We start from the raw sequence: 57,671 nt of genomic DNA, 5'->3' as shown, positions 1-57,671 counted from the left end.
AAAACCCTTGAAACTATGATTGAATCAGCGTATAAATACTTCAAAAATAAAGCGTAAAGGAATGATATCATGCAGGCCATAAACGAACTGATTACCTATGCCATTAGACATAAACTAATAGAAGAAATTGATACGAGTTATGTTTACAACCGCTTAACCCATTTACTTCATATTAAGCCAACAGGGTACACAAAAACCGAGGCTACCAATAAACCCATAGATGAAATCCTGTCACCACTTTTAGATTTAGCTTATAAAAACAAACTGATTCAAAGTAATTCTATAATCGAACGCGATCTTATTGAAAGTTTGATTATGGATATTTTCACATCAAAACCAAGCGATTATCAAGTGCATTTTATGGCACTCCTTAAAGATAATCCCATTCTAGCAACCAAAGATTTTTACCGTAAAAGCATCGCTAGCAATTATATTAAAACTGCCCGTATTGCTAAAAATAAAGCCTTTACGGTTTCTTCTGTTTATGGAGGCATTGACATCACCATTAACTTATCAAAACCTGAAAAAGACCCTAAAGCAATCGCCCTAGCATTAAAAGAAGAAAAAACCAACTATCCAGATTGTTTACTTTGTAAGGAAAATGTTGGCTATTATGGTTCTTTAAACCATCCCGCAAGAAGCAATCATCGCGTGATTAAATTAGCCATTAACGAAGAACCTTTCTACTTACAATATTCACCGTATGTTTATTATAATGAACATGCCATTTTATTGCATGAAGACCATATACCAATGGAAATCAGTATAAAAACCTTTAAACGTCTTCTAGATTTTATTGATTTAATGCCACATTATTTTATGGGATCAAATGCTGGCTTACCGATAGTAGGCGGTTCTATTTTAAATCACGAACACTATCAAGGTGGGAATGCCGATTTTCCTATTTATCATGCAGCCATATTAAATACCTATCAAGAAGAAAACGTTAAATACGAACTTTTAAAATGGCCACTAAGTGTAATTAGATTAACTAGCCCAGACAAAGCAATGCTTATAAAACATGCAGAACATTTAAGAGCGACTTGGTTAGCTTATGAAAACAGCGCACAAGGCATTCAAGCTTATACAAATGAAACACCCCATAACGCAATTACCCCTATAGCTAGAAAACAACAAGGCCACTATATCATTGATATTGCCTTAAGAAATAACCGCACAAGTGATGATTTCCCTGATGGCATTTTTCATCCCCATCAAAGTCACCATCATATTAAAAAGGAAAACATTGGCTTAATTGAAGTTATGGGCCTTGCTATCTTACCAGGACGTTTAGATGAAGACTTACAAGAAATCAAAGCGATACTGTTAAAAGAAAAGACTACATTTGATAATATTACCCCTTATAAAGATTGGATAGAAACATTAAAGAAATTAACCTTTAACCCATCACACATCGACAGATTTATTGAAGAAAATGTCGCAAAAGAGTTTATTGAAGGTCTAGAAGACTGTGGCGTATTTAAACAAACAGAAACTGGACTCAAACACTTCAATCAATTTGTAAAGGATTTGTTAGCATGTTTACCAAAATAAATAAACTATCCAAAGAAACGCCATATGCCTATTACACCTACAAAAATGCTTATCAAGAAATCACCTTTTCAAGTCATGGGGCCTCCATAATTAAATGGTTAACGCCAAATAAAAACGGTGTTTTTGAAAACATTGTCATGAGTTACCAAAATGAAGCTGATTACCTTGATAATCCCAAACATTTAGGCGCACATGTAGGCCCATATGCAGGGCGTATTTATCCTGCACAACTAAAAATAAATGAAAAAACATTTATTTTAGATAAAAACTTTTTAGACCACGCCAATTTACATAGCGGTAAAAGTAATCTTCAAAACATCATGTATGATGTGTTAATTCAAAATGATAATACCATTATCTTCACCTCAAAAAAGCAGCAAAAAGATAGTTTGTTTCCAGGAGATCTAGATATTAAGATTATCTTTGAAATTAAAGGGAACACGCTTTACCAAACGTATGAAACATACTCAAATCATGATACAGTAACGAACTTCACAAACCATACTTATTTTAATTTAAGTGGAAATTTGAAAGAAGATGTACTAAATCACACCTTAAAAATCACAGCCCATCTATACGGCGATTTAGATGAAAAATTCATCACTAAATCATTAAAAGGCGTTTCCCATACACCGTTTGATTTTAGAAAACCTAAGCGGTTAAAAGACGCTATAATTCCACTCAAAAAAACCCCTCAATTAGGTTTGGATCATCCTTTTTTACTAGATAACAAAACCATCACTTTACATGATTCAAAAAGTAAACGTAGTTTAGTGATTCAAACCAACCAAGATACTTTAGTTGTTTATACGAATAACTTTTTAACTGATCGCCCACTAGAAAATGGGATTAAAGATTATCCCCATCTTGCAGTGTGTTTAGAAACACAACATTATCCAAATGATATTAATTTTATGAAATTTCCAAGGAGCATTCATAAAGCAAAAACCAAACATATTCAAAAAACTAGTTATAAAGTTTTTTAGGAGGGCACTATGATATATTTTGATGAATCCAAACAGTTGTTTCATCTTAGGATGGATAAGGCATCTTATGTAATTGGAATCGGACCTAGTAAGCATTTATTACAGTTGCACTTTGGAGCAAAACTAGATGAATCCATCAATCTAGCTGATTTTGATCAATCACCTTTTTTAGAACTAGGTAGTTCAACAACCTATGCAAAACTTGATAAACCAATTAATTTAAATATCACGCCACTTGAACTTGCGACCTATGGAAAAGGAGATTATAAAGAACCGACCATTCATATTGAAACTAATGATGGGTACAGAAGTTTAGACTTTATTTATAGTACTTATGAAATTATTGAGGATTTATCGTTTAAAGATTTACCGCAAGCAAGAAAAAAAGAGACCTTACAAATAACCTTAAAAGAAGTGACTTACAATATCGAATTGAAACTCAATTATACGGTTTATCCAAAGTTCAATGTAGTGGTTAGAAATATTGAACTTTTTAACCATGAAAAAACCCCACTAACTTTAGATAAAATGTTAAGTGCTAATTTTGATTTTAAGTCGAAAGAATATTCACTAATTACATTAGATGGGGCTTGGATTAAAGAACGCCACCAACATGAGCGTAAGCTTGATTATGGCATCGTTAAGATTGATAGTAAAAAAGGTGTATCTTCAAGTGATCATAACCCATTTTTCATGTTAAAGCACCTTGATGCCACAAAGTTTGCTGGCGATGTGTACGGCTTTAATCTTATATATTCAGGCAATTTTGAAGCGAATATTGAGGTATCACCCCATGACTTGTTACGCGTAAACATGGGCATTAACAGTTTTGACTTTAAATGGGCACTAGCCTTAGGTGAACATTTTATTACCCCAGAAGCGGTCGCAATTTATTCACCTGATGGGATTAGCGGTGTTCAAAAAAATATGCACCAATTTATTGAAGCCTGTATTTCTAACAATAAACAAGACCGTCCAATACTTATTAATAACTGGGAAGCAACCTATTTTGACTTTAATGAAAAAAAGCTCTTAGCCCTCGCCAAGCAAGCAAAAAAACTCGGGATTGAAGGATTCGTCTTAGATGACGGATGGTTTGGAAAACGTGATGATGACACATCATCCCTTGGCGATTGGGTAGAACACCCGAGAAAATTTAAAAAAGGGTTAGCACATTTTTCAAATGCCATAAAAAAACAAGGCTTACTATTTGGCCTATGGGTTGAACCAGAAATGGTCAATCCGGATAGTTTGTTATATAGAAGTCACGAAGATTGGGCCATAAAACACCCCTTAATCAAACCTGCATTAGGACGTAATCAACTCATACTTGATTTAAGCAATCCTGAAGTTGTTGATTACTTATTTCATACCTTAGATACGTTATTTTCAAAGACGAATGTTGATTATGTAAAATGGGATATGAACCGTAATTTTAGTGATCTTTATAGTAATTACTTAACAAAGAATCATCAGGGAAAACTCGTTCATTTATATACGTTAGGCCTTTATCAGTTGCTTACAAGATTAAAAGAAAAACATCCATCTATTTTATTCGAATCTTGTGCAAGCGGTGGCAATCGTTTTGATTTAGGCATGCATTACTATATGCCTCAAGCGTGGACAAGCGATAATACCGATGCCTATGAGCGATTAAAAATTCAATCGGGAACTTATTTAGGTTATCCATTATCAACGGTGTCTAATCATGTTAATGCGGATATTGCGCATCAAACCATTAGGCATATGCCACTTGAAACAAGATTTAATGTCGCTGCATTTGGCTTACTAGGATATGAACTAGATCCTAAAACCTTAACACCGTTTAGTAAAAAAATTATTAAAAAGCAAATTGCTTTTTATAAAACACATAGACATGTATTGCAATATGGGACATTTTACGATTTAAGTAAAAATGAAAATGACATAAGATTCTTAGTTGTTGATGAAACAAAAAGTAAAGCGATATTTGGTGTTTTTCAAGGTCTCACAACCCCTAATCCACCTTTTCAATCATTTAAGTTAACAGGGCTTGACGACACCAAAAACTACCATGTTACCATGCGTAAGCAATACGAAAATCTAAAACGATTTGGTGATTTAATTAAACATGCAATGCCGATAAAACTAGATGCTAATAAAAGTATTTTCAATTTTCTTGCAAATAGATATTTACTAGAAGTAGAACCATTTGAAACTTATGAATCAGGAAGGAATCTAATGCATAAAGGGCTTGTTTTACCTCACCGTTTAACCGGGACTGGGTATCACGAAAAAGCACGATTAATGCTTGATTTTAGTTCAAGACTATATTTAATAGAAGAGGTGCCGTATGGAAACGGTGAGTAAACGTTCTAAATTTATTTTTGCATTTGGTGGACTAGGTAAAGATGCCATGTTTGCCATGAGTACAGTCATGATGTTTTATTTTACAGCTTTAATCGGAATCAGTCCTTTGTTTGTAGGAACCATGATGATGTTAGTCCGTGTTTGGGATGCGGTTAATGATCCTATCATGGGCGGAATTGTTTCAAATACCCATACTAAAATGGGAAAATTTAGACCATGGATATTAATTGGTTCATTCTTAAATGCGATTATTTTAGTATTCGTATTTTTAAATCCTAACTTAGGGGTAGATACATTAAGAATGTATATATACATTACAGTCATGTATACATTATGGGGCATGACCTATACCTTAATGGATATTCCCTTTTGGTCAATGATCCCAGCGCTTACCCAATCACAAAAAGACCGCGAAACCATAACCGTTTTAACCAGGTTCTTTACAAGTATAGGGTATTTTATTATTGCAGCAGGCTACTTAAATCTAGCATCATTTTTAGGTGGAGGGTCAACGCCTACTGCTCAAATTAATGGATTATTTTATTTAAGTATCATCGTCTCACTTGTATTTTTCTTTAGTGAGTTATTGCTTGTATTTACAGTAAAAGAAACCGTCGTTCCAAAAAACGAACAAAAAACCACACTAAAACGCATGTTTGAACTTTTAAAAGAAAATGATCAGTTACTCGTTGTAATGATAGTTATTTTAATTGCTAATTTTGTGTTATTTACAACCAGCGGAATGGCTGTATATTTTATTATTTATGATATTGGAAATCAAGATTTATACTTTGTTTTCATTGCTATAGGCGGTGTTTTACAAGTCATTGGGTCATTATGTTTTCCTTTGTTTAAAATGAAGTTTAAACGTAAACAAATTTTTAATGTTTCAATCATCTTACAAATGATTGGATTTATCATGTTGCTAGCTAATGCATTTATTTTAAATAATATTATTATACTAGTCTTTGCAATTGGGGCTTTAATCTTTTTTGGACAAGGCCTACAAATGGTCCTTCAAACAGTTTTACTATCCGATACTGTTGAATACGGTGAACATAAACTAGGTGAACGCAGTGAAGCCATTGCTTTTAGTGTTCAAACCTTTATAGTAAAACTTGCGATGGGACTTAGTTTAGGCGTCATTGGTTTAGGGTTAGAAATATTTGCCTTTATTCCATCGATTGATGATATCCATCAACCACAACGATTAATTACGATTTATGGCATGCGCATTTTAATGTTTGTACTCCCAGTTATTGGGCTATTAATATCACTGTATATTTTTAATAAAAAACATATTTTAAACGAAGCAACCTACGAAAAAATCGTAGAAGAATTAAGGGAGCGTGGCAACTATGATGAAGATGCCCTTGAACTTTGATTGGACATTTAAATATCCTGCAGATCAAAAAGATTACTTAGGCTTTGAAGGAGAAATCATTCATATCCCTCACACGCACAAGGTGTTACCTACAAACTACTTTGATGAAACAAGCTATCAGTTTAAGAGCAGCTATCAAAAAGCGTTTAAACTAGAGAAAATTCCTCAAAGAAGGTACTTTATCGTCTTTGAAGGCGTGATGCACACCGCAAAGGTCTATTTAAACAAAGAATTAATCCTATCCCATAAAGGTGGGTACAACACATTTACAGTAGAAATCACTAATGATTCAGTTGACGGGGAAAATAGCTTATATGTAGAAGTAGATGCAAAAGAAAATCCGACCCTTCCGCCATTTGGCCATGTGGTTGATTATTTAACTTTTGGGGGTATTTACCGAGAAGTTACTCTTTTAGAAACCCCAACAGATACCATTAACACCGTTCATGTTCATGGTGATAAAAGTGCCTTACATATAAAACTTTATCCAAATGCGCTAACAGAAGATAACCACACCATAGGCTTTGAAATATTGGACGAAGGTAAAGTCATTAAAACTTTTGAAATTAATGAACAGTTAAAGTATCCAGTCAAAATAACAGAAAATCATGACCTTACACTATGGCATGTTGATAATCCAAAACTCTATACATTAAAAACATATGTAGATAACCATTGTGTGCATGAAACACGATTTGGATTAAGAACGCTTCGTGTTACTAAAGATGCTTTTTACTTAAACGATAAACCAATCTTTTTAAGAGGATTGAACCGTCATCAAGATTACCCTCATGTGGGTTATGCTATGCCAAAACGTGCCCAATATGATGATGTTGAGATATTAAAATATACACTAGGGGTTAATATTGTTCGTAGTTCACACTACCCGCCAAGTAAACATTTTTTAGACCGTTGTGATGAACTTGGTATCATGGTTTTTACAGAACTACCAGGGTGGCAACATATCGGCGATGAAGCTTGGAAAAAACAAGCACTTAAAGATTTAGAAAGTCTAGTAATGACAGATTATAATCATCCAAGTATCGTCATGATAGGCACACGTATTAATGAATCGACCGACGATCACACTTTCTATGCTAAAACACGTGACTTAGTTAAAAACATTGATCCGTCTAGAATAACTGGCGGTGTAAGATATTTTGGGCATAGTGAGTTGCTTGAAGATATCTATACTGTTAATGATTTTTACCACCGTGGCGACAATGAAGGATTAAGTAAGAAGAAGAAAATGACAAAAAAAGAAAATCCTTATTTAATTACAGAATATAACGGACACATGTATCCTACCAAATCATTTGATGATGAAACTAAACGCATCAATCATGCAAAGCGTCATTTTAAAGTACTTAATGATGCTTATAAAATGAAAGGATTGATGGGTGCCATTGGTTGGTGTATGCATGATTATAATACCCATAAAGATTTTGGAAGTAATGATCATATTTGTTATCATGGCGTGCTAGATTTTAATCGTAATGAAAAATATGCGGCGAGTGTATATGCTTCACAGGGTGAGGCTAATTACATGAAAGTATTATCTATGGTGCATATTGGAGAATTACCTAATAGTGAGTTAAAAGAAGTGATTGTTGCAACAAATCTAGAGGCCGTCAAAGTTTATAAAAACGATGTCTATTTAGGCACTTTCACAAAGGAAGATTCACCTTATAAAAATCTCCCACATCCACCGATTGTAATAAAAGATTTTATCGGTAATCAAATTCATGATAATGAAGCTTTTAATACCCGTGATGCAACACGAATTAAAAACATCTTATTAAAAACACTTGAAAACGGGTTGAAAATGAGTCTTTACCATAAACTTCAGATGGCGTATATACTGTTTAAATATAAACTTAAGTTTGAAGATGCTGTCCGTTTATATACACGCTATATTGGCGGTTGGGGTGAGGCAGCTAAAGTTTACCGTTTTGAAGGGATTAAGGATGACCAAATTGTTTGCACAGAATTAAAAGGCTATAACGATGAATATAGCATCGTCAGTAGTGTAAATACGAACACCTTAAAAATTGAAAAAACCTATGATGTAGCCAAAATTACAGTAGAACTAAAAAACGCATTAGGTGAACGTGCTTTTTATGCTAATGAAGTCATTGAACTTAAAGTTAGTGAACAGCTTGAAATCATCGGCCCAAAAACGATTGCCCTACAAGGTGGTATTCAAACATTTTGGGTAAAAACGAAAAAAAATGGTAAGGCAACGATTCAAATTGATAGCCAACATTATAATAATGTAAAACTTAATATAGAAGTGCTTTAGTCTAAAAAGTAGAGAATGAATCAATATTTTTCCTAAAAAAAAGCCTCGGTTAATTTAACCGAGGTTTTTGTTTACACTAATTTAATTACAGGTAAAATCATTGGGCTACGTTCAGTTTTAGTAAAAATATAATCATTTAAAAGTTTAGTTATATCACGTTTTAGTTGTGATACGTTCACACCTTTTTGACTTTGAATCTTACTTACTACTAAATCATGGACCATATTACTAATTTCATTTGTTAATGCCGAGTGATCTCTCATATAGACAAAACCACGTGACATAATAACAGGTTTACCCATTGGTGTTTTACGGTGTTCATCAATAGTTACAATCGCACTAAGTAGACCATCTTCACTTAAGACTTTACGATCTCTTAATACAACATTTCCTACATCGCCAATCCCTTTACCATCTATATAAATATTGGCTGCTTGGACTTTACCAGCAATACGTGCAGTATCACTTGTTATCGCTAAGACATCGCCATTATCCATCACAAACTCATTCCCACGCTCAACCCCACAAGCAATACCAGTTTCAGCATGGATTTTTAACATGCGATATTCCCCATGAATTGGCATGAAAAACTTAGGTTTAATGAGTTTTAGCATAAGCTTTAACTCTTCATTTCCGGCGTGACCAGAAGTATGCGTATCAGTTAGTGGTGAATGGGTGATGACGTTTGCTTCGCGTTTAAAGAGTTGATTAATAGTTTTAGATACACTGGTTTGGTTTCCTGGAATCGGACTAGATGAGAAGATAACCGTATCACCTGGTTGGATTTTAATATCACGATGAGACCCGTTTGCAATGCGTGATAACGCTGCAAATGGTTCACCTTGAGAACCCGTACATAAAATGGTAATTTCATTAGCCGCAAAATGTCTTAATGCGCGAGCCCCTACAAATGTTCCATGAGGTGCACGGATATAATCCATCGACTGACCAACTTCAACCGTTCTTTCCATACTGCGTCCAAATATTGCAATTTTACGATTTGTCGCAATACTAGCTTCAACAATTTGTTGGACACGGTGAATGTTTGATGCAAATGTTGCTACAACCACGCGGCCTTCAATTTTAGTGAATATATCTTTTATATTTTCACTTACGGTTTGTTCACTTTTTGTAAACGTATCAAGTTCAGCATTTGTTGAATCACTTAACAATAATAACGTACCTTTTTGACCTAATTTAGCCATTTTATGATAATCAGCATCAGGACCAGTTGGTGTAAAATCAAATTTAAAATCACCAGTATGGACAATGTTGCCCTCTGGTGTTCTAACTACTACGCCAAATGAGTCTGGAATCGAGTGGTTCGTTCTAAAAAATCCCACACTTAATTGATCATAGCGAATGATATCATTTTCAAAAAACTCTAATAAATTGTATTGAATTCCTTTATGTTCTTGCATTTTGTTGTTAATAAGGCCAACGGCTAAACCGTTCGCATAAATCTTGGGTATTTTTACATGACGTAAAAGCCACGGAATCCCACCAATATGGTCTTCATGACCATGGGTGATGATTAAGGCTTTAATTCTATCTTGATTTTCTAGTAAATAGGTATAATCTGGAATGACATAATCAATACCGAGTAAATACTCATCCGGGAACATAATTCCCGCGTCAATAATTAAAAGCTCGTTTTGATATTCCACACAATACATATTTTTACCAACTTCACCAAGACCGCCTAATGCAAAAACACCAACTTCATTTTTTTTCAAAATTGATTGTTGCATTATGGTGTCCTCCTAAAAAACATCGTTTTTATCATGTTTATTATATCTTATTTAGCGTTATAAACCAACGCATATGTGTTATAATTTTTTTGAAGGTGATACAGATGAAACCAAATAAAATAGTATTTTTTGATATCGATCATACCATCTATGACCCAATTAAAAAAAATATACCAACATCAACACTTGAAGCAATTAAAAAACTCCATGCACGTGGGGATGTTTATATTGGTATTGCCACAGGGCGCGCTTTATACATGCTTGATGTGATTGAATCTGTAAAACCTTTCATTGATATCTATATTACCATAAATGGACAAATAATCGTACATGATAACGTTATTATTCATAAAGACCCACTAGACTTAGAGTCTATTTTAAAAGTAAAAGCCATTTTCAAAGCACAAGAACTTGTCTATGGTTATATTGGAATGCATCAACAAGGCATCAATCAATTAACACAAGAAGCCATTCATATGTTTAATGATGCTAGTATGCCACTGCCTATAGAAGATGAATTTTTTTACAAAAAGCACGATGTTTATCAAATGTGGGCATTTGCGAATGACCAACAGTTTATCGAATTAAAAGAGGCTTTAAAAGACTTACAATTAGTTCCATGGCTTAGCGATGGATTTGATGTGGTCTTAACTGACCGTAGTAAAAAAGACGGGGTTGAAATGGTACTCAACCATTTGAATATACCATTAGAAAATGCTATTTGTTTTGGCGATGGCGATAATGATAAAGAAATGCTATCATATATTCCAAATAGTTTTGCGATGGGGAATAGTAAAGATTACATAAAAACTTGCGCAGCAAGTGTAACCGACCGTTACGATTGTGACGGTATTTATAATGCACTTATAAAGTTAAACCTTATTACAAAGGAGTGAAGTCATGATTGCTGTTGTATATGTAGATGTTGCCCATCAAGCAGTTGATCAGGGCTTTGACTATTTAGTTCCAAAAGAACTTATCAATCTTATTGAAGTTGGGCAAAGGGTTGAAATTCCATTTGGACCAAGAACGATTAGTGGGATTGTCATTGAACTAAAAGAAACATCTATACTAAAGACCTTAAAACCGATTAAACGGTTATTAGATATTAAACCAGTATTTAATCATGAAATGTTGCACTTAGCTGAAACATTAAGTTATAAATATACCACACCACGTATTGAATACTTACATGCCATGTTACCAAATGCCATGCGTATGACTTATCAAAAACAGTTAATTTTGAAAGATAAACAAAAACTCGATAAAACCCTCGAAGTTTTTTTTGATAAACCGATTATTAATTACGATATTATACCGCCTAAATGTTACAAAATTTTAAAAACCATGATTGATGAAGGTGTCATAGAACAGCGCACAAAAGTCAAACAAAAAACAGGGATAAAATCAGAAGAATACGTTTATTTAAATGAACACAATGAAACCTTTAAAGGCGCAAAGCAAAAGGCAATACTCGATTATTTATCACACCATAAAATGCCGTTAAAGCAAACATTACTTGAAGATACAAGTAGTACACTATCAACATTAAATACGTTAATCGACAAAAAAGTTGTCACGATTTTATCTAAAGAAAAATATCGTGAACAAGAAACTTTATATGAGTTAAAAGATAAAATAGTTACTTTAAATGAAGCACAACTTGAAGCAGTAAATCGTATCACAACGACTTTTAATCAACCCATTACATATCTCTTACACGGCATTACCTCAAGCGGAAAAACCGAAGTGTATTTAGAACTTACTTCTCGTATGGTTAAAACCGGAAAAAGTGTCTTAATCATGGTACCTGAAATTAGTTTAACACCTGCACTGACTGCAAGATTTAAAGCGCGATTTGGTGAGCAAGTTGTGGTTTATCATAGTAGACTTACACAAGGTGAACAATACGATGAATGGCGCAAAGTCATTAAAAACGAAGCGCATATTGTAATTGGTGCAAGAAGTGCCGTATTTTCTCCAATAAAAAATATCGGCCTTATTATTATGGATGAAGAACATAGTGATAGTTATGTACAAACAGATACTCCTAGATATCACGCAAAAGAGATTGCCCATTTAAGAAGTAAAACGCATAAAGCCCCGTTAATATTAGGGTCTGCAACCCCATCAGTGGAAAGTTATTATTATGCATTAAATGGTCACTATGAATTATTAGAACTAAAACATCGGGCTTTAAAAAGTGTTTTACCAAACATTACTATTGTGGATATGAAAGAAGAATTTATTAATGGGAATAAATCAATATTCTCAAACACACTGATAGATGCTATGGAAAAACGCCTCTTACTAAACGAACAAACCCTACTGCTTATTAACCGTAGAGGTCACGCGAACTTTGTGTTATGCAGAAGTTGTGGTAAAGCCATTGAATGCGATCAATGTGATGTGAGTTTGACTTATCACCAATACACAAATAACTTAAAATGTCATTACTGCAGTAGTGAAAAACCCATGCCAAATACTTGTCCTTCTTGTGGAAGTACACACATTAGATATATGGGTATCGGAAGTGAAAAGGTTGAAGAAACACTAAAAAAACATTTTAAAGAGGCAATAATATATCGTATGGATAAAGACACAACGACTCAAAAACAAGCGCATGAAAAAATACTACATCAATTTGAAGAAGACGGAGACTTTTTAGTTGGGACTCAAATGATATCTAAAGGCTTAGATTTTGAACGTGTTAGTTTAGTTGCTATTTTAAGTGCGGATATGTCCTTATTTATTCCTGATTATTATGCGAAAGAAGATACCTTCAATCTATTAACACAAATGGCTGGAAGAAGTGGAAGAAGAGAAAAACAAGGCGAGGTCATCATTCAAGCTTATGACAGTACGCATCCTGTACTAAAAGACGTTCAAAACCACGATTACACTAATTTTTATCAACATGAAATTAATCTACGTGAACATGCAGGAATGCCACCGTTTAAAAAACTGTTAAGCATTACCATTATTCATGATAAATATAATGCTGCATTTAATAAAGCAACCGAATACTTAAAAGTTCTTAAAAGAGAATGTAGCGTGTCAACTAAAATCATCGGACCAATTAAACCGAAAATAAGTAAAATTAGCGGAAAATACCGTGTACACATATTACTCAAATATCTTGATGAACCAAACTTAATGCCTTTAATAAATCAAATGGCAAGAAACATTGATTTATCTAAATACGGGTTTTTAGTTGATCATCATCCAAGTTTACTTTAGGAGGATACGTATGAAAATAGTATTTATGGGAACCCCGGCATTTAGCGTGCCAATTTTAGAAGCACTGTGTAAAACCTATGAAGTTGTGCTTGTAGTAACGCAACCTGATATGCCTGTAGGAAGAAAACGCGTACTTTCTCCTCCTCCAGTTAAGACATATGCATTAAGTCAGGGTCTGAGTGTCTTTCAACCCCCTTCAATTAAAAAGGATTACCAGGTTATATTAGATTCAAATCCAGATATTATTATTACTGCTGCATATGGTCAAATTATTCCGGAAACACTCCTTAACTTTCCACCTTTTAAAGCCGTTAATGTGCATGCAAGTTTACTACCAAAATACCGTGGTGGTGCGCCGATTCAAAGAGCAATTATGGCTTTAGAAAAAGAAACAGGCATAACCATTATGATGATGAGTAAAAAAATGGATGCAGGGGCAATTCTAGCACAAGAAGCAATCCCCATCACACCAGAAGATACGGCTGAGAGCTTATTTAATAAATTGGCATTAATAGGAAGAGATTTATTACTTAAGACATTACCTAAAATATTTGATAAAACCATTGAGCCTATTAAACAAGATGAATCATTAGTCACTTATGCATTTAATTTAAAACCTGAAGAAGAAGCTTTAAATTTTAACGAAAGCGTCTTTAGCCTTGAGGCTAAAATCCGTGCATTTTATAAAGAACCAAACACATTTACGTTCATTCAAGGTCAAAAACTCAAAGTCATTAAAGCACAAGTTCATCAATGTTCTAACTTTATAAAACATCATAAAGATGATGAAAATGGCACAGTTATTAAGGTATTCGATAATGGTATTGGCGTAAAATGTACCGATGGTGTGCTAATTTTAACCGAAGTTCAACTCGCTGGCAAAAAAGCCATGTCAGCAAAAGATTTTATGAATGGTTCAGGGCGTCAACTTATAAACGTAGGGTCAAAATTAGGCGAATAAGCTAGGAAATTAGCGATATTTAGCATTTATATTTAAAGTGAAAAGTGATATAATTATATATTAATCAATAAAAAAGGAGAGTATTTGATGAAAAAGCGTTCACTATTTAATCGTGATGAAATGTTAGCAATGAATATACAAACCTTAAAAGACCGCGGTGTAACCGTTAAAGATATCGCAGAGATTGCACATATGCAACAATCTAAATGGAGCAATGATATTTCTATGAAAGAGTGTATTGACTCAGTAGAGAAAATTCTTTCACTAAGAGATACCTTTCACATTTTACAACTCGGCGCAGAAATTGATCGTTTAACCGAAGAAAACTTAATCAAAGAACCCATTAGAGAAATCTTACATTCAGACTTAGGAATGTTCGGAATCGATGAACTATTTGGTTTAGAAATCGCTGGATTATATGGAACCATCGGAAAAACAAACTTTGGAGATATTGACGTTAACAAACCTCTAATCGTTGCAAAATTAAATGAGGATGGAAAAGGGGCTAACCCAAAATGTCATACCTTCTTAGATGATATTGTCGGTGCCGTTGCTGCAGCAGCTTCAACACGCGTCGCACAAGTAATTAACGAAACAGAAGCTAGAAAAGATCCAACTTATAAGGAAATTAAACTCGACTTTGATTTATAGGATGTGAGTACATGGCGAAACACGAAAAGAACCTAGACGATTTTTTTAAGAAAGCTGACAAAGATCCAAAAGAACTTAAAGAGTATGTTGAAAAAGTCAGTAAAGGTGTAGATCCAAATAAAACGACACGTTTTGATAAACTTGCCATGTTTTTAAAAAGTACTGCAGATAGAGTTAAATCCTATTCAACCCCAAAAGAAAAAAAACCAAAAGATGTTTCAAATTTAAGAAGACGTTTTAGAGTATTTTATAAACGCCTTTTTAAAAAAGCAGCTGATCGTTTTAACTTTGAATCAGGGGTAGATATCTTAGATGAAACCAGTGTGTTATATCGTAGAAACCGTGTAATCAAAAACATTTTAATTATTACGAATATCGTGTTTTTACTATTTACCCTCATTGGAAATCAAAACCCAAACTATATTGTAATCTTTGGATTTGGTATCGTCATGTTCACGATCAATAGGACACTCAAAAGTATTATTAAAGAACAACCAAGGACACTTTTAAAACAACAAATGGCGATGTATATCGCAAGTGTGTATATCATACTTGCATCTTTTGCTGTGTACATTAAACTACGTGTAGGCATAGGCGATTCACTTAATACAACCGACTTTTCTATTACACAAGCAGGTTATGTTTTGATTTATTTCGCGTTAGTGGTAATTGCACTTTACCAAGATGCCAACTTACTAAGGATTTTGTTTAAATGGGTATTAGTTTTAATGACCGTTATTCATGTTGTTATCATGCACCCTTTATATTTACAAGCAAGCTCAATTGAAGCATTATACAATTACTTATTTATAGATAATCCTAACGTTGCCATTGATATTATATTAAGAACCTTAGTCTTAATTATCTTTAATATCGCTTTGTATTCATCTGTTGCAATTGGTGAGATGATGAATGATAAGCGTAAAGAAGAACTTGTAAAACGTCGTGACATGGAAACAGACTTTAAAGCTGTCGTTGGCGATGTGTTTGATGTAATAAGCGTATTCAATACGCATTCACTTGTTGAAGATGCATCTAGTGCACACCGCGTTGCAGAGATTGCCTCACGACTAGGTAATGTTTTAGGACTGAGTCCTAACGTATGTACAGAGATATTTGAATATTCAAAAATCCACGTTGATCGCGTTAAAGATTTATCCATTTTAGAATACGAAAGCAAAGAAGTCCTAAATGAGCGTGATTATCAAGTGATTAGAGAAAAAACAATTCTTGGTAGCATTATCATTAAACGTCTTCAGTTAAACCAAAAAAGTGAAGACATCATTCGTGCACACTTTGAAAAAACATTTGACAGATCATTTACCGAACGTATGAAACGCATTCAAAGAAGTCAAGAAGGACAAATTATATTGCTTGCTGAAATGTATGAAATATTAAGACAATCTAGAAATTACAAAACCGAATTAACACATAAAAGAGCAGTTGAGTTATTAGAACTTGAGTTTAAAGATTATTTCGAGCCATATATCCTCGATAGATTCATTAAATATAGTGGAGAATTTGAAGATTATTATCAACGTTTCAAACTGAAAATGGCTTAAGAATAAATTTGCTAAATAACCGATAAAAACATCAATTAAACTGAAGAATTTTATGGGGATACTCACCCCACCAAAAGAGCGTGTTTGTACACGCTTTTTTTATGACCAATTCGCATGCAAACATTAAATATTGTAAGCGTTTTTATGTTTTTGATAAAAACGCTTGATTATTTGATAAATAGGAGTATAATAAAAAATGTGTTAAGCGTTTACAAAAATATAAACAAAACCATTGAGGTAAAGACGATGATTCGTATACATACAAAAATCGCAAGTGCGTCTTTAACGATTGCCGTTTCAAATGGGAACGACACATGTTTTTGTTCACGAAAAAAACTATTAAAAGGATAATTTTTTAACCATAAAAAAGTTGTCCTTTTTGTCATTATTAGACATCTGAAAGGATTGAATTTATGAAAACTGTAGTTATTGGTGTTATCGGCGCTGACGTTCACGCAGTTGGCAACAAAATCATTGAACATGTATTAACAGAAAACGGGTACAATGTTGTAAATATTGGCGTATTAAGTTCTCAAGAAGATTTTATTAATGCGGCTATTGAAACAAATGCAAAAGCAATTTTAGTGTCTTCATTATACGGACACGGGGAAATTGATTGTAAATATATGCGAGAAAACTGTGAAGAAGCGGGATTAGAAAATGTTAAGCTTTACGTTGGGGGAAACATCGTTGTAGGGAAGCAAGATTTTAAAGAAGTCGAACAACGATTCAAAAAAATGGGCTTCGACCGTGTATACCCACCAGGAACTAACATTGAAGATGCGGTCAGGCACTTAAGAGAGGATCTGGGTGAATAATGGGAGCACACCTACTTGTTGACTTTGGATCTACCTACACTAAGTTAACTGTTGTTGATTTAGAAAAAGAAACACTTATAGGCACATCTAAAGCAATGACCACCGTTAAAACAAATGTACTTGATGGGTTTGATTTAGCACTCGAGAAACTGCATGCCGCATATTCAGACATGCCAGAAATCACGGGTGTTTCAGCATGTTCAAGTGCTGCTGGTGGTTTGAAAATGGCTGCTATAGGACTAGTAGAAGAGTTAACAGTTGAGGCTGCTAAACGCGCTTGTTTAGGTGCAGGAGCACTTGTAAACGTAGTTTTCAGTCATCACTTAAGTCGTAAAGAAATTAAACAGCTTAAATCTGCTGATATAGATATTATCCTCTTAGCTGGAGGAACAGATGGCGGAAATAAAGAATGCATTATCCATAATGCGAAAAAATTAAAAGACGCTAAGCTTGATGTTCCAATCATAGTAGCTGGAAATAAAGATGCAGCCGATGAAATCGAAGAAATATTTGAGGATTCAGATCAAGAATACTATATTTGTGACAACGTTATGCCAAAACTTAAACAACTTGATGTAAAAGATGCTAAGAAAATTATTAGACAAATATTTATTACTAAAATTATAGAAGCTAAAGGAATTAAAAAAGCTGAAGAAAAAACAGGTGAAATCATAATGCCTACGCCAGAAGCGGTTTTGCTTGCAGCAGAACTTTTAGCCAAAGGCTTTGAAGATGTTGAGGGGTATGGAGAACTAATGGTAATCGATGTTGGTGGCGCAACTACTGATGTGCACACCATTGGAGAAGGCTTTCCAAAACGATCTGAAGTTATCTTTAAAGGACTCCAAGAACCTTTCGCAAAACGTACGGTTGAAGGCGATTTAGGTATGCGCTATAGTGCGAATGCTTTATTAAGTTTAGTATCACCTTACGAGTTTAAACAATATTATCAATACGATTGTGATATTGAAATTGCCGCTAAAAAGCGTCATGATAATGTAGATTATCTCCCTGATACTGATGAAGAACGCGAATTCGATAAAGCCTTAGCTAGAATTTGTTGTGACTTTTCAATGAGCAGACATGTCGGTCATGTTGAAGTTGTTTACACACCACTTGGAAATATGTACTATCAAACAGGTAAAGATTTAACAGATACTAAGTATGTTATTGGTACTGGTGGTGTTTTAATAAATAACGATGACGCAAAAGAAATATTAAAAGAAGTTAACCATAAAGCAGATAAAAAACTTGAGTTAAGACCAGCTGATCCTATCTTCCTTATAGATAGAAAGTATATCTTATCAGCAATGGGACTACTTAGTCAAAAATATCCTAGATTAGCACTTAAACTAATGAAAGAACATCTTGAGTAGGAGGCCAAGCATGATTACGAACAAAAAAATTCCGTGGGAAGAATTTTTAAAAAAACGCGAACAAATACTTAGACACTGGGAAACAGGTGCTTCACCACTTTTGGATTTAGATAAAGCCGTTGAAACTTTAAAAAGTATCCCAGATCATAAAAACTTTGCAAAAAAACTTCGCCTTGCTAAAGAGCAAGGCATCACTATGATACAGCCACGTGCTGGGGTTGCTTTACTTGATGAACATATTAAACTACTTCAATACTTAGAAACCAAAGGTGAAGCGGATTTTCTCCCTTCTACCATTGATTCATATACCCGTCAAAACAGATATCAAAATGCGCAAGACGGGATTAAAGAATCTGAAAAAGTTGGTCGTAGCCTTTTAAATGGCTTTCCAGCCGTAAACTACGGTGTTGAAGGATGTAAAAAAGTTCTAGATAGTGTCAACAGTCCTCTACAAGCTAGACATGGTACACCGGATGCAAGATTACTAACAGAAATTATTCATGCTGCAGGTTGGACATCTAATGAAGGTGGAGGGATATCCTATAATATTCCTTACGCAAAAAACATTGGTTTAGAAGACACCATTCGCTACTGGCAATATTGTGATCGTTTAGTGGGGTATTATGCAGAACAAGGAATTGAAATTAACCGTGAGCCCTACGGACCACTTACAGGGACACTTGTACCCCCTTCAATTTCTCATACAGTCGCTATAATAGAGTCTATTTTAGCAGCGGAGCAAGGTGTTAAAAATATTACAGTAGGATATGGACAGGGCGGGAATATAACACAAGATGTTGCTGCACTTCAAACCCTTGAAGAACTTACTAATTATTACCTTAAAATATTTGGGCATCATGACATATTTGTCACAACTGTATTCCATCAATGGATGGGGGGGTTCCCACAAGATGAAGCTAAGTCTATGGGACTGATTTCTTATGCTTCTACAGTTGCTACATTAGGTGGCGCTACGAAGATGATCACTAAATCACCGCATGAATCTCAAGGTGTTCCAACCATGGAAGCTAACGCAGAAGGACTGCGTGCATCAAAAATCATAACAAGACTATTAAAAGAACAAAGATATCCTTCATCAAAAGAATTAAAAATCGAAAAAGAAATGATTCAAAAAGAAGTTAAATCGATGATTACTGCTATTTTAAACGTAGGTAAAGGGGATTTAGCTCAAGGGGCTGTTAAAGGATTTGCAATGGGCCTTATTGACATTCCGTTTGCCCCAAGTGAAATGAATGCGGGAAAAATATTACCTGCTCGTGATGCGGATGGAAATATCCGAATTCTTGAGTTTGGAAATTTAGCTTTTGATGATGAGGTAAAACAGTTCCATAAAGATAAGTTAAAAGAACGTGCCATTTTAGAAAACCGTGAAGTTTCATTCCAAATGACGATTGATGATGTTTATGCAGTTAGTCAAGGAATTCTTGTTGGTAAGCCACAAAAAAGAAAGGAAGCCTAATATGAAAATTATTGATGCAATTTGCTCACCTGGACTAACTGGGTTTTATTTTGACGATCAAAAAGCTATAAAACAAGGTGCTTTAATGGATGGTTTTATGTATAAAGGTGAGTCTGTCACTGATAAGTTTACAGCGATTAGGCAACCTGGAGAATCATTATCTATTATGTTAATCCTTGAAGATGGTTCAATTGCTCATGGTGATGCTGCAGCGGTTCAATATTCTGGTACTGGTGGTAGAGATCCACTCTTTTTAGCAAGTGAAGGAAAAATTTATTTTGAACAACACATTAAACCTAGACTTCTTAATCTAGATGTAACGGCATTTAAAAAGAACGCAGAATACTTTGATACACTTGTTATAGAAAACAAACGTCTTCATACTGCCATGCGTTATGGAATAACACAAGCATTACTTGATGCAACCGCAAAAGCAAATCGTGTTACAATGCCTGAAATTATCAGAAAAGAATATCATATTAAAAAAATGACTTATGAAGCAGTACCGCTATTTGCACAATCAGGTGATGAGCGTTATTCAAATGTCGATAAAATGATTATTAAAGAAGTCGATGTCATGCCACATGCTTTAATCAATAATATAGACACAAAGCTTGGTCATGATGGCGAAATATTAAAAGAGTATGTTAAATGGTTAAGAAATAGAATCGTACAAAAACGTATGCGTGAAGACTATGAACCCATTTTACATATTGATGTATATGGAACAATCGGAATCATATTTGATTACAATTATAAAAAAATGTTTAACTATCTTAAAGAACTATCATTATTAGCTGCACCTTTTCTACTACGTATTGAAGGTCCAGTTGATGAAGGTAATCGTGAAGGCACTATGTTAGCACTTAAAAAACTACGAGAAATGATTGATGAAGACGATCAAGTTCATGTCGAAATTGTTGCTGATGAATGGTGTAATACCCTTGAAGATGTTATCTATTTTACAGATAATCTAGCAGGTCATATGGTTCAAGTTAAAACCCCTGATTTAGGTGGCGTTAACAATATTATAGAAGCATTACTTTATTGTCGTAAACATAATATGGGCGCATACAGTGGTGGTACTTGTAATGAAACGAATATTAGTGCAGAAGTAACCACATCAATCGCAATTGCTTGCGAGGCTAAACAATGTCTTGCAAAACCAGGAATGGGTGCTGATGAAGGCATAATGATTGTTAAAAATCATATGGCAAGAACGTTAGCACTAATTGAAAGAAACCAAAAAAATAATGCCTAACATTATAGTTGGTTCTTTAGAATCAAGCGATTGCATGATTACCCTAAAAGCCCATAAAGATTTAAAAATTGATATTGAAAGTATTGTATTTGATGCTTTCGGTAAACAAATTGAAAAAGTCATAAAACGCCAATTAAAAAAACATAATATCAGTAATATTTATGTGTTATGTCAAGATAAAGGTGCGCTTGATTACACCATTGAAGCTCGTTTAGAAACTGCCATCTTGCGCTTTAAGGAGGCTACTAATGAGTCGTAGTTATCTTTTTATACCCGGGGATGTTCCTCGCATGCTACAAACCCTTGATGTGTTCGAAGCAGATGCCATTATCATAGACTTTGAAGATGCAGTAAGTTTGCATCAAAAAGATGAAGCTCGTGTGCTAACGCATACGTTTTTGTCGTATTATAACTTTATCAAACCTGAAATCTATATTCGTATCAATAGTCATTTAGATTACGATTTATTTAAAAAAGATTTAGAAACAATTAAAGGCCTTAATATTAAAGGAATTGTTCTACCAAAAACATCCACAGAGGCACTTTATCAAATAGAACATCTTTATGATGAACTTTCTATTAACTTTCCGATTATAGGATTAATTGAAACCCCTCACGCCTTTTTTGAACTTGAAAATATCGCACGTCATTCACTTATTGAAGGCTTATTACTTGGTGCTGAGGACTTAACCCGTGCATTATCCATAAATAGAACTTTACAAGGCGATGAAATTTTGTTCGCAAGAACTCAAGTGATTTTAGCTGCAAAAAGTTTTAATAAATTTGCGATAGATACCCCTTTTACTGATGTTCATGATAGTAAAGGTTTAGCAATAGATACACAAAAATCTGCTCAACTAGGTTTTGATGGGAAAGCAAGCATCCATCCTAACCACGTAAGCATTATTAACGATATATTAAGCCCCACACAAGCACTTATTGATGAATCAAAACGCATTGTCCATCAAAGCGAGACACTTAACAGTATCCGTTTTAGTTTAGATGGTAAAATGATTGATAAACCAGTCATTGAACGTGCTAAAAATATATTAGATAAAGCAAAACGATACAACAAATTGTAGGTGGATTTATGAAAGTGATATGTCAAACAATCGATGAATTATTTGAGCACTTAACCATTAAAGATGGCTTAGCCATCTCTTTTCACCATCACTTAAGAAATGGTGATGGTATCATCAACAAAGTGCTTACAAAATTTGAATCATTAAATACACAAGATATATCATTATACCCATCATCGATTTTCCCAAGTTATACGAAAATTCTTGATCTTCTTAAAAATGGCCAAATTACCCATATAACCACCAACTATCTAAATGGACCAGTTGCTAGTTATCTAGCAGAACATAGTCTAGAGGGAATACTGAAAATGCAAACTCATGGTGGTAGAGCGCGTGCATTTATTGAAGGAGAAAATCAAGTTGATATCGCTTTTATTGCAGCCCCTGCGTGTGATAAACAAGGGAATGCAACAGGCATTGAAGGTAAAAATGCTTGCGGAAGTTTAGGCTATGCTATTGAAGATTCAAAATACGCTAAAACAAAAGTTCTCATAACCGATACATTATTAGATGAACTAAAATTCAAGCAAATCGATGGTGCTGATATAGATTTTATCCTCGTTTTAGATTCGATTGGAGATGCAAAAGGGATTGTAAGTGGAACAACCGCAATCACAAACGATCCAGTTGGTGTTAAAATTGCTAAAAACGCTAGTGAACTCATAAAAGCACTGGATTTAGTTCAAGAAGGATTCTCATTTCAAAGTGGTGCAGGTGGGGTTAGCTTGCGCGTGACTCAAACCATTAAAAAACTCCTAAAAGAGAAAAAAATTCAAGCATCTTTCTTTTCAGGAGGTATAACTAAGTATCACGTAGAAATGTTAGAAGAAGGGCTTGTCAAAACGTTATATGATGTTCAATGTTTTGATCTAGAAGCCATTAACTCACTCAAAAAAAATAAAAACCATTATGCAATAAGTGCGAATACGTATGCGAATCCATCAAACCCTAACCGAATTATTAAAGATTTAGACGTCGTTATATTAGGGGCAACAGAAATAGATCTTGAGTTTAATGTGAATGTAACAACAGACTCTTATAACCTAATCATAGGTGGATCTGGTGGGCACAGTGACACCGCAACTGATGCAAAGGTTACCATTATTGTTACACCGCTTTTAAAAGCCCGTACACCGATTATTAAACAACAAGTGAACACCATTACAACCTTAGGCAAAAATATTGATTGCATTGTGACAGAACGTGGCATTGCAATTAACCCAAATCGTAAAGATTTACTAGATAAATTAAAAGGCTCAAAGCTTGATATTGTTTCTATCAATGCGCTGATGGACCGTGCACATCAATATACAGGGATCCCACAAGAAACAATTTATAAAGGCATTCCACTTGGTGTAGTTGAAGACCGAGATGGCGTAATTATTGACACACTTTATACAAAGAGGTGAAATAATGAATTTTTATGACATTATCATGCCAGAAGAAAAAGAAGCAGTGAAAACATTTTTAAAAACATTTAAATTACAATATGAAGATGATATAGATCAGACGATTGTTATAAAAGAAAATCAAAAACTTATCGCAACAGCAAGTAGTGCAAACAATATCATCAAATGTGTAGCGATATTACCCGAGTATCAAGGTCAAAACTTACTCTCAAGCTTAATGAGTGAAATGATAAAAAGACTAAACCAAAAAGGGATTCATCACTATTTTGTCTATACCTTAGATGAACAAGCTCACTTATTTAAAACTTTAGGATTAAAACCCATCGTTCAAACCATGACACTTTCCCTTTTAGAAGGTGGCGCAACGATTCAAGAAGCCCTAAAAACACTAAAGGAAACGTATAATATTTCAAATAAACCTAAAGCAAGCGTCGTTGTAAATGCGAACCCTATGACTAAAGGACATTATCATTTAATAGAAACAGTCTCAAAAGAAAATGATGAAGTTATCGTATTTGTTGTCAGTGAAGAAAAAAGTATTTTCCCATTTAATGTTCGTTTTAATATCGTTAAAAAAGCTTGTGAACTACTTAAAAATGTTACCGTAGTACCATCCCTTGAATATTTAGTTTCATATGCAACATTTCCGAAATATTTCTTAAAACAAGAAACCGTTATTCGTGAAGAACATGCACTCATTGATGTCCTCATATTTAAAGAATACTACATGAAAATTTTACACATCAATAAACGTTATGTCGGTGAAGAACCATTAAGTCCAATGACTAACATGTACAACGAAACCATGAGTAAATACTTAAATAAAAATTTTATTATCATACCAAGAAAAACATTAAATCAACAACCTATAAGTGCATCAACCGTTCGTAAATTACTAAAACACAATGGCGTAGAAAGTGTTAAACCCTATGTCATTGAAGCAACCTATGCATTTTTATTAACAAACGAAGGGCATGATATCATTGAGAGAATTAAAACACACGAAAACCGCCATTAGACGATTAATATTAGAGGCCAAAGAGGCGCGATTACAAGAAATTAAAAATGTCAGTAATTCGCCTTATACCGCTTTAACGCTAAAAACAAATTATCCTGGGTTTCCTAAGAATAATGTTGTAACGCGTTTTTTGCTAAACTTATTTCATCATCAAGTACAAACCATTTTAGACCCAATTGAGAGTTATTATTTCGAATCGAATGATGGGAACTATTATATATTTTTAATTGATTCAGATCAAACAACACTTAAAAATCAAACAACTTATATAGAGAACACCCATCAACTAGGTCGATTTATTGATTTAGATGTATATGATCATACTCAACCACTATCAAGAGCTGTTTCCGAACAAAGAAGTTGCTACTTGTGTGATCAAAGTGGTCATTTTTGTGCTAGAAATCAAACACATCCATTAGATGAACTCAATCGTTTTATCGAATATAAAACGTTTGACTATATAAAAAACGCTTTAACGGAACTCGCCTTAGAAGCGTTAAGAAAAGAAGTCTACGTTTATCCTAAATTTGGGTTAGTATCTCACATCGATTCTGGTGCACACAAGGATATGGATATTAGTCATTTCCTAAAATCAATTGAAGCCCTTAAACCTTATTTTCTAGAGTTCTTAGAAGCAGGAATAACCTTAGATAAAAATCTACACAGACTACGTGATATAGGAAAAGAAGCAGAAAAAGCGATGTTTAAAGCAACGGGTAATATTAATACCCATAAAGGTGCTATCTTCATATTCGGCGCATTTTTACCATTTGTAATGGATGGAATAATCCATCAAACATCCCTTAAAGAAGTCGTTTTTAATATGCAGACTTTTGTTCAAGACATCACCAAAGATGATTTTGAAGACTTGTCACAAAAAGAAACCTTAACCCCGGGAGAAATTATTTATCAAACCTATGGGTTAAAAGGCATACGCGGTGAAGTAAGTAAAGGGTTCCCAAGTGTATTTTCATGGTATCCAAACAAAGCCTACAACCATTACCAAAAATTAGGTGCTATTATGGCCCATCTTGAAGATACTACCATTATTAAAAGACACAATTACTCTGTATTAAAAGAAGTAAAAAATGATATGCGTGATTTATTAAAAGAAGAACCATTTAACTTTGAATACTATGAAGCCTTATCAAAACAATATAAAGAAAAAGGCATCTCCCCTGGGGGAAGTGCCGACTTACTTGCATTAACATTTTTCATTGAAAGTATTGAAACCTATATTAAATAGGCGCTAGCCTATTTTTTTATTTGTAAAAAATTCCTTGATACGTATTTTTCTTCCGCATAAGTTTATCAATTTCATTCATGACCACGAACTTTCTAAGTGTCCAAACAGGGGCAATTAACATCTCTTTAGGACTGTCACCTGTCACACGTTGAACGATAATTTTAGGATCTAAATGTTCTAGCTGTGTAACGACAATATCAACATATTCTTCTAAAGTTAAAAGTTTAAAAGGATGTTGTTTATACATTGTCCCAAGTAAAGTTTTCTCCATAACATGTAGCATATGGATTTTAATGCCTTGAACCTGCAAAGTATTTAAATGCTTAACGGTTTCAAGCATCATGGCTTTATCTTCATTTGGAAACCCATTAATAATATGAACAACAACATCAATGTTCTTGTCTCTTAACATTTTTACAGCTTGATTAAAACAGGCTAAATCATGGCCTCGGTTCATCCAAATACTGGTATCTTCATGAATGGATTGTAAGCCAAGTTCAACTTGTAAAACCGTCTTTTTACTTAGTTCATAAAGCATGGCTACTTTTTCTTGGTCAAGAGCATCTGGTCTTGTGGCAATACTTAAACCGACAATATGATCATCAAGGGTTAAACTGTATTCAAACATTTCTCTTAATGTATCAACGTCTTTATAAGTATTCGTATTTGCTTGAAAATAAGCAATGTAATAAGCATCTGGCCACTTTTCATGCATACGCGTTTTCACTGTGTGAAATTGGGTGTATAAATCATCATTTAAATCACCAGCAAAATCCCCACTGCCTGAGGGGGAACAATAAATACAACCACCCTTGCCTTTAAGGCCATCTTTATTAGGACAAGTAAAATGACCATTCAAGGCAACTTTAAAAACCTTCTTCCCGAAGGTTCTTTTTAAATAATCACTATACGTATGATATTTCTTTTCCTCATTTATAAAATTCATCTTCTTCACCTATAAATATTCTATCATAGGATACGTTAAATTACTTTTATGATATAATGATTACGGTGATATTATGTTAAATAGAGTCCGTGCAAGTTTAGTCGATCCAGCCCAACTTATCAATTATCGAAAAGATAGCCTACTAAAAGTATGGGGATATCTTCTTTTTTTCGCTGTATTAATGAGTACATCAACCTTGATTAATGTCATCAATTTTCAAGGCATCAACCAACAATTACAAACAGCACTAAGAGAAAATACAATCGCACTAGAATCCTCTTGTGAAATCAGTAACGCAACGTTAGTGTGTGATGAAACCATTGACCACACGTTAATAGAACTTGAAAATTTTAATGTTGTTATAAACTCATCAGAAACATTATCTTTAAGTGATTACCGAGGATTTAATTATTACTTTGTGGTTCATGATGAGACACTATATTTAGTTTTTATGGGAAATATTGTAAGGACTAAACCTCTGGTTGAACTGCATGAAGACAGTCATAATTTTGCGTTGAATTTTACCCCTGAAACGCGCAATGATTTTTACACGACATTATTTGATACCATTGATAAAGAAATGCTTGAGTTAAGAGTTTACTGGGGACCCTTATTAATGATAACCAGTATTTTAAGTGCTTTGTTTTTATTTTCAGTATTTGTCATTATCAATACATTGATTAGTCGTACAAGAGTCAAGCAGGTTTCATTTAGACATATGTATGTCATGATGACTTATGCAGCGACATCACTATACATTGTTTTAATCTTTGAATCGATGTTAAGATTTAGTATATTCTTGTTTATTTTATTATTATTTATTGCCTTCAGACAAATGTCAAAATTAACCCTTGAAATTTACATGAGAGTTAATAAGAACTAATGCTTGAATAGCGCGTATTTTCGTGCTATGATTATGTAAAAGTGACGAACTAGAAGTAGTAATAAGCGTTTTATTTCAAAGAGACTTAGTGGTTGGTGTAAACTAAGAGTAAAACTTATGAATTAGTCTAGGGAGCTTTATAAGTGCAACTCGTGAGCTTATAACGTACTTCTCGCGTTAAGAGAATTTAAGTGCTAGGAAACTAGAACTAAGGTGGTACCGCGGAAATTATTCGTCCTTATATTTTTAAGGGCGTTTTTTAATTCATAAAAGGAGTGATTATATGGACTATAATCCAAAAACAATTGAACAAAAATGGCAAAAGTATTGGTACGATCACGGGCTATTTAAAGCCGAAGATTTTAGTGATAAAACCAAATATTATGCATTAGTCGAATTCCCATATCCTTCAGGTGCAGGGATGCATGTAGGGCATATAAGAGCGTATACTAGTTTAGAAGTTGTTGCTAGAAAACGAAGAATGGAAGGGTATAATGTCTTATTCCCTATTGGATTTGATGCCTTTGGGTTACCGACTGAAAATTATGCCATTAAAGAAAAAATCCATCCAAGAATTGTAACCGATAAAAACATTAAAACATTCACTTCACAACTAAAGGAAGTTGGATTTTCATTTGATTTTGATCGTATAGTTGATACTACTGATCCAACTTACTATAAATGGACACAATGGATTTTTATGAAGTTGTTTGAACATAACTTAGCTTACCGCAATAAAACATTTGTAAATTTCTGTCCTTCATGTAAGGTCGTACTTTCAAATGAAGAAAGTCAAGGCGGTGTGTGTGACCGCTGTGATACTAAGGTTGAACAAAAAGAAAAAGATGTTTGGTTCTTAAAAATTACTCAGTATGCGCAACGTTTACTTGATGGACTTGATAAGCTAGAAACGTTACCGCGTATAAAAATAGAACAAGAAAATTGGATTGGTAAAAGCGAAGGCGCAATCATTAATTTTAACATTAAAGATACTAGCGAATCATTAGATGTATTTACTACAAGACCAGATACCTTGTTTGGTGCAACCTTTATGGTCATTGCACCAGAACATCCATTACTAATTAAACTTCATGATCAAATTACTAATATATCTAAGGTGCATGATTACCAACATCAAGCCAAACTTAAAACAGAATTTGAACGCACACAACTTATTAAAGACAAAACAGGTGTATTGCTTGAAGGGATAAACGCCATTAACCCAGCCAACAAGAAAGCAATGCCAATATTTGTTGCAGATTACGTCATGATGGGATATGGAACTGGCGCTATTATGGCTGTACCCGGACATGACCAAAGAGATTATGAATTCGCAAAAGCGCATAACTGTGACATCGTAGAAGTTATAGAAGGTGGCGATATTAGTAAAGAAGCCTACACAGATACTAATAGTGGAAAACTTATTAATAGTGATTTCATCAATGGATTAGATGTTAAAGAGGCCATTAGTAAAATGATTACATTTATAGAAGAAAATGATTTAGGTAAAAAGTCAGTTAATTTTAAAATGAAAGATTGGGCATTTAACCGACAGCGATATTGGGGAGAACCAATTCCAATTGTGCACTGTGATGATTGTGGCATGGTTGCAGTTAAAGAAGAGGATTTACCAGTTGTCTTACCTGAGGTTGATCATTTTGAACCAACAGACACAGGAGAAAGCCCATTAGCAAACATTCCATCATTTGTTAATACTACATGTCCTAAATGTAACAAACCGGCTAAAAGAGAAACAGACACGATGCCACAGTGGGCAGGAAGTAGCTGGTATTTCTTACGCTATGCTGATCCTAAAAATCCTAATAAACTCGCTGATATAGAAAAACTTAAGTATTGGATGGATGTTGATTGGTATAATGGTGGCATGGAACACGTGACACGCCATGTTATCTATTCTAGATTTTGGCATTTATTCTTACATGATATTGGCGCTGTTCCAACAGAAGAACCTTATAAAAGAAGAAGTGCACAAGGTTTAATATTAGGACCTGATGGCGATAAAATGAGTAAATCAAAAGGGAATGTTGTTAATCCAATTGAAATTATTGAAAATTATGGATCTGATACCCTACGTTTATATATCTTATTTATTGGTGATTATGAACAATCAACCCCATGGAGTGATTCAGGTGTTAAAGGGGCGCGTCGATTCTTAGATAAAGTATGGCGCTTATTTGATTCAGTTTCAAATGTTGAAGATAACAAAGACGTTTTAAGAGTTTTGCATAAAACAATTTCGGAAGTTGATAGCGATATCGAACAAACTAAATTTAACACAGCCATTGCTAAACTTATGGCATTGACCAATGAACTGGCCAAACAACATTCTATCTCAAAAAATACTTATTTAACCTTATTAAAACTACTTTATCCATTTGCTCCACATATTTGTGAAGAAATTTATAACCGTTTAGGTTATGAAGGTTCTATGATGTTTACGGATTATCCAAAAGCAGATTTAAGTAAAATGGAAGAAGAAATTGTGACGATGGTTATTAGTATTAACGGAAAAGTTAGGGATAAAATTGAAGTCGAAAAAGACTTGCCAAAAGAGACCGTTGAAAAAATCGCAATGGCTTCTTCAAAAATTCAAACATTCATCAATGAAAAACCCATTAAAAAAGTAATTGTTGTCCCAAACAAACTTATTAATATTGTATTATAGATAACATAAACCCCTTGAAATAGGGGTTTATTTATTGTAAAATTTGTCATACAGCTATTTGTAATGTTTTATAAAAAATTAAGCGAATAAACATTGAAACACTGTTAATAAAATGGTATAATCATTTACGTAAAAACGCTTTCATCGAATAGCGTTTAAATTTTGAGAGATTACTTTTCTTAAGGAGGATTTTTTAATGAAAAAATTTGAGTACATGGAAAAACATGGTTATGAGCAATTAGTGTTTTTTCACGACAAAGCTACTGGTTTAAAAGGGATTACTTGTATTCATAATACACAACTTGGCCCTGCACTTGGAGGAACCCGTTTATGGGATTATGAAAACGAAGATGATGCCGTTTTAGACGTACTACGATTAGCACGTGGAATGACTTACAAAGCTGCTGCGGCAGGGTTAAATCTTGGTGGTGGAAAAACAGTTCTAATTGGTGATGCTGAAAAAGTAAAAAGTGAAGCGTATTTTAGAGGTTTAGGACGTTATGTGCAAACTTTAAATGGGCGTTATATCACTGCTGAAGACGTAAATACTTCTACAAAAGATATGGATTTTGTAAATATGGAAACTAACTTTGTGGTTGGATTAAAACACAAGTCAGGGAACCCTTCACCAATGACAGCACTAGGGGCATTCCATGGTATCCGTGCTTCATTACTTGAAGTATTTGGATCAGATGAAATTGAAGGTAAAACATTTGCAGTACAAGGCGCAGGTCAAACAGGTTATTACTTAATTGGTTATTTACTTGAGGCTAAAGCGAAAAAGGTTTATTTCACAGAAATTAATCCGAAGCATATTGAAAAAGTTAAAAAGGAATTCCCACAAGTTGAGTTTGTTAAACCAGATGATATTTATGGATTAGAAGTTGATGTATTTGCACCTTGTGCATTAGGGGCTGTCATTAATGATAAAACAATTCCACAATTAAAATGTAAAATTGTTGCTGGAACTTCAAACAACGTTTTAGATGACGAAGAAAAGCATGGAAAAATGCTTGTAGATAAAAACATTCTTTACGCACCTGACTTTGTTATTAATGCGGGTGGATTAATCAATGTTTACCATGAATTACAAGGTTATAGTAAGCAAAATGCAGTCAATGACATTGAAAAGATTTATGACCGTATGTTAGATATTTATAGCTTAGCAAAAGAAAACAATACCCATACACAAAACGCTGCTAAAATATTTGCTAAATCACGCATTGAAACCATCAGTACCGTTCGCTCAAATTTCGTTAAACGTTAATGAAACGCATAACGATTTTAACGGGTCATTACGGATCTGGTAAATCGGAAATTGCCGTCAATTTGGCCATCCAAAATCGATTGAATTATTTGGTTGACTTAGATATTATTAATCCATATTTTCGCTCAAGAAGTGTTAGAGGATTATTAGAAAAAAACGATGTAACGTTAATCGAATCAACCATTGAAAATGCATCTGGTAGCGATCTCCCTTTCATAAGTGCGAAAGGGAGTCGTCCTTTTGTTAATAAGCATCTATCCGCTGTATTCGATTTAGGTGGTACACAACATGGAGCGAAAGTAATGATGCAGTTTCGAGATTTTATTAAAAATCAAGATGAAATTGATTACTTAGTCGTAATTAATGTTTTTAGACCAGAAACAATGAATGAAACGCAAATTATTGAAATGATTGAAACTTTAGAAGCAACGAGTCAGTTAAAAGTCACAGGATTTATTAACAATTCTAACTTAATGGACGACACCGACGAAGCGATGATTAAAAAAGGTGAGCGCGTTCTTAAGAAAGTATCTAAAGCACTCAATCTTCCAATTGTTTATACATTTGTAGAAGAACATGTCAAATCAGAAGCCAAATTTGCTGGAGAAAATCGTACATTAATCCGTTACTTGGCACAACATTGGCTATAGGAGGAAAATATGGCAAAAGGTAGAATTATTATCGATTACGATAAGTGTAAAGGATGTGCATTATGTGTGTATCAATGCCCAGTGCATATACTAGAATTAGATACTTCAACCACAAACGCAAAGGGGTATACACCTCTAATGGTAAATGATCCGGAAAAATGTATCGCTTGTACTTTTTGTGCAATGATATGTCCTGATTCAGTTATTACGGTTGAACGATTCTTAAAGGAGTGAAACAATGGCTAAAGTATTAATGAAAGGGAACGAAGCCATGGCGTTAGCTGCAATCAAAGGTGGTTGTGACGCGTTTTTTGGTTATCCGATAACCCCACAAAATGAAATACCAGAATATTTATCTTACCATATGAAAACTTATGGACGTGTTTTTGTTCAAGCAGAAAGTGAAGTCGCAGCCATCAATATGGTTTACGGCGCTGCAGGAGCAGGAGCACGTGTTTTAACGTCATCATCTAGTCCAGGGATTGCTTTAAAACAAGAAGGGATTAGCTATATTGTAGGTAGTGAATTACCATGTGTTATTATCAATGTTATGCGCGGTGGACCAGGACTTGGAGGGATTCAACCTTCACAAGCAGACTACAACCAAATAACCAGAGGTGGCGGAAACGGCGATTATCATATGCTGGCATATGCACCTGAATCATTACAAGAAACCGTTGATGTGGTTAAACAAGCATTTGATTTAGCTGATTATTACCGTAATCCAGTTATGATTGCCGTTGATGGTTTAATTGGGCAAATGATGGAACCTGTTGATATCGACAAGAAAATTCCAAAGAAAAAATTAGCCCCAAAAACTTGGGCAGCTGATGGAAAAAGTGGAGAACGTGGTGAAAGAAATAAAATCGTTTCTTTACACTTAGACCCATACAACTTAGAAAAACACAACTTAAAACTTCAAAAGAAATACGATGAAATGATAAAAAAAGAACAACGTTATGAGTTGATAAACTTAGATCAAGCAGAAGTTGTTATTGTAGCTTATGGTTCAATGGCGCGTATTGCACGTAGTGCTATTAACACCCTTAAAAAACAAGGCATTAATGTGGGAATTATCCGTCCAATTGCAATTTGGCCATTCCCAGAAAAAGCTTTTAATGAACTCCCTGAAACTGTCCATACATTATTAACAGTAGAAATGAGTTTAGGACAAATGATACAAGACGTTAAAATTGTTAATAACGGGCGTTATAACATCGAGTTCTTCGGTCGTACTGGTGGCGTTGTACCAGAAGCAGACGAAATCATTAAAGCTGTTAAAAAAATTGTTAGGGGGCGTAAATAATGAAAACTCAAACAATTTATCAACCAACTGAAGGCTTAGTAAAACGTGATCTTACGTACTGTCCAGGTTGTACACATGGGATTATTCATAAACTTGTTGGAGAAGTACTCGTTGAAAAAGGATTGCTTGATACAACTGTTGGTATTGCAAGTGTTGGATGTAGCGTTATGAGTTATGAATTTTTTAACTGTGACATGCAACAAGCTGCACATGGACGTGCTCCAGCTGTTGCGACCGGTGTAAAACGTGTTAAACCTGATGCAACGGTATTTACGTATCAAGGTGATGGAGACTTAGCAAGTATTGGAATGGCAGAAATTGTACACGCCGCTCATCGCGGTGAAAACATCACAGTTATATTTGTTAATAATGCTATTTACGGTATGACGGGTGGTCAAATGGCCCCAACCACTTTAATTGGCCAAAAAACTTCAACCTCACCAAGAGGTCGCGAACAAGCTGAAACAGGCTTGCCACTTAAAATGTCAGAACTACTTGCAACCGTTCCAGGTTCAACTTATTTAGAGCGTGTAAGTGTTCATGATCCTAAACATATTCGCCAAGCTAAAAAAGCATTACTAAAAGCTTTTGATGTTCAAACAAAAAAACAAGGATTCTCAATGATCGAATTTATCTCAACGTGTCCTGTAAACTGGGGAATGACACCGAATGATTCATTAAAATGGGCGGTGGATCACTTAATTCCTTATTATCCATTAGGGGTATATAAAGACGCAACTAAGGGTGAAGATGATGAAAAATAACGAAGAACAAGTTATCATAGCAGGCTTTGGTGGTCAAGGCGTAATGTTAATTGGCCAAATGCTTTCATATGCTGCAACTAATGAAGACTTAAATACTGTTTGGATTCCTTCTTATGGACCAGAAACACGCGGTGGAACGGCTAACTGTTCGGTAACGATATCTAAACCAGCTATAAACTCGCCCATCGTCACAAAACCAGATAGTGTTTTAGCCCTAAATCTACCTTCTCTAAATAAGTTTCAAAGCAAAATTAAAAAAGGTGGATTACTTATAGTAAATAGCTCACTCGTAAAAAACCAACCTTATAGAGAAGACATAAAAGTCATCGAAGTTGATGCAAATACACTAGCCTTACAACTTGGTAACTTAAAAGTAGCCAACATGATTATGTTAGGGGCTTATATCGGTCAAACTAATGTATTCAAAAAAGAAGCGATTTTTAAAGTATTAGATAAAATTTTTGCTGGTGCAAAAGAATCACTTATTGAAATTAACCAACAAGCACTTGAGCTTGGGATGCGCATTGCATCCTCATAACCAATACAAGAAAGGGTGAAACCATGAAGATCTTAACGATCAATCCTGGATCAACCAGTACTAAAGTTGCGGTATTTGAAGGGTTAAAGCGCATTGCAAAAGCAACCATAAAACATGATGATGGAGAAATGTTAACCTTTGAACATCTCATCGACCAACTCCCAATGAGACAAACACTAATCCTAGACTTTTTAAATGAATACGACATTAGACTTAGTGCAATTGATGGATTCATTGGAAGAGGCGGATTACTACGTCCATTAGATAGTGGCCTTTATGAAGTCAATGACCAAATGATTGATGATTTAAAAACCAACAAACACGGTTCGCATGCATCAAATCTTGGAGGGTTAATCGCCCATAGTCTTGCATCACAAGTAGGCAAAAAAGCCTATATTGCAGATCCAGTTGTTGTAGATGAAATGAGTAACGTTGCCAAAATGAGTGGACTAAACGGGATTACAAGACGAAGTTTATTTCATGCACTTAACCAAAAAGCTGTCGCAAGAAAGTATTCAGAAAAAATCAATATACCTTATGAAGATCTTCACTTAATTGTTGCCCATTTGGGTGGTGGCATAAGCGTAGGTTACCATAAAAAAGGACGCGTAGTTGATGTAAATAATGCCCTTGATGGTGATGGACCTTTTTCACCAGAAAGAACAGGTAGTTTACCAGTGTGCAGTATTATTGATTTAGCCTATAGTGGGCAATATACTAAAGAAGAACTACGTAAACTTATCCACGGATACGGGGGTATGTTTAGTTATTTAAACACCAAAGACGCAGAAGAAGTTTCTGATATGCTTTCATCTGGACGCGTTGAAGCTAGTAAAGTCGTCAAAGCAATGGTGTATCAAATTGCTAAGGAAATTGGTAGTTTATACGCCATTACAAAAGGGAATTTAGATGCAATCATTATTACAGGTGGTTTAGCTTACAATCAAGATATCATTCAACCACTTATTGAAATGATTGAACATTTAGGAGAACTCGTGATTTATCCAGGTGAAAACGAACTAGAAGCATTAGCCTTTAATATGCATGCTTACTTAACTGGTGTTATTGAACCAAAACAATATTAAATAAAATCAGTCGAAAGACTGATTTTTTATTATAAAAAATTCATAATTCCTTCAAAATGTTACAATAGAATTAGAAACGTGGTGATTTTATGCATATTCTAATTATTGAAGACAACTTAAAAATTAATCATCTTATCACATTATATTGTAATCAAGAAGGCTATCAAACAACTTCTGTTTTTTCTGCTGAAGAAGGACTAAAGGTTTTAAACGAAAAACAAATCGATTTAGTCATCACAGACTTAATGTTAAAAAACATGACTGGCGAAGCTTTTATAAAAAAAATACGAGAAAGCAGTACTGTATATATCATAGTCGTCTCTGCTAAAACAGATATTTTAGAACGTCTTGATGTTTTACAGCTTGGAGCAGATGATTATTTAACCAAGCCATTTTCACTCGAAGAGTTAATGATAAGAATTAAAAACGTATCCCAAAGAATAATCAAATCAAATAAAAACATAACCACATTTAATAACCAGCATTTAATCATTAATGCACTAAATCAAGAAATACAAGTATTAGGAGAAAAAGTTGATCTTACCTATGCTGAGTATCAAATTATATTAACCTTAGTTAAGCATCAAAACCAAGTCCTTACTAGAGAACAAATCATCGAGCTTACTAATTTAAATAGTGAAGCCTTTGATCGCGTGATTGATGCGCACATCAAAAATATTAGGAAAAAAATTAAAGATGATTCTAAAAACCCACGATTAATTAAAACCATTTATGGTGGGGGTTATAAGTTTGTAGGTGATAAGGATGCATAATATTAAAACATTCTTACAAAAACGCATAGTACTTGGCTTTACGATTTTTTATACCATTGTGTTCTTAATCGTTAACATTGCCTTTATTACCATTAATATACGCTTTATTAATCAAACAATTGATTACCAAAATGAAGCACTTGTTGAGATGATGGAGCATTTAATAGAAGAATCAGGTGAAGAAACAGCACTTATATTTTTAGAACACTATGGGCATACTCATCAAGTTTATTTAGAATATATTGGGCTATTAACCCAAACGACTCAAACAACACACATTCCACCATCTAACGCTAAAGAGTATACAATTTACTATAATGAAGCACCGTTTGCAACCTTAAGTATCGATCATATGGCATCATCTATAACAAGCATTAATACAACCTACTTCATTACATTTAATACGATATTTATCGTTATATTTATTTTAGGATTATTGCTTTTACACGTTTATGTAAAAAATCAAACCAAAGTCATCATAGCAGATTTTGATAACATTAAAAAACGCATTCACACCTTAACATTTTATAATCAATACAACTTTCAAGAACTATTAGAAATTGATGAAACTTTTACACAAACCTTAGATACGATTGATAAAATTAAAGATCAACACCACCAAAAAATTCAAACACTAACCCACGATATTAAAACGCCATTAACCATTATAAAATCAATAGTTGAAGGCATTGAATCAAAACGCATAGAACTAGATCAGGGCATACTTCATAGCATTAAAGAAGAAATCAATCATATTGACAGTTTAATTCCTAAAATTATTGAACAGTATCCTGAAGAAGTCACCAAAGAACAATCAATATCTCAAGTTATCCAATCCCAACTAGCCAGTATCAAACCACTATTTGATCAAAAACACATAAAAATCAATGCATCTATTGCGCCTAACGTTTATTTTAACTGTCAAAAACAAGACATAAAACGGTTGATTGATCACTTACTAAGTAACGTCTACCATTATGCAAAAAATGCAACACAAGTTGATATTAATTTAAGCGAAAATCCTCTACAAATCCAAGTTAAAGAAAATGGGGAAGGATTTAGTGAAGAAGCACTTAATCACATTAATCGAAATATCCCACATTCTTCGAAAAAAGGGACAGGCTTAGGGTTATTAATGGTTAAAAATATCGTTGAGAAGTATCACGGACAAATCACAATTAAATCTTCATCAAAAGGAAGTAATATTACAATAACATTTCCTTCATAATTTGTTCATAATTCCTATATATACTATCAGTGGAGTTGATCATATGAAACCACTAATATATATAGGAATTTTTATTTTTATCACATTTACTTTAGGCATGTATTTATTTTATGGTGTTTATTTTCCAAACCATCATTTTTTAAGAGGCATGTTTCATTTTCCTTACATGATGCTATTTTGGATTGTGATATTAATTGTGATTTTCATAAACTTATCTCCTAAGAATTCTACAAAAAAACCAATAGAAATTTTGAAAAAGCGACTTGCAAATGGTGAAATTACAATTTCAGAATTTCAAACACTAAAAAAACAAATTGAAGAGGAGACAAATAATGAAAAGTATTAATATTACCATTATTGCATTTATCGTCTTAATCGGTGCATTTGCTGGATTAAGAAGTTTTTATATGAGTGAAAATCAAGTACTAAAGCGCCATAATCTAGACGGACTTACCCCAATGGAAATGGTCGATGAACTAGAAAGAAGAACCATAGACCCTAATCAACTTATCGCATCAATAAGCGCAGATACTTTAACTTTAAGATTTGGCGATACCGTTTTTCAATATGACATCCCTGAAGAATACTTTTATTTATCAGTTGCCCCATATATTAACCATACCCATCCATGCGGGACGCATAATTTAACTACCTGCCGTGCAGAACTAGCCAACGAAACATTATATATTGTCATTATTGATGAAAACGATAATGTATTATTTGATGGAGAAGCAACGGCCTTAGATAACGGATTCATCGGTATTTGGTTACCAAGAGGGGTTCAAGCAAATATTACCGTAACGTATAATGGATTAAGCGCAACACATGATTTCTCAACCTATCAAACAGATTATACTTGCCTTACAACCATGCAATTAAAATAAATCGCAATTTTGCGATTTTTTTTGTATCCGATTTTAACCGGTGATATAATATATATAGAGGTGAGGTTATGAAAAACAATCCTAAAACACTTATTTCAGTTACCTTAACACTAATCTTTATTGTGTTTTTACTCACACTACTTAAAGTAGGCGAACTCACATTACTTATTCCCTTAAATTTACTGGCATTTAGTTTACTGTTTTTTGCATTATCTTTTCGCGCTGTAAAAGAACAAATTATGCCGCAAGCTAAAAGACTTTTAATTATTGGCATAACATTTTTTGCGCTAGCACTCATCGTTTTTATATTTGGACAAATCCTATAAAGAAATAAAACGCCTTTTTGTGTATCAATAAATAAAAAGGAGTTTTTTTTATGCCTACGTGTGATACCTGTCAAACTTTTTACATAAGACCCCAAACATTTGAAAGTATCTTTTCATATAAAAAACAATGCATCCCCTGTGAAACACTTTCAAAATATCCAATTAAATACGAGATATTTCCCATAAACTATAATACAGTGGAATGTTTTAGTTATCATAAAAAAGAACATCCAATGTTAACCAAAAAAGCATTTGAATGGTTATGTAATGAAAGTGGTCAATCCATTATTTTCTATGAAGAAAACTGGTTAAAAACCCCGATTGTCTTTTTTTACTTTGCAAGATTACTTAATCCCTTAAAACTTTTTTACTACGAATACTTTACGGATTATATGCAGATTATTTTTGAAAATCATATTTCGAACGGATAATTTCATGTAAAATAGTTACTAAAAAAATACAGTGTGCTATAATAAAGTATAAACGAATAAGGAGATGATTGTGATGCTCGTTGAAGTCAGAGGAAAGAATGGTTTCAAAGTCACAGAAGCCATCGAGAATTACGCAAAAGACAAATTAGAGAAAGTTGAACGTTATTTCCGAGAAGAACTAGATGCTTTCGTGGTCTGTAAAACATACAAAGACCACCACAGAGTTGAAGTAACCATTCCAACAAAATATTACACCATGCGTGCTGAAGTAAGTAATGATGATATGTACGCAGCAATCGATTTAGCTATTGATAAATTAGAAAGTCAGATTCGTAAAAACAAAACTAAAATTACCCGAAGTTTACAGAAAAAAGAAGGTGTAGGCGAACTCTTCTCAGAAGAAGTTGATCTAGAAGCACTTGAAAGAGAACTTGTTAGAACTCCAGTGAAACGTAAAAACATTATGTTAGAAAGAATGTCTACAGATGAAGCAATTACAGCAATGGAAATGCTCGATCATGACTTCTTCATCTTCAAAGATGACATATCAGAAAAAGTAAGTATCATTTACTTAAGAAATGACGGGAAATACGCCGTTATAGAAACAGAATAATTTAAATGCGCCTCTGGCGCATTTTTTTTGCGAAAAAATATTATAAATGCAACGGTTTACGTAGTAAAACCCTTTGGAAAATGACTGTCTTTGTGATATGATATTTATGACAAAATGAGGTGGAAATATGTTTAAAAAATTATTTGATCCTACTCGCAAAACTATTAAACAGCTAGAAGTTTTTGCTGATCAAGTATTAGCGATAGAAGATGATTATAAAAAATTAACCGATGATCAAATTAAAGAAATGACTGAAGCATTTAAAAAACGTGTTTTAGAAGGCGAAACACTTGAGAGTTTAGAAGTAGAAGCATATGCCTTAGTAAGAGAAGCATCAACCAGAGTTACAAACATGACACCATTTAAAGTCCAAGTCATGGGTGCCCATGTTATACACGAAGGAAACATTGCTGAAATGAAAACAGGTGAAGGTAAAACCTTAACGGCTGTCATGCCTGCTTATTTAAATGCATTAACAGGTGATGGCGTTCATATCGTTACCGTCAATGAGTACTTAGCTGCACGTGAGGCTGAGGGAGAAATTGGCGATATTTTTCGTTTCTTAGGTTTAACAGTTGGCTTAAATAAACGCGAGCTAACAAAAGAAGAAAAACGTGAGGCATATCAAAGTGATATACTTTACTCAACTAATAATGAACTAGGATTCGATTACCTAAGAGATCACATGGTGATTTATAAAGAAGACATGGTACAAAAACCTTTAAACTTTGCAATCATCGATGAGGTCGACTCGATTTTAATTGATGAGGCTAGAACCCCTTTAATTATTTCTGGTGGTGCAAAACAAACAGCAAACTTATACTTACAAGCTCAAGCATTTGCACGTACTTTAGAAGATGAGGATTATGAAATTGACGTTAAGTCAAAAAGCGTTAATCTTACAAAAGATGGGATTACTAAGGCAGAACGCTATTTTAGCGTAGAAAACTTATATGATGTAACCCATGTTGGGCTATTACATCATCTAAACAATGCAATTAAGGCAAATTACACCATGGAAAATGATGTTGATTATGTTGTTCAAGATAACGAAGTTATTATTGTCGACCAGTTCACTGGTCGCTTAATGCATGGGCGTCAGTTTAGTGAAGGATTGCACCAAGCTTTAGAAGCAAAAGAAGGCGTTGAAATTAAAAAAGAAACCACAACGCTTGCAACCATCACCTTCCAAAATTTCTTTAGAATGTACAAAAAACTTTCAGGGATGACGGGTACAGCAAAAACTGAAGAAGAAGAATTCAGAAATATCTACAACATGTTGGTTGTAGAAATTCCTACGAATAAACCGGTCGTTCGTGAAGATGCTAATGACTTAATTTTTTCAACCATGCAAGCAAAATTCAACGCACTTGCAGAAGACATTAAAGCGCGTTATTTAAAAGGACAACCGATGTTAGTTGGGACCATATCAATTGAAAGTAGTGAATTACTAAGTAAATTACTAAAACGTCGCGGCGTTCCACATAGCGTATTAAACGCAAAACAACATGAACGTGAAGCAGAAATTGTTGAAAATGCAGGTAAAAAAGGTTCTGTAACAATCGCAACCAATATGGCTGGTCGTGGAACAGATATTAAACTTGGCCCTGGTGTCAAAGAACTAGGTGGGTTAGCAGTGTTAGGAACAGAACGTCACGAATCACGTCGTATTGACAATCAGTTGCGTGGACGTAGTGGTCGTCAAGGAGACCCTGGGTATTCAAGATTTTTTATCTCTGCAGAAGATGAATTAGTAAGAAGATTTGGTGGAGATTCGTTCAAAAAACGATTAGACATGCTAACACGAGATAAAAATTCAGACCAAGAAAGACCACTTGAATACGGTGTTTTCTCACGTTTCATTAAACGTGCTCAAACGCAAATCGAGGGGTCAAACTTTGATCGTCGTAAAACCGTTCTTCAATATGATGAAGTATTAAGACAGCAACGTGAAATCATTTATCAGCAAAGAAGTGATATTTTACTACTAGATTCCATTAAAGATAGTGCTGAAGAAATTGTTAAAAGATACATGGAAAATATTGTATATCAATATACAAATGTAGAAAAGAAAGCATCTATAGTAGATGTTAATAAATTATTTGATGCATTAAACGGTAAAATGTTTAATCCAGGTGTCGTTGAAAAAGCACAACTCAGTGAAAATCAAGAAGAAACAACAGTGTACCTACAATCACTTGTTACTGAAGATTTAGAGAAAAAACTTAAAACCTTTGGTGAAGAAAAATACAACGAGTTCTTAAAAGCAGTTATGCTGCGTGTTGTCGATACTTACTGGGTTCAACACATCGATCAAATGAGTGAGTTGCGTCAATCGATTGGATTACGTTCTTACGCACAAGAAAACCCTTTACGTGAATACAAAGAAATTGGATTTTCTATGTTTGAAGAAATGATCACTTCAATTGAAACAGATATTACACGTTATGTGTTAAGAGCTGTAGTTAGAGACAACTTACAACGTGTTCAAGTCGCAAAACCAACCGCAACTTATTCAGGTAAAGAAGAACAAGAAAAACGTCAACCAAAAACTTCCACAAAAGTTGGACGCAATGATCCATGTCCATGCGGTAGTGGTAAGAAATATAAACACTGCCACGGCAGATAAAATTAATGACTCAAGTCTATCTTGAGTCTTTGCATTAGGTGAGGATTATGGAGATATTTGAACTAAAAGATAAAATTATAACCGTTGAAGAAACCCTTAAGAATTTAGAAGGGCTTTTAGATATTGAACACTTAAAAGAAACCATCAAAAAAATAGAAGCTAAAACGTATGAAGCAAATTTTTGGGATAATCACGAATCAGCTAACCAAACGATTGAACACTTAAAACTACACAAAAACAAATTAACTCAATATGAAAACTTGATGGAAATGATGGAAAACCTAAAAATTAGTTTAGAACTTCTAGAAATGGATGTAGAAGTTGAAACTTTAGAAGCGGATGTTAAAAAGTTTGATAAAACCCTTGAACAATTTGAAACGAACTTGTACTTATCAGAACCCTATGATCTTTTTAATGCCATCATAGAAATTCATCCAGGCGCTGGGGGAACTGAATCCCAAGATTGGGCAATGATGCTTTACCGTATGTTAAAACGTTATACAGAAGAAAAAAATTATCATTTTGAACTTAATGATTATCAAGATGGTCAAGAAGCAGGACTAAAAAGTACTACATTTACCATCTCAGGCATGAATGCCTATGGATACTTAAAAGCAGAACAAGGCGTTCATCGCCTTGTAAGACTATCTCCTTTTGATTCATCAGGTAGACGTCATACGAGTTTTGCTAGTATTAACGTTATTCCTGAATTAGACGATTCGATTGATGTAGAAATCAATGAAACGGATTTAAAAATCGACACGTATCGTTCAAGTGGCGCTGGGGGTCAAAGTGTAAATACGACAGATTCTGCAGTCCGTATTACCCATTTACCAACCAAGCTAACCGTTACATGTCAGAATGAACGCTCACAAATCAAAAATAGAGAAAAAGCACTAAAAATGTTAAAAGGGAAACTCTATCAATTAAAATTAGAAGAACAAGAGCTTGCTGCTTCTAGCTTTAAATCAACACTAAGCAACGCATTTGGTTCACAAATCCGTTCATATGTCATGCATCCATATTCAATGGTTAAAGATCACCGTACAGGTGAAGAAACCGGGAATGTTCAAAAAGTATTAGATGGTGACATAGATCGATTTATTTATGCATACTTAAAATTATTAGCTAAAGGAGAATAAACCATGTCTATACCCGCGTTAAAGACAATATCATTCAAAAAACGTTATACAATGATTACATGGGGAATTTTCCTAATGGTCGCTGGCTTTTATTATTTCATTGCACCATTCAATCTTGTTATTGGTGGTGTAAGTGGGGTTGGATTATTATTTCATGATTTACTAAATATTCCAATATCACTCGTTGTTTTTGTGTTAAACTTAGTTTTACTTTTTCTAGGTTGGATTTTTTTAGGATGGAAGTCATTTTACCGTAGCATTTATGGTTCTATCGCTTTTCCTTTAATTTTATTTATTTTAGAAACCTTTGGTCCATTAATTGAGTTACCAAATGATTATATTCTAGCCATTACATTTGGCGGGGCATTAATGGGTGTAGGGTTTGGATATGTCATTAAATACGGTGGGACTAGTGGAGGAACAGATATACCTATAAAAATATTAAATAAAAAACTTAAACTTCCACTGAGTGTTTCTATTTACGCTATTGATGGTGTCATCATCTTAAGTGGTGTCATTGCTTTTTATGCAACAAACGGACTATCAGGTGGACTTTACGCCATCTTAACCATGCTTATCGCTGGAAAAGTTGCAGATTATATCGTTATAGGCGCAAACCGATTAACCTCAGTGCAAATTATTACCGATTATCCAGACACCATTAAAAATCTTATTTTTGAACAATTACAAAGAGGGGTAACGATTGTCCCAATTAAAGGTGGCTTCTCAAATAATTTAAAAACAATGTTGATTACAGTTATTACGAAAGATGAATACTATCAAATTCGTAATATATTAGCACAAATAGATCCGACAGCCTTTGTATTTACAAACCCAGCCAGCGAAATCCAAGGAGATTTCGAGCATAGAATCGAGGAGGATTAAGATGGAAAAACCAAACCTTAGTGGAATCAAAAAAATTGCTTACGCAAGTGCATTTTTAATGCTTTTAACGGCCGTCTTTTTTACAGGATTATTTATGACACCACCCGCACAAAGATATAATGATGATGCTTTTAATGAAACGTTTAATAACATTTTAAGAAATCATTTTTCAGCACCTACTGAAGAACAACTTTGGGAAGGCGCTATATACGGATTAATTAACAGTTTAGATGATCCATTTTCACGTTATTTTGATGCTGAAACATTCAATCGTTTTAGAGAAGGATTCGGAGAAAGTTATGTAGGAATTGGTGTGACAGTTGAAAATTTCAATGAACAAGTACTTATTCGATATGTATGGCCAGATTCACCTGCACAACGTGCAGGGTTAACTGCTGGTGATATCATTGTATATGTAGACGGAGAAGACTTCTCAAACAAATCGTTCGCAGAAACAACGGCAGCCTTATTAGGTGAAGAAAATACTGAAGTTACCATTGGATTTAAACGCGTAGACATCAATGAGATTATTTATGTGACCATCACCCGCGAAAAAATCGCTAATCCTAGTGTAGAAGCTGAAATTTTCGAGGTTGATGACTATAAAATTGGGTATTTAGTCATAAATACTTTTGGTGATGAAACCGCGAATAATGTAGCTTTATATATGGATACATTTAGTGAAAGTGGTATTGACGGTCTCATTATTGATTTACGTGATAATGGTGGTGGTGGATTAAACGCACTACTTGACATATTAGATTTATTCCTATCAAAAGATGCTCAAGATTTTCCGCTATTTAGTATTGAACTAAGAAATGCCCAAAACAATATTGAAAATTATTACCCCAACACAAATGTATCATTTGATTTTGATATAACAGTGTTAATTAATGGACAAAGTGCAAGTGCTAGTGAAGTATTTTCTGCAGCCATGCAAGAATACGGAGAATACCAAGTAATTGGTGAGGCATCTTATGGAAAAGGAACGTTACAATCTTCAATAGCCTTATCAAGTATAAGAGGTAATTATGTTCACTTAACGATTGGTGTATGGAAAACATCACTTGGAAACTGGGTAGATCGTAACGGTGGTACAAACGGTGTACAACCTAATATCGAAGTCTCACAAAATCCAGCCCTATTTTTACCGCCTATTTATTTAAATGATGACGAGTTTTACCAGTATGATCAAGTATCAAACCGAATAAAAATTGCACAAGACATCTTAAATACTTTAGGATATACAGTTAGAAATGATGGTTATTTTGATTTAAATACGCAAGATAAAATTACAGAGTTTCAGATTGAACAAGGACTTGATGAATCAGGTAGACTTAATTCCCAAACTGCAAGTGCTTTATCAGAAGCATTATTTAACTATAAACAAAACCCACTAAATGATACGCAATTACAAGAAGCAATTTTATATTTAATCGGTGGATTGAATGATTAAAATCATTAATAAAACACCTAAAGCAAAAGGGTTTTATGAGCTTGCGCTTTCTAATCAAAAAGAACCTGTTGAACTTCATCAAGATACATTAATTAAGTTTAATTTATTTACAGCAAACGAATTTACTGAAAGCATTTATCAAGAGATGTTAGCGTATGATCAAGTTGCACGTGCAATGAACATCGCGATTAGTAAACTGAGTTATCGTAACTATACACCAAAACGTATGCGTGATCAGTTAAAAATGTTAAACTATAATCAAGACACGATTGATGAAGCAATTAAACAACTAAAAGCATTAAACTATATTAACGAAGAACAAACCTTAAGCTTAATGGTTGAAGACTTCATTATGTTTGATCTTAAAGGTAAACAAGCTTTAAGTATTAAATTAAAACAAGAAGGCTTTCCAAATGAATTGATTGATCAAACCATGGCGCTTTATACCGATGAGTTAGAAATCGAAAAATGTCAATTATTAACAGAACAATTATATAAAAACCTCAAAAAAACTTCTAACAATCAAAATAAACTAAAACTTACGCAAAAACTCTACCAAAAAGGGTTTACTGAAGAGACCATAAACTTCGTCATTACCACATTTTTTAATAACCTAGAAGATTATGATGAACTTGCTGCATTAGAAGAAGCCATTGATCGTTCTATTAAACGCTATGATGTAACCAAACCCAAAGAAGTTCAAAAGTTAATTCAAAAACTCATGCGTGATGGCTTTAACTATAGTGATATAAAGAAATATATTAAGTGAGGTGTAAGTATGGAAAAAATGAATCAAGATACGCTTTATTATTTTAATCAGGGATTACTTACAGATGCATACCAACATTTTGGGGCGCATTTAATGAAAAACGCGCAAGGCGAGGTTGTGAAAACACGCTTTACTGTCTATGCCCCTCATGCAAAAGAAGTCTCAGTCGTTGGTGAGTTTAATCAATTTCAAAATTGGGTGCATCAATTAACTAAAGTAGATAAACTTGGAATATGGCGTATAGAAATTCCTGAAAATCTAGAGTGGAAAACCTATAAGTACGAGATTAAAACCTATGATGGCAGAACGCTTTATAAATCAGATCCATATGGATACTTTTCTGCTGAAAGGCCAGATACAGTATCTAAAGTTTATGACATTGAAGGCTATCATTGGCAAGATCATGTCTTTATGGAAAATCGTCATAAAAAACCACCTTATCATAATCAAGTAAGTATTTATGAACTTCATCTAGGTACTTGGATGACCAAGCCTAATGGTGAATTTCATCGTTATAATGAGTTAGTTGATTTACTAATTCCATATTTAAAAGATCAAGGCTATACTCATGTTGAGTTTATGCCTATTATTGAACATCCGTTTGATGGGTCTTGGGGCTATCAAGGTACAGGCTATTATGCGTCAACCTCACGCTTTGGTGTACCAAAAGATTTAATGTACTTAATCGATCAATTACACCTTAATGACATACACGTAATTTTTGACTGGGTCCCAGGTCATATTTGTAAGGATGCTCATGGTCTTTATATGTTTGACGGGCAACCATTATATGAATACCGTGATCCATTTGTTAGAGAAAACATTGAATGGGGAACTGCGAACTTAGATTTAGGAAGAGGAGAAACCCAAAGTTTTCTTATATCTAACGCAATGTTTTGGATGAAGTATTTTCATGTAGACGGCTTTAGAATTGATGCAGTATCTAACATTATTTATTATCTTGGTGATGCTAGAAATGGAGAAAATCAAGGGGCAATTCAGTTTTTAAAAAAACTATCTAAGGAAGTTTTTAATCATTTCCCTGAAGCCATACTAGCCGCAGAAGATTCAACGGCCTATCCTAAAGTAACGCATCCAGTTGAATTTGGCGGATTAGGTTTTAATTATAAATGGAATATGGGTTGGATGAATGATACCCTTAAGTATTTTGAAAAAGACCCTATTTACCGTAAGTATCATCATCATGAACTCACATTTTCTTTACATTATGCATTTAGTGAAAATTATATTTTACCGCTTTCTCATGATGAAGTGGTTCATGGTAAAAAAACACTGGTTGAAAAAATGCCAGGAGATTACTGGCAAAAGTTTGCAAATTACCGAGCATTGATGGGATACTTTTATACCCATCCTGGAAAAACATTATTGTTTATGGGCCAAGAGTTTGGACAAATGCATGAATGGCGCGATTATTCAGAATTAGACTGGCATTTATTAAAATACCCAATGCATGAGAGTGCTTTACGTTTTAATAAAGATTTTAACCTGTTAATTAAACATGAAAAAGCACTATACGAACTAGATCATGAAGCTGCAGGCTTTCAGTGGATTGACCAGCATAATGCTGACCAAAGTATTTTAAGTTATATTCGTTATTCACATGAAAGAAAAGAACATGTTGTCGTTGTGTTAAATTTAACACCAAGTGTCTACCAAAGCTATACAATAGGCGTTCCTAAACCAGGCACATATAAAGAACTAATTAATAGTGATTTAGGAATATACGGTGGGTCTAATCTATATAACGGCTTACCTATTAAAACCTCAAATGAACATAGACATGGATTTGAACAATCAATTGAAATTACACTTTCTCCATTAGCTATTACAGTCTTGAAATGGAGTGATTAAATGAAAAAACGTGTCATCGCGATGGTCTTAGTTGGCGGTCGTGGAACAAGACTAGGTGCCATTACAAAATATACCGCAAAACCTGCGGTTACTTTTGGTGGTAAATATAAACTCATCGACTTCGTACTTAGTAATTTATCAAATTCTAATATAGATACTGCAGGCATTGTAACTCAATACGAACCACACGAACTTATGCGTTATATTCAGCGTGGTGCAAGTTGGGATTTAGACGTTACTGATGGGGGGATACATTTTCTTACACCCTACACAAGTTATGAAGGAGAACAATGGCAAAAAGGAACAGCCCATGCCATTAGTCAACATTTTCATTTTATTAAGGAATATGACCCAAAATATGTACTTATTTTATCTGGAGATCATGTCTATAAAATGGATTATAATTTAATGATTAATCACCATGAATCAACCAATGCAGATATTACCATTGCAACATTTAAGCCTCATGACGATTTATCGCGTTACGGGATATTATCAATTGATGAGACTAATCGCATCACAAGTTTTCAAGAAAAACCATCACTTCCTAAAAGTCAATTAGCATCGATGGGTATTTATGTTTTTAATACTGAGATATTAGAAAAGATTTTGCAAAAAGACTTAGCCTCTGATTTTGATTTTGGTAAAGATATCATCCCAAAATCACTAGAAGAAGGGTATCATCTAAATGCTTACGTGTTTGATAATTATTTTAGAGATGTGGGAACAATAGAGAGTTTGTATGAAGCTAACATGGATTTACTGGATCATCCAAACTATTTAAATATTCACGATTATGAACGATTACCGTTATTTACTAAGAGTCAAGATTTACCGCCACACCATAATCAATCGATGGAAAAAGTCATCGATTCTTTAGTAAGTGATGGGGTTATTATTCAGGGAAGTCTAACCCATAGTATCGTATCGAGTAATGTCCTTATAAAATCGTTTGCGCATGTTGAGGATTCGCTTATATTTTCAGGCGTTATCATTGGTGAACATGCTCAAATTAAGAACTGTATCATACTAGAAAACACCGTTGTTTTACCACATACAAAACTAGTATTTGATGACGTTAAGGTCATCGATAACGATGTATTGTGGAAGATAGGAGGCAAAGAATGAATACGAGTATGCTAGCTATTATTGATGCAACTGCTAAAGCACAGCTAGATCGTTTAACGATTCATAGAATGCCTGGTGCTTTACCATTTGCCGGTAAATACCGCTTAATTGACTTTGCCTTATCAAATATAAAACATGCACATATTACCAACGTTGCTGTTTTTCCATATGGAAATTATCGCTCTTTACAAGACCACGTAGGGAGTGGAAAACGCTGGGATTTAGACCGTAGAAAAGATGGCTTATTTATTTTACCTCCAAAAAACATGACATACGCTACAGAAGATATGCTTACATTTCAACGCATGTATGAACATATTGAATACTTTAGAAGAAGTTTGCAAGAGTATGTTTTAATCATTCAAGCGCATATTATATGGAACATTGATTTTAACATCGTTTTAAAAAACCATATTGATTCAAACGCAGATATCACCGAAATTATGGGTGAAAAAGTTCGCTTAAAATCATTCATTTTATCAAAAAAACTTTTACTTAAATATATTATAGACTATGATTCGATGCCTTATAAAACTCTAAATGATCTTGTCGTAAATGGTCCTGCAGTAAAAATCAATACCTATACACATAAAGGGTATACCCGTTATATTACAGATACATTTAATTATATGAAATCAAATTTAGATATGCTTAGATTTGATATTGGAAGAACAATATTTTCTGAGGATCGTCCCATCTTATCTAAAGAAAAAACTGCGCCACCTGCACGTTACGAACATCAAGCTAAAGTTTTTAATAGCATGATTGCAAGTGGGTGTTTTATTAATGGTTCAGTAAAAAACAGTGTTATTGGCCGTGATGTTATCATTCGAAATGGTGCTGTTATAGAAAACAGTATTATTATGAGTAATACAATCGTAGAAAAAAACACGTTTGTAAGCTATGCAATATTAGATAAAGGAACCATTATTAAAGAAGGCGCATTTATTGAAGGGACGATTCAAGAACCTTATGTTAGCCAAAAAGATCAAATTATTACAGCTCAAACAGATATCCATGTTTTACAGGTCGCAAGTGAAGCCTATCCATTTATTAAAACTGGTGGGTTAGCAGATGTAATTGGTGGCTTATCAAGAAACCTAGCTAAAAAAGGCATTCAAGTATCTATTATTTTACCGCTTTATAAAAAAATCAAAGAAAATTATGAAGAAGTCTATAAAAAAGTTTTATCCAAAATCATAACCTATGGAACTGAAGAATTTAAAATTAGATTATATCAATTAGATTATAAACAAGTAAGTGTTTACTTTATCGAGTCATTTAGATTCTTTGAGCGTGATAATATCTATGGCTATGAAGATGATTGTGACAGGTTTGCATTTTTTAATTACGCGGTTACACAAGTCATTGACGCTATTGGTGAAATTGATGTTGTCCATGTTCATGACTGGCATACTGCCTTAATCCCACTTATCTTAGAACATCATAAAAAAGACGTTAATTTTAAGACTATTTTAACGCTACATAACATTGATTATCAAGGGGTATGCAATCAGTCAATAATAAAAAAATTAAGCATTGATGATTTTATGTTTCATGAAGAGCGTATTAATTTCTTAGAAATTGGAATTAATACGGCAGATAAACTAACCACGGTGTCTCCTACATATCGTGACGAACTACGATATGACTATTATGGGAAAAATCTTACCCATTCACTTTTAAAAAGAGAACGAGATTTTTATGGCATTTTAAATGGGATTCCATCGAAAAATAACCCGCAATATGATGCCCTTATCATCTCCAAGTATAGTTTACAAAATTTAACCCCAAAAACAGACAACAAGTTATTCCTACAAAAAGAGATGAAATTAGAAATGGGGCTTGATTATTTTATTATTGGGGTTGTTTCAAGAATCACTGAACAAAAAGGGTTTGATATGATCATTCCCGCAATGGATGAACTATTAAAAGTTCATAAAAACGTCCAATTTGTCTTATTAGGTACAGGCGATGAAAATTACATTAAAAGACTAGAAGATTTAAATGCTAAATACCCAAGACAAGTCTCATTGAATATTGGTTATGATTCAACCATCCCGAACTATATATACGCAGGGGCTGATTTATTCTTAATGCCATCGCGCGTTGAACCTTGCGGTTTAAGTCAAATGATTTCAATGCGTTACGGTACGATTCCTTTAGTGAGAACCACAGGTGGATTAGCCGATACAGTCACAAATTTTGACCCTATTACCAAACAAGGAAATGGCTTTAGTTTTTATCCTTATGATGTTGCTTCACTAAAACAAACTTTGTATGAAGCCTACCGAGTTTACCATGAAGAAAAAACCGTTTGGAAAAAATTAATTAAGCGTGCGATGCGCGCTGATTATAGTTTAGAACGCCAAGCTACTAAGATGATTGAACTATATAGGCTAATGTTAGAAAATTAAGAATTAAGATAACGGTTTCACGCGTTATAGGCGCAAAAAACCGTTATTTTTTGTTATAATGAAAGCGAGGAGTTGATTACAGTGGAAGCGTTTAAAAATAAAGATAATTTCATAAAAAATTATACAAAACGTATTGAAAATAAATATGCGATTTCATTTGAAAATTCTAGTACAAGGCAACGTTACCAGGTATTAGGAGAAATGGTTTATGAAGTCATTAGTAACGACTGGCTTCAAACTAAAAAACTATACGAAAAAGAAAACCCTAAAGAAGTCCATTATTTTTCAATGGAATTTTTAATGGGAAGATTAATTACGAATAACATTAACAATTTAGGGTTACGCCCGATTGTTGAAGAAGGGTTAAATGAGTTAGGACTTGATTTAAATGAAATTGAGCATTATGAATCAGATGCAGGCCTTGGTAATGGCGGATTAGGAAGATTAGCTGCGTGCTTTTTAGACTCAATTGCTTCTTTAAACCTTCCAGGTCATGGTAATGGAATTAGATACCGCTATGGCTTATTTGAACAAGAGATTGAAAATGGGTATCAAGTTGAAAAACCTGACGACTGGTTAAAAGATCAGTATGTTTGGGAAGTACGTGTAGATGAAGAAGCACTTGATATTCCTTTTGGAGGGTATACCTACTTTGAAAATGGCGCAGTTGTTTATGTGCCAAACGAAATGATAAAAGCGGTACCTTACGATGTACCTATTGTTGGAAATCAAAATGGTGTCGTAAACTTTTTAAGGTTATGGAATGCTGAACCAACCAAAGTTTATCCTAAAGATATTCATGCCTTTGACTATGATACTGAAATTCGCCGTATTAGTGGATTTTTATATCCTGATGATACGACAAGAGAAGGTAAAATCCTTCGTATCAAACAACAGTATTTCTTTAGTGCTGCAGGGGTGAGAAGTTTACTAAAAAAACACTATGCTAAACATGAGACTTTTGATAATTTACCTGAGAAAATTGTTTTCCAAATTAACGACACACATCCGTCACTTATCATTCCTGAGATGATGCGCATACTAATCGATGAACATAAATACGCGTGGGATAAAGCTTGGGATATTACAACTCAAACATGTGCTTATACCAATCATACAATATTATCTGAAGCACTAGAAAAATGGCCGATTAGTATTTTCCAACCAACCTTACCAAGAATTTACCAAATCATTGAAGAAATTAATAAACGTTATTGTAAAATGTTGCTTGAAACTTATAACCATGACGAACATATGGTTCGTAAACTTGCCATCATCGCTGATAATCAAGTGCGTATGGCACACTTAGCGATTGTTGGATCATTTAGTGTTAATGGGGTTGCAGCTTTACATACAAACATTATTAAAACGATTGAAATGAAAGATTTTAATGATTTATATCCTAATAAATTTAATAATAAAACAAATGGAATTACTCATCGTCGTTGGTTAAAACACATTAATCCAGAGTTGTCACAAATTTTAGATGAAGTTAGTGATAACTGGTTATTTGATGCTAATGAGTTAGAAAAGTTATTACCTAAAATGAAATATAAAAAATATCGTGATGCTGTATCAAAAATGAAACGTGAGAAAAAAGTTGCTTTAGCAGCGCGTATTGAACGTGAACAAGGCATTGCGCTTAATCCAGATTCTATCTTTGATGTGCAAGTAAAACGTCTTCATGAGTATAAACGCCAATTAATGAACGCTCTTCATATTATGATGGTGTATAATCGCTTAAAAACAGATATAGTATACAAAGAAAATTATGTGCCCCACAGCTTTATTTTTGGAGCGAAAGCTGCATCAGGGTATTACTATGCTAAAAAAATTATTAAATTAATTAATACCATTGCAGATAAAGTGAATAATGACCCAGATACTAAAGATTATCTAAAAGTTATCTTTGTTGAAAATTATAACGTCACCTATGCTGAACAAATCATCCCTGCTTGTGATTTGAGTGAACAAATCTCAACCGCTTCAAAAGAAGCAAGTGGCACAGGAAATATGAAGTTCATGATGAATGGTGCTATAACCATTGGAACCTTAGATGGAGCCAATGTAGAGATTGCCGATTTGGTTGGAGAAGAAAACATTGTCATATTCGGATTAACAAGTGAAGAAGTAAATGATCTTAACGAAAAAGGCGGGTATAATCCTCTTGAAATTTATCAATCTAATAAAGAAATTCAAGTGGTAATTGATCAACTTACTAATGGATTCTTTGGTAATGTAGACAGACAAGAATTTAGAGAAATTAGAGATAAATTGTTAGGTAAAGATGAATACTATGTTCTTAAAGATTTACCTGATTATCAAAAAGCCCATGAACAAGCAAACAATCTATATAAAGATAAAGAACGTTGGCTCAATATGTCAATGGTTAATATTGCAAAGAGTGGTTATTTCTCTAGTGACAGAACGATTAATCAATATGCTAATGAAATTTGGAACATTAAGCCATTAAAAAACTAAAGATGCAAAATTTTTGCATCTTTTCTTTTAAAATTAAGTATAATGATAGTGAATGAGGGTGACATCATGAATCTAATCATATTTATCTTAGGGATCATTTTGTTAATGATTGGTATATTTAAAGGAAAAAATATTGTTATTATCGTACCAATAGTTTTAATTGCTATAATTGTATTAACAGGTGATATTGCAAAGTTGCCTAGTTATAGTAAAACCTATATCATTGCCATGATTGATTTTTCCATATCAAATGCTTTAATCTTTTATTTAGGAGTACTATTTGGGGCCTATATTTCAGCAACTGGACTTTCTAGATCAATGGCCCAAATAATGATTAAGTTATTAGGAGAAAAACGTGTAATTTTGTCACTCATATTACTCGTAAATGTCATGATGTTAGGTGGTATTAGTGGATTTATCATTATTTTTACTATTTATCCTATTGCGCATCAAGTATTTACACAGTTACATATTCCAAAACGTTTTATTTTTGGATTAATTGGTGTAGGTATGGCTACTTATCTAATTGGAAGTATGCCTGGAGCATTGCAAATACAAAATATTATTCCAACAATGTTCTTAGAATCAAATCTATTTTCTGGTTATAAAGTTGGAATAGTCTTGACAATTTACTTATTTGCAACAGGCTATCTTTACTTGAATACCCGTATTAAACATGCAATGAAAAAAGAAATAAGTAAAGAAACGGTAATTGAAACCTTAGAACCCAATATTAACAAATGGCTTGTTTTTATGCCGCTTCTAATTGTTTTTGTGGCAAACTTGTTATTCACACTATTTTTATTTCCGCAGTTTGATCTAAGTAATCATCAACGCATTGTCTATGCATTAAACAGTTCGCTTGTACTTGGTGTGATCTCAACGTTCATCATTACGAATGTCAAAGTAAATCATAAACACATTTTAAGAAGCAGTATGATGATTGCTTTAAAACCACTATTGTTTGTTGGGACAACGGTAGGGTTTGGGACGGTTATCAGCCTTATGCCTTTAGTACAAGATTTTAAAGCCCCGTTAATTGCGCTAAACCCGTTATATGGCTTACCGTTAACCGTTGCAATTTTTGCAGCCATTAGTGGTAGTGCAACAGGGGGATTAAGTATTACATTTCCATTTTTAGGACCTGATTTATTATTACAAGCAGAAACTTTTGGACTAAGTCACGATACTTTACACCGTTTAGCAGTTATGAGTAGTGTTACTCTCGATACACTTCCAACAAACGGTACAACGATGACGATGTTAAAAGTGACCGGATTGACCTATAAATCTATCTATTTAGATTATTTTATTCTTACAGTTTTAAATACCTCAATCGCTACACTTATAGGTATATTCCTCATATCAAGCGGTTTCATGTAAAAAAATGAGTATTCTAATTGAAAAATATACAATTAATAGCTAAACTATAACCTGTCATAATAAAGGAGGACTTATCATGAAATACGAAAATGATTTTTATGTAACAGCAGCAAAAGTAGGGAAACAAGCACCGCGTTTTGAAATGGAAGCTGTATTACCTCACGGAAACGGATTAGACCGTTTCGGCAAAGTAAACCTAGATCAAATATTAAGCGATGGTAAATGGGTAGTTTTATATTTTTATCCTCTAGACTTTACCTTCGTATGCCCAACTGAAATTCAACGCTTTGATGAATTAAATAAAGAGTTTGAGGAAAAAGGCGCTGTCTTAATTGGGACATCGACTGACTCTGTATTCTCGCATTTAGCTTGGCAAGATTCACCACAGCTAGGACGCCTGCACCATATACATGCAAGTGATGCGAACCATACAGTGAGCGAAGCGTACGGTGTTTTAGATGAAGATAAAGGCATTGCGTGGCGTGGAACATTTATTATCGCCCCAAACGGAATATTAAAAGCCGCTCATGTTAACCACGGTGAAGGTGGTCGTAATGTGGATGAAATATTACGTACCTTAGAAGTATTCCAAAATGAAGTTGCTGGTAAGTTAGTACCATGTGGATGGAAACCAGGAAGCAACTTTATCGAACTTGATGAAGACACTAAAGATACTGAGTAAAAATAGGCCGATTTAAT

At 33.9% G+C, this 57,671-nt stretch carries 49 protein-coding genes and 1 other annotated feature (1 of these 50 running past the window's edge); of the genes, 47 read left to right on the top strand and 2 right to left on the bottom strand.

Features of this window, described 5'->3' with window-relative positions:
• The 6 genes in view from galE to ACHAJD_RS02090 are tightly spaced (at most 12 nt apart) and all read left to right on the top strand, a layout consistent with a single transcriptional unit that may run on beyond the window.
• Window positions 1-57 carry the 3' end of a UDP-glucose 4-epimerase GalE gene (gene galE / locus ACHAJD_RS02115; protein ID WP_435584203.1) on the top strand. 915 nt of this gene lie to the left of the window's left edge, so the window shows 57 of its 972 coding nt (coding positions 916-972); its start codon lies off the left edge, out of view; its stop codon occupies window positions 55-57.
• 12 nt (window positions 58-69) lie between these two features.
• Window positions 70-1,554: a UDP-glucose--hexose-1-phosphate uridylyltransferase gene (locus ACHAJD_RS02110; RefSeq protein WP_435584202.1), complete on the top strand. Its 1,485-nt coding sequence runs from the start codon at window positions 70-72 to the stop codon at window positions 1,552-1,554.
• On the top strand, window positions 1,539-2,540 hold the full coding sequence (locus ACHAJD_RS02105) for an aldose epimerase family protein (protein WP_435584201.1): 1,002 nt from the start codon (window positions 1,539-1,541) through the stop codon (window positions 2,538-2,540). The genes ACHAJD_RS02110 and ACHAJD_RS02105 overlap by 16 nt, the downstream gene beginning before the upstream one ends.
• A gap of 9 nt (window positions 2,541-2,549) precedes the next feature.
• A complete protein-coding gene (locus ACHAJD_RS02100) occupies window positions 2,550-4,889 on the top strand; it encodes an alpha-galactosidase (protein WP_435584200.1) in 2,340 nt (779 codons plus the stop codon).
• Window positions 4,873-6,273, top strand: coding sequence for a glycoside-pentoside-hexuronide (GPH):cation symporter (locus ACHAJD_RS02095; protein ID WP_435584199.1), 1,401 nt, complete (start codon window positions 4,873-4,875; stop codon window positions 6,271-6,273). The genes ACHAJD_RS02100 and ACHAJD_RS02095 overlap by 17 nt, the downstream gene beginning before the upstream one ends.
• Entirely contained in the window at window positions 6,248-8,575 is a 2,328-nt protein-coding gene (locus ACHAJD_RS02090; RefSeq protein WP_435584198.1) for a glycoside hydrolase family 2 protein, read from the top strand. The genes ACHAJD_RS02095 and ACHAJD_RS02090 overlap by 26 nt, the downstream gene beginning before the upstream one ends.
• 71 nt (window positions 8,576-8,646) lie before the next feature.
• On the opposite strand, the gene rnjA is transcribed toward ACHAJD_RS02090, so the two are convergent.
• Window positions 8,647-10,326 carry a ribonuclease J1 gene (gene rnjA / locus ACHAJD_RS02085; RefSeq protein WP_435584197.1) on the bottom strand — a complete coding sequence of 560 codons (1,680 nt, stop codon included), beginning with the start codon at window positions 10,324-10,326 and terminating at the stop codon, window positions 8,647-8,649.
• 104 nt (window positions 10,327-10,430) lie between these two features.
• On the opposite strand from rnjA, the gene ACHAJD_RS02080 reads away from it, so the two are divergent.
• The 14 genes from ACHAJD_RS02080 (at window position 10,431) to ACHAJD_RS02015 (ending at window position 26,430) form a co-directional block, all read left to right on the top strand.
• On the top strand, window positions 10,431-11,222 hold the full coding sequence (locus ACHAJD_RS02080; protein WP_435584196.1) for a Cof-type HAD-IIB family hydrolase: 792 nt from the start codon (window positions 10,431-10,433) through the stop codon (window positions 11,220-11,222).
• A gap of 4 nt (window positions 11,223-11,226) precedes the next feature.
• Window positions 11,227-13,566, top strand: a complete 2,340-nt coding sequence (gene priA, locus ACHAJD_RS02075; protein ID WP_435584195.1) for a primosomal protein N' — start codon at window positions 11,227-11,229, stop codon at window positions 13,564-13,566.
• A gap of 10 nt (window positions 13,567-13,576) precedes the next feature.
• Entirely contained in the window at window positions 13,577-14,527 is a 951-nt protein-coding gene (fmt, locus tag ACHAJD_RS02070; protein WP_435584194.1) for a methionyl-tRNA formyltransferase, read from the top strand.
• Window positions 14,528-14,614: 87 nt separating this feature from the next.
• On the top strand, window positions 14,615-15,178 hold the full coding sequence (locus ACHAJD_RS02065) for a phosphatidylglycerophosphatase A family protein (RefSeq protein ID WP_435584193.1): 564 nt from the start codon (window positions 14,615-14,617) through the stop codon (window positions 15,176-15,178).
• Between the two features lie 11 nt (window positions 15,179-15,189).
• On the top strand, window positions 15,190-16,740 hold the full coding sequence (locus ACHAJD_RS02060; RefSeq protein ID WP_435584192.1) for an HD domain-containing phosphohydrolase: 1,551 nt from the start codon (window positions 15,190-15,192) through the stop codon (window positions 16,738-16,740).
• Between the two features lie 413 nt (window positions 16,741-17,153).
• Complete coding sequence (gene glmS / locus ACHAJD_RS02055) at window positions 17,154-17,558, top strand: methylaspartate mutase subunit S (RefSeq protein ID WP_435584191.1); 405 nt, start codon at window positions 17,154-17,156, stop codon at window positions 17,556-17,558.
• Window positions 17,558-18,934 (top strand): methylaspartate mutase accessory protein GlmL, encoded by a 1,377-nt coding sequence (gene glmL / locus ACHAJD_RS02050; protein WP_435584190.1) that lies wholly within the window; start codon window positions 17,558-17,560, stop codon window positions 18,932-18,934. Before glmS ends, glmL begins: the two co-directional genes overlap by 1 nt.
• 10 nt (window positions 18,935-18,944) lie before the next feature.
• Window positions 18,945-20,414: a methylaspartate mutase subunit E gene (locus ACHAJD_RS02045; protein ID WP_435584189.1), complete on the top strand. Its 1,470-nt coding sequence runs from the start codon at window positions 18,945-18,947 to the stop codon at window positions 20,412-20,414.
• Window position 20,415: 1 nt separating this feature from the next.
• The gene (locus ACHAJD_RS02040) at window positions 20,416-21,675 is read left to right on the top strand and encodes a methylaspartate ammonia-lyase (RefSeq protein ID WP_435584188.1); all 1,260 of its coding nucleotides are present in this window, start codon (window positions 20,416-20,418) and stop codon (window positions 21,673-21,675) included.
• Window positions 21,668-21,934, top strand: coding sequence for a citrate lyase acyl carrier protein (gene citD / locus ACHAJD_RS02035; protein ID WP_435584187.1), 267 nt, complete (start codon window positions 21,668-21,670; stop codon window positions 21,932-21,934). Before ACHAJD_RS02040 ends, citD begins: the two co-directional genes overlap by 8 nt.
• Window positions 21,924-22,757 carry an HpcH/HpaI aldolase/citrate lyase family protein gene (locus ACHAJD_RS02030; RefSeq protein WP_435584186.1) on the top strand — a complete coding sequence of 278 codons (834 nt, stop codon included), beginning with the start codon at window positions 21,924-21,926 and terminating at the stop codon, window positions 22,755-22,757. Before citD ends, ACHAJD_RS02030 begins: the two co-directional genes overlap by 11 nt.
• A gap of 8 nt (window positions 22,758-22,765) precedes the next feature.
• Window positions 22,766-24,166 (top strand): citrate lyase subunit alpha, encoded by a 1,401-nt coding sequence (locus tag ACHAJD_RS02025; protein ID WP_435584185.1) that lies wholly within the window; start codon window positions 22,766-22,768, stop codon window positions 24,164-24,166.
• 4 nt (window positions 24,167-24,170) lie between these two features.
• Window positions 24,171-25,184: a [citrate (pro-3S)-lyase] ligase gene (locus ACHAJD_RS02020; protein WP_435584184.1), complete on the top strand. Its 1,014-nt coding sequence runs from the start codon at window positions 24,171-24,173 to the stop codon at window positions 25,182-25,184.
• Window positions 25,150-26,430, top strand: coding sequence for a triphosphoribosyl-dephospho-CoA synthase (locus tag ACHAJD_RS02015; RefSeq protein ID WP_435584183.1), 1,281 nt, complete (start codon window positions 25,150-25,152; stop codon window positions 26,428-26,430). Before ACHAJD_RS02020 ends, ACHAJD_RS02015 begins: the two co-directional genes overlap by 35 nt.
• A 16-nt stretch (window positions 26,431-26,446) precedes the next feature.
• On the opposite strand, the gene mnmL is transcribed toward ACHAJD_RS02015, so the two are convergent.
• Window positions 26,447-27,376, bottom strand: a complete 930-nt coding sequence (mnmL, locus tag ACHAJD_RS02010; RefSeq protein WP_435584182.1) for a tRNA modification radical SAM protein MnmL/YtqA — start codon at window positions 27,374-27,376, stop codon at window positions 26,447-26,449.
• Window positions 27,377-27,449: 73 nt separating this feature from the next.
• On the opposite strand from mnmL, the gene ACHAJD_RS02005 reads away from it, so the two are divergent.
• The 27 genes from ACHAJD_RS02005 (at window position 27,450) to ACHAJD_RS01875 (ending at window position 57,654) form a co-directional block, all read left to right on the top strand.
• On the top strand, window positions 27,450-28,259 hold the full coding sequence (locus tag ACHAJD_RS02005) for a DUF1189 family protein (RefSeq protein ID WP_435584181.1): 810 nt from the start codon (window positions 27,450-27,452) through the stop codon (window positions 28,257-28,259).
• A gap of 35 nt (window positions 28,260-28,294) precedes the next feature.
• Window positions 28,295-28,502: a binding site (T-box leader), on the top strand.
• A 40-nt stretch (window positions 28,503-28,542) separates the two neighbouring features.
• Entirely contained in the window at window positions 28,543-30,945 is a 2,403-nt protein-coding gene (gene leuS, locus ACHAJD_RS02000; protein WP_435584180.1) for a leucine--tRNA ligase, read from the top strand.
• A gap of 196 nt (window positions 30,946-31,141) precedes the next feature.
• A complete protein-coding gene (locus ACHAJD_RS01995) occupies window positions 31,142-32,212 on the top strand; it encodes a Glu/Leu/Phe/Val family dehydrogenase (RefSeq protein WP_435584179.1) in 1,071 nt (356 codons plus the stop codon).
• Window positions 32,212-32,862: an ATP-binding protein gene (locus ACHAJD_RS01990; protein WP_435584178.1), complete on the top strand. Its 651-nt coding sequence runs from the start codon at window positions 32,212-32,214 to the stop codon at window positions 32,860-32,862. The genes ACHAJD_RS01995 and ACHAJD_RS01990 overlap by 1 nt, the downstream gene beginning before the upstream one ends.
• A 9-nt stretch (window positions 32,863-32,871) precedes the next feature.
• Window positions 32,872-33,096, top strand: coding sequence for a 4Fe-4S dicluster domain-containing protein (locus tag ACHAJD_RS01985; protein ID WP_435584177.1), 225 nt, complete (start codon window positions 32,872-32,874; stop codon window positions 33,094-33,096).
• Between the two features lie 4 nt (window positions 33,097-33,100).
• The gene (locus ACHAJD_RS01980; RefSeq protein WP_435584176.1) at window positions 33,101-34,168 is read left to right on the top strand and encodes a 3-methyl-2-oxobutanoate dehydrogenase subunit VorB; all 1,068 of its coding nucleotides are present in this window, start codon (window positions 33,101-33,103) and stop codon (window positions 34,166-34,168) included.
• A complete protein-coding gene (locus ACHAJD_RS01975) occupies window positions 34,168-34,932 on the top strand; it encodes a thiamine pyrophosphate-dependent enzyme (protein ID WP_435584175.1) in 765 nt (254 codons plus the stop codon). Before ACHAJD_RS01980 ends, ACHAJD_RS01975 begins: the two co-directional genes overlap by 1 nt.
• A complete protein-coding gene (locus tag ACHAJD_RS01970) occupies window positions 34,922-35,470 on the top strand; it encodes a 2-oxoacid:ferredoxin oxidoreductase subunit gamma family protein (RefSeq protein ID WP_435584174.1) in 549 nt (182 codons plus the stop codon). Before ACHAJD_RS01975 ends, ACHAJD_RS01970 begins: the two co-directional genes overlap by 11 nt.
• 23 nt (window positions 35,471-35,493) lie before the next feature.
• Entirely contained in the window at window positions 35,494-36,555 is a 1,062-nt protein-coding gene (gene buk, locus ACHAJD_RS01965; protein WP_435584173.1) for a butyrate kinase, read from the top strand.
• An 89-nt stretch (window positions 36,556-36,644) separates the two neighbouring features.
• Window positions 36,645-37,328 carry a response regulator transcription factor gene (locus ACHAJD_RS01960; RefSeq protein ID WP_435584172.1) on the top strand — a complete coding sequence of 228 codons (684 nt, stop codon included), beginning with the start codon at window positions 36,645-36,647 and terminating at the stop codon, window positions 37,326-37,328.
• Complete coding sequence (locus ACHAJD_RS01955) at window positions 37,321-38,556, top strand: sensor histidine kinase (protein WP_435584171.1); 1,236 nt, start codon at window positions 37,321-37,323, stop codon at window positions 38,554-38,556. Before ACHAJD_RS01960 ends, ACHAJD_RS01955 begins: the two co-directional genes overlap by 8 nt.
• A 43-nt stretch (window positions 38,557-38,599) precedes the next feature.
• A complete protein-coding gene (locus tag ACHAJD_RS01950) occupies window positions 38,600-38,902 on the top strand; it encodes an SHOCT domain-containing protein (RefSeq protein WP_435584170.1) in 303 nt (100 codons plus the stop codon).
• Window positions 38,889-39,440 (top strand): CueP family metal-binding protein, encoded by a 552-nt coding sequence (locus ACHAJD_RS01945; RefSeq protein WP_435584169.1) that lies wholly within the window; start codon window positions 38,889-38,891, stop codon window positions 39,438-39,440. Before ACHAJD_RS01950 ends, ACHAJD_RS01945 begins: the two co-directional genes overlap by 14 nt.
• A 68-nt stretch (window positions 39,441-39,508) precedes the next feature.
• Window positions 39,509-39,766, top strand: a complete 258-nt coding sequence (locus ACHAJD_RS01940) for a hypothetical protein (protein WP_435584168.1) — start codon at window positions 39,509-39,511, stop codon at window positions 39,764-39,766.
• A gap of 50 nt (window positions 39,767-39,816) precedes the next feature.
• Window positions 39,817-40,197 carry a hypothetical protein gene (locus ACHAJD_RS01935; protein WP_435584167.1) on the top strand — a complete coding sequence of 127 codons (381 nt, stop codon included), beginning with the start codon at window positions 39,817-39,819 and terminating at the stop codon, window positions 40,195-40,197.
• A 73-nt stretch (window positions 40,198-40,270) separates the two neighbouring features.
• The gene (hpf, locus tag ACHAJD_RS01930) at window positions 40,271-40,810 is read left to right on the top strand and encodes a ribosome hibernation-promoting factor, HPF/YfiA family (RefSeq protein WP_435584166.1); all 540 of its coding nucleotides are present in this window, start codon (window positions 40,271-40,273) and stop codon (window positions 40,808-40,810) included.
• Window positions 40,811-40,937: 127 nt separating this feature from the next.
• On the top strand, window positions 40,938-43,439 hold the full coding sequence (secA, locus tag ACHAJD_RS01925; RefSeq protein WP_435584165.1) for a preprotein translocase subunit SecA: 2,502 nt from the start codon (window positions 40,938-40,940) through the stop codon (window positions 43,437-43,439).
• A gap of 47 nt (window positions 43,440-43,486) precedes the next feature.
• Window positions 43,487-44,581, top strand: coding sequence for a peptide chain release factor 2 (prfB, locus tag ACHAJD_RS01920; RefSeq protein WP_435584164.1), 1,095 nt, complete (start codon window positions 43,487-43,489; stop codon window positions 44,579-44,581).
• Window positions 44,582-44,584: 3 nt separating this feature from the next.
• Window positions 44,585-45,466 carry a YitT family protein gene (locus ACHAJD_RS01915; RefSeq protein WP_435584163.1) on the top strand — a complete coding sequence of 294 codons (882 nt, stop codon included), beginning with the start codon at window positions 44,585-44,587 and terminating at the stop codon, window positions 45,464-45,466.
• Between the two features lies 1 nt (window position 45,467).
• Window positions 45,468-46,922 (top strand): S41 family peptidase, encoded by a 1,455-nt coding sequence (locus ACHAJD_RS01910; RefSeq protein WP_435584162.1) that lies wholly within the window; start codon window positions 45,468-45,470, stop codon window positions 46,920-46,922.
• The gene (locus tag ACHAJD_RS01905; RefSeq protein ID WP_435584161.1) at window positions 46,915-47,691 is read left to right on the top strand and encodes a regulatory protein RecX; all 777 of its coding nucleotides are present in this window, start codon (window positions 46,915-46,917) and stop codon (window positions 47,689-47,691) included. The genes ACHAJD_RS01910 and ACHAJD_RS01905 overlap by 8 nt, the downstream gene beginning before the upstream one ends.
• Before the next feature lie 9 nt (window positions 47,692-47,700).
• The gene (gene glgB / locus ACHAJD_RS01900) at window positions 47,701-49,563 is read left to right on the top strand and encodes a 1,4-alpha-glucan branching protein GlgB (RefSeq protein WP_435584160.1); all 1,863 of its coding nucleotides are present in this window, start codon (window positions 47,701-47,703) and stop codon (window positions 49,561-49,563) included.
• Window positions 49,564-50,691 carry a glucose-1-phosphate adenylyltransferase family protein gene (locus ACHAJD_RS01895; protein WP_435584159.1) on the top strand — a complete coding sequence of 376 codons (1,128 nt, stop codon included), beginning with the start codon at window positions 49,564-49,566 and terminating at the stop codon, window positions 50,689-50,691. It begins immediately after the preceding gene.
• On the top strand, window positions 50,688-53,108 hold the full coding sequence (locus ACHAJD_RS01890; RefSeq protein WP_435584158.1) for a glycogen/starch synthase: 2,421 nt from the start codon (window positions 50,688-50,690) through the stop codon (window positions 53,106-53,108). Before ACHAJD_RS01895 ends, ACHAJD_RS01890 begins: the two co-directional genes overlap by 4 nt.
• Before the next feature lie 75 nt (window positions 53,109-53,183).
• Window positions 53,184-55,589, top strand: a complete 2,406-nt coding sequence (locus ACHAJD_RS01885; RefSeq protein ID WP_435584220.1) for a glycogen/starch/alpha-glucan phosphorylase — start codon at window positions 53,184-53,186, stop codon at window positions 55,587-55,589.
• A 66-nt stretch (window positions 55,590-55,655) separates the two neighbouring features.
• Window positions 55,656-56,972 carry a GntP family permease gene (locus tag ACHAJD_RS01880; RefSeq protein WP_435584157.1) on the top strand — a complete coding sequence of 439 codons (1,317 nt, stop codon included), beginning with the start codon at window positions 55,656-55,658 and terminating at the stop codon, window positions 56,970-56,972.
• A gap of 76 nt (window positions 56,973-57,048) precedes the next feature.
• Window positions 57,049-57,654 carry a peroxiredoxin gene (locus ACHAJD_RS01875; protein ID WP_435584156.1) on the top strand — a complete coding sequence of 202 codons (606 nt, stop codon included), beginning with the start codon at window positions 57,049-57,051 and terminating at the stop codon, window positions 57,652-57,654.
• Window positions 57,655-57,671: the final 17 nt, after the last annotated feature.

The organism is Liberiplasma polymorphum (genome assembly GCF_043951795.1).
GTDB classification, from domain to species: domain Bacteria; phylum Bacillota_I; class Bacilli_A; order Izemoplasmatales; family Izemoplasmataceae; genus Liberiplasma; species Liberiplasma polymorphum.
Note: the sequence above shows the minus strand (reverse complement) of the source record. Positions and strands in the feature narration are given on the sequence as shown.

What these genes read in the sequence shown, in the direction of transcription:
- ACHAJD_RS02110 (WP_435584202.1), top strand. Translation starts at nt 70, where the DNA reads ATGCAGGCCATAAACGAACTGATTACCTATGCCATTAGACATAAACTA.
- ACHAJD_RS02105 (WP_435584201.1), top strand. Translation starts at nt 1,539, where the DNA reads ATGTTTACCAAAATAAATAAACTATCCAAAGAAACGCCATATGCCTAT.
- ACHAJD_RS02100 (WP_435584200.1), top strand. Translation starts at nt 2,550, where the DNA reads ATGATATATTTTGATGAATCCAAACAGTTGTTTCATCTTAGGATGGAT.
- ACHAJD_RS02095 (WP_435584199.1), top strand. Translation starts at nt 4,873, where the DNA reads ATGGAAACGGTGAGTAAACGTTCTAAATTTATTTTTGCATTTGGTGGA.
- ACHAJD_RS02090 (WP_435584198.1), top strand. Translation starts at nt 6,248, where the DNA reads ATGATGAAGATGCCCTTGAACTTTGATTGGACATTTAAATATCCTGCA.
- rnjA (WP_435584197.1), bottom strand. Translation starts at nt 10,326, where the DNA reads ATGCAACAATCAATTTTGAAAAAAAATGAAGTTGGTGTTTTTGCATTA.
- ACHAJD_RS02080 (WP_435584196.1), top strand. Translation starts at nt 10,431, where the DNA reads ATGAAACCAAATAAAATAGTATTTTTTGATATCGATCATACCATCTAT.
- priA (WP_435584195.1), top strand. Translation starts at nt 11,227, where the DNA reads ATGATTGCTGTTGTATATGTAGATGTTGCCCATCAAGCAGTTGATCAG.
- fmt (WP_435584194.1), top strand. Translation starts at nt 13,577, where the DNA reads ATGAAAATAGTATTTATGGGAACCCCGGCATTTAGCGTGCCAATTTTA.
- ACHAJD_RS02065 (WP_435584193.1), top strand. Translation starts at nt 14,615, where the DNA reads ATGAAAAAGCGTTCACTATTTAATCGTGATGAAATGTTAGCAATGAAT.
- ACHAJD_RS02060 (WP_435584192.1), top strand. Translation starts at nt 15,190, where the DNA reads ATGGCGAAACACGAAAAGAACCTAGACGATTTTTTTAAGAAAGCTGAC.
- glmS (WP_435584191.1), top strand. Translation starts at nt 17,154, where the DNA reads ATGAAAACTGTAGTTATTGGTGTTATCGGCGCTGACGTTCACGCAGTT.
- glmL (WP_435584190.1), top strand. Translation starts at nt 17,558, where the DNA reads ATGGGAGCACACCTACTTGTTGACTTTGGATCTACCTACACTAAGTTA.
- ACHAJD_RS02045 (WP_435584189.1), top strand. Translation starts at nt 18,945, where the DNA reads ATGATTACGAACAAAAAAATTCCGTGGGAAGAATTTTTAAAAAAACGC.
- ACHAJD_RS02040 (WP_435584188.1), top strand. Translation starts at nt 20,416, where the DNA reads ATGAAAATTATTGATGCAATTTGCTCACCTGGACTAACTGGGTTTTAT.
- citD (WP_435584187.1), top strand. Translation starts at nt 21,668, where the DNA reads ATGCCTAACATTATAGTTGGTTCTTTAGAATCAAGCGATTGCATGATT.
- ACHAJD_RS02030 (WP_435584186.1), top strand. Translation starts at nt 21,924, where the DNA reads ATGAGTCGTAGTTATCTTTTTATACCCGGGGATGTTCCTCGCATGCTA.
- ACHAJD_RS02025 (WP_435584185.1), top strand. Translation starts at nt 22,766, where the DNA reads ATGAAAGTGATATGTCAAACAATCGATGAATTATTTGAGCACTTAACC.
- ACHAJD_RS02020 (WP_435584184.1), top strand. Translation starts at nt 24,171, where the DNA reads ATGAATTTTTATGACATTATCATGCCAGAAGAAAAAGAAGCAGTGAAA.
- mnmL (WP_435584182.1), bottom strand. Translation starts at nt 27,376, where the DNA reads ATGAATTTTATAAATGAGGAAAAGAAATATCATACGTATAGTGATTAT.
- ACHAJD_RS02005 (WP_435584181.1), top strand. Translation starts at nt 27,450, where the DNA reads ATGTTAAATAGAGTCCGTGCAAGTTTAGTCGATCCAGCCCAACTTATC.
- leuS (WP_435584180.1), top strand. Translation starts at nt 28,543, where the DNA reads ATGGACTATAATCCAAAAACAATTGAACAAAAATGGCAAAAGTATTGG.
- ACHAJD_RS01995 (WP_435584179.1), top strand. Translation starts at nt 31,142, where the DNA reads ATGAAAAAATTTGAGTACATGGAAAAACATGGTTATGAGCAATTAGTG.
- ACHAJD_RS01990 (WP_435584178.1), top strand. Translation starts at nt 32,212, where the DNA reads ATGAAACGCATAACGATTTTAACGGGTCATTACGGATCTGGTAAATCG.
- ACHAJD_RS01985 (WP_435584177.1), top strand. Translation starts at nt 32,872, where the DNA reads ATGGCAAAAGGTAGAATTATTATCGATTACGATAAGTGTAAAGGATGT.
- ACHAJD_RS01980 (WP_435584176.1), top strand. Translation starts at nt 33,101, where the DNA reads ATGGCTAAAGTATTAATGAAAGGGAACGAAGCCATGGCGTTAGCTGCA.
- ACHAJD_RS01975 (WP_435584175.1), top strand. Translation starts at nt 34,168, where the DNA reads ATGAAAACTCAAACAATTTATCAACCAACTGAAGGCTTAGTAAAACGT.
- ACHAJD_RS01970 (WP_435584174.1), top strand. Translation starts at nt 34,922, where the DNA reads ATGAAAAATAACGAAGAACAAGTTATCATAGCAGGCTTTGGTGGTCAA.
- buk (WP_435584173.1), top strand. Translation starts at nt 35,494, where the DNA reads ATGAAGATCTTAACGATCAATCCTGGATCAACCAGTACTAAAGTTGCG.
- ACHAJD_RS01960 (WP_435584172.1), top strand. Translation starts at nt 36,645, where the DNA reads ATGCATATTCTAATTATTGAAGACAACTTAAAAATTAATCATCTTATC.
- ACHAJD_RS01955 (WP_435584171.1), top strand. Translation starts at nt 37,321, where the DNA reads ATGCATAATATTAAAACATTCTTACAAAAACGCATAGTACTTGGCTTT.
- ACHAJD_RS01950 (WP_435584170.1), top strand. Translation starts at nt 38,600, where the DNA reads ATGAAACCACTAATATATATAGGAATTTTTATTTTTATCACATTTACT.
- ACHAJD_RS01945 (WP_435584169.1), top strand. Translation starts at nt 38,889, where the DNA reads ATGAAAAGTATTAATATTACCATTATTGCATTTATCGTCTTAATCGGT.
- ACHAJD_RS01940 (WP_435584168.1), top strand. Translation starts at nt 39,509, where the DNA reads ATGAAAAACAATCCTAAAACACTTATTTCAGTTACCTTAACACTAATC.
- ACHAJD_RS01935 (WP_435584167.1), top strand. Translation starts at nt 39,817, where the DNA reads ATGCCTACGTGTGATACCTGTCAAACTTTTTACATAAGACCCCAAACA.
- hpf (WP_435584166.1), top strand. Translation starts at nt 40,271, where the DNA reads ATGCTCGTTGAAGTCAGAGGAAAGAATGGTTTCAAAGTCACAGAAGCC.
- secA (WP_435584165.1), top strand. Translation starts at nt 40,938, where the DNA reads ATGTTTAAAAAATTATTTGATCCTACTCGCAAAACTATTAAACAGCTA.
- prfB (WP_435584164.1), top strand. Translation starts at nt 43,487, where the DNA reads ATGGAGATATTTGAACTAAAAGATAAAATTATAACCGTTGAAGAAACC.
- ACHAJD_RS01915 (WP_435584163.1), top strand. Translation starts at nt 44,585, where the DNA reads ATGTCTATACCCGCGTTAAAGACAATATCATTCAAAAAACGTTATACA.
- ACHAJD_RS01910 (WP_435584162.1), top strand. Translation starts at nt 45,468, where the DNA reads ATGGAAAAACCAAACCTTAGTGGAATCAAAAAAATTGCTTACGCAAGT.
- ACHAJD_RS01905 (WP_435584161.1), top strand. Translation starts at nt 46,915, where the DNA reads ATGATTAAAATCATTAATAAAACACCTAAAGCAAAAGGGTTTTATGAG.
- glgB (WP_435584160.1), top strand. Translation starts at nt 47,701, where the DNA reads ATGGAAAAAATGAATCAAGATACGCTTTATTATTTTAATCAGGGATTA.
- ACHAJD_RS01895 (WP_435584159.1), top strand. Translation starts at nt 49,564, where the DNA reads ATGAAAAAACGTGTCATCGCGATGGTCTTAGTTGGCGGTCGTGGAACA.
- ACHAJD_RS01890 (WP_435584158.1), top strand. Translation starts at nt 50,688, where the DNA reads ATGAATACGAGTATGCTAGCTATTATTGATGCAACTGCTAAAGCACAG.
- ACHAJD_RS01880 (WP_435584157.1), top strand. Translation starts at nt 55,656, where the DNA reads ATGAATCTAATCATATTTATCTTAGGGATCATTTTGTTAATGATTGGT.
- ACHAJD_RS01875 (WP_435584156.1), top strand. Translation starts at nt 57,049, where the DNA reads ATGAAATACGAAAATGATTTTTATGTAACAGCAGCAAAAGTAGGGAAA.